This window comes from Allomesorhizobium camelthorni, assembly GCF_011045125.1.
Classification (GTDB): Bacteria; Pseudomonadota; Alphaproteobacteria; order Rhizobiales; family Rhizobiaceae; genus Allomesorhizobium; species Allomesorhizobium camelthorni.
Genome location: NZ_JAAKZF010000005.1, coordinates 113,104 through 167,191 on the forward strand (window position 1 = coordinate 113,104; position 54,088 = coordinate 167,191).

Annotated in this window: 61 protein-coding genes, 1 pseudogene and 1 riboswitch (2 of these 63 running past the window's edge); of the genes and pseudogenes, 41 read left to right on the top strand and 21 right to left on the bottom strand. The window is 64.1% G+C overall.

The genetic code is table 11. The features are described from left to right. A protein-coding gene (locus tag G6N73_RS06850; protein ID WP_165025136.1) for a putative signal transducing protein crosses the window boundary here: on the bottom strand, positions 1 to 84 show its 5' portion. 141 nt of this gene lie to the left of the window's left edge; only the first 84 of its 225 coding nucleotides appear in the window; its start codon is at positions 82 to 84; the stop codon falls past the left edge of the window. Positions 85 to 126: 42 nt separating this feature from the next. Beyond that, complete coding sequence (locus tag G6N73_RS06855) at positions 127 to 414, bottom strand: DUF6958 family protein (RefSeq protein ID WP_165025139.1); 288 nt, start codon at positions 412 to 414, stop codon at positions 127 to 129. A 165-nt stretch (positions 415 to 579) separates the two neighbouring features. Between G6N73_RS06855 and G6N73_RS06860 the strand changes: the two genes are divergently transcribed. The 3 genes from G6N73_RS06860 to G6N73_RS06870 all read left to right on the top strand — a co-directional run bounded on the left by G6N73_RS06860 (position 580) and on the right by G6N73_RS06870 (position 5,047). Next, positions 580 to 1,596 (top strand): polyprenyl synthetase family protein, encoded by a 1,017-nt coding sequence (locus G6N73_RS06860; protein WP_165025142.1) that lies wholly within the window; start codon positions 580 to 582, stop codon positions 1,594 to 1,596. Between the two features lie 175 nt (positions 1,597 to 1,771). Then, positions 1,772 to 3,775, top strand: coding sequence for a tetratricopeptide repeat protein (locus tag G6N73_RS06865; protein ID WP_165025145.1), 2,004 nt, complete (start codon positions 1,772 to 1,774; stop codon positions 3,773 to 3,775). Positions 3,776 to 4,126: 351 nt separating this feature from the next. Beyond that, on the top strand, positions 4,127 to 5,047 hold the full coding sequence (locus tag G6N73_RS06870; protein ID WP_165025358.1) for a glycine--tRNA ligase subunit alpha: 921 nt from the start codon (positions 4,127 to 4,129) through the stop codon (positions 5,045 to 5,047). A gap of 1 nt (position 5,048) precedes the next feature. Here the strand turns inward: G6N73_RS06870 and G6N73_RS06875 are convergent, their stop codons facing one another. After that, entirely contained in the window at positions 5,049 to 5,243 is a 195-nt protein-coding gene (locus tag G6N73_RS06875) for a hypothetical protein (protein ID WP_165025148.1), read from the bottom strand. A gap of 258 nt (positions 5,244 to 5,501) precedes the next feature. Between G6N73_RS06875 and G6N73_RS06880 the strand changes: the two genes are divergently transcribed. After that, complete coding sequence (locus G6N73_RS06880) at positions 5,502 to 8,216, top strand: glycine--tRNA ligase subunit beta (RefSeq protein ID WP_165025150.1); 2,715 nt, start codon at positions 5,502 to 5,504, stop codon at positions 8,214 to 8,216. Between the two features lie 2 nt (positions 8,217 to 8,218). On the opposite strand, the gene G6N73_RS06885 is transcribed toward G6N73_RS06880, so the two are convergent. After that, complete coding sequence (locus tag G6N73_RS06885) at positions 8,219 to 8,677, bottom strand: hypothetical protein (RefSeq protein ID WP_165025155.1); 459 nt, start codon at positions 8,675 to 8,677, stop codon at positions 8,219 to 8,221. A gap of 85 nt (positions 8,678 to 8,762) precedes the next feature. On the opposite strand from G6N73_RS06885, the gene G6N73_RS06890 reads away from it, so the two are divergent. The 5 genes from G6N73_RS06890 to G6N73_RS06910 all read left to right on the top strand — a co-directional run bounded on the left by G6N73_RS06890 (position 8,763) and on the right by G6N73_RS06910 (position 12,707). Next, positions 8,763 to 9,758 (top strand): L-threonylcarbamoyladenylate synthase, encoded by a 996-nt coding sequence (locus G6N73_RS06890; protein ID WP_246251720.1) that lies wholly within the window; start codon positions 8,763 to 8,765, stop codon positions 9,756 to 9,758. A gap of 9 nt (positions 9,759 to 9,767) precedes the next feature. After that, a complete protein-coding gene (locus G6N73_RS06895; RefSeq protein ID WP_165025162.1) occupies positions 9,768 to 11,192 on the top strand; it encodes an FAD-binding oxidoreductase in 1,425 nt (474 codons plus the stop codon). An 86-nt stretch (positions 11,193 to 11,278) separates the two neighbouring features. Further along, entirely contained in the window at positions 11,279 to 11,521 is a 243-nt protein-coding gene (gene vapB, locus G6N73_RS06900) for a type II toxin-antitoxin system antitoxin VapB (RefSeq protein WP_165025165.1), read from the top strand. After that, complete coding sequence (locus tag G6N73_RS06905) at positions 11,518 to 11,910, top strand: PIN domain-containing protein (RefSeq protein WP_165025168.1); 393 nt, start codon at positions 11,518 to 11,520, stop codon at positions 11,908 to 11,910. Before vapB ends, G6N73_RS06905 begins: the two co-directional genes overlap by 4 nt. 227 nt (positions 11,911 to 12,137) lie before the next feature. Next, a complete protein-coding gene (locus G6N73_RS06910; RefSeq protein ID WP_165025171.1) occupies positions 12,138 to 12,707 on the top strand; it encodes a DUF6101 family protein in 570 nt (189 codons plus the stop codon). 52 nt (positions 12,708 to 12,759) lie between these two features. Here G6N73_RS06910 and ubiA read toward each other — a convergent pair whose 3' ends face one another. Beyond that, complete coding sequence (gene ubiA, locus G6N73_RS06915; RefSeq protein ID WP_165025174.1) at positions 12,760 to 13,743, bottom strand: 4-hydroxybenzoate octaprenyltransferase; 984 nt, start codon at positions 13,741 to 13,743, stop codon at positions 12,760 to 12,762. 120 nt (positions 13,744 to 13,863) lie between these two features. Here ubiA and G6N73_RS06920 point away from each other — a divergent pair, with 120 nt between their 5' ends. From G6N73_RS06920 to purD, 3 genes are all read left to right on the top strand, one after another. Next, positions 13,864 to 14,118 (top strand): type II toxin-antitoxin system Phd/YefM family antitoxin, encoded by a 255-nt coding sequence (locus G6N73_RS06920; RefSeq protein ID WP_165025177.1) that lies wholly within the window; start codon positions 13,864 to 13,866, stop codon positions 14,116 to 14,118. Continuing rightward, positions 14,115 to 14,387 carry a Txe/YoeB family addiction module toxin gene (locus G6N73_RS06925; protein ID WP_165025179.1) on the top strand — a complete coding sequence of 91 codons (273 nt, stop codon included), beginning with the start codon at positions 14,115 to 14,117 and terminating at the stop codon, positions 14,385 to 14,387. The genes G6N73_RS06920 and G6N73_RS06925 overlap by 4 nt, the downstream gene beginning before the upstream one ends. Positions 14,388 to 14,470: 83 nt before the next feature. Further along, complete coding sequence (gene purD / locus G6N73_RS06930) at positions 14,471 to 15,745, top strand: phosphoribosylamine--glycine ligase (RefSeq protein WP_165025182.1); 1,275 nt, start codon at positions 14,471 to 14,473, stop codon at positions 15,743 to 15,745. A 94-nt stretch (positions 15,746 to 15,839) separates the two neighbouring features. Here purD and G6N73_RS06935 read toward each other — a convergent pair whose 3' ends face one another. From G6N73_RS06935 to G6N73_RS06950, 4 genes are all read right to left on the bottom strand, one after another. After that, a complete protein-coding gene (locus G6N73_RS06935) occupies positions 15,840 to 16,781 on the bottom strand; it encodes a phosphoribosylaminoimidazolesuccinocarboxamide synthase (protein ID WP_165025185.1) in 942 nt (313 codons plus the stop codon). Between the two features lie 432 nt (positions 16,782 to 17,213). Next, positions 17,214 to 18,107 carry an aminoglycoside phosphotransferase family protein gene (locus tag G6N73_RS06940; protein ID WP_165025188.1) on the bottom strand — a complete coding sequence of 298 codons (894 nt, stop codon included), beginning with the start codon at positions 18,105 to 18,107 and terminating at the stop codon, positions 17,214 to 17,216. Between the two features lie 60 nt (positions 18,108 to 18,167). Then, positions 18,168 to 19,346 (bottom strand): glycoside hydrolase family 25 protein, encoded by a 1,179-nt coding sequence (locus tag G6N73_RS06945; protein WP_165025191.1) that lies wholly within the window; start codon positions 19,344 to 19,346, stop codon positions 18,168 to 18,170. A 51-nt stretch (positions 19,347 to 19,397) separates the two neighbouring features. Next, a complete protein-coding gene (locus G6N73_RS06950; protein ID WP_165025194.1) occupies positions 19,398 to 19,628 on the bottom strand; it encodes a hypothetical protein in 231 nt (76 codons plus the stop codon). Between the two features lie 223 nt (positions 19,629 to 19,851). On the opposite strand from G6N73_RS06950, the gene G6N73_RS06955 reads away from it, so the two are divergent. Continuing rightward, positions 19,852 to 21,630 (top strand): acyl-CoA dehydrogenase family protein, encoded by a 1,779-nt coding sequence (locus G6N73_RS06955; RefSeq protein ID WP_165025197.1) that lies wholly within the window; start codon positions 19,852 to 19,854, stop codon positions 21,628 to 21,630. Positions 21,631 to 21,654: 24 nt separating this feature from the next. Continuing rightward, positions 21,655 to 22,407, top strand: coding sequence for a crotonase/enoyl-CoA hydratase family protein (locus tag G6N73_RS06960; protein ID WP_165025200.1), 753 nt, complete (start codon positions 21,655 to 21,657; stop codon positions 22,405 to 22,407). Positions 22,408 to 22,422: 15 nt separating this feature from the next. Here the strand turns inward: G6N73_RS06960 and G6N73_RS06965 are convergent, their stop codons facing one another. Both G6N73_RS06965 and G6N73_RS06970 read right to left on the bottom strand, forming a co-directional pair. Next, positions 22,423 to 22,926, bottom strand: a complete 504-nt coding sequence (locus G6N73_RS06965) for a GNAT family N-acetyltransferase (protein ID WP_165025203.1) — start codon at positions 22,924 to 22,926, stop codon at positions 22,423 to 22,425. Then, positions 22,923 to 23,330: a type II toxin-antitoxin system TacA family antitoxin gene (locus G6N73_RS06970; RefSeq protein ID WP_343044563.1), complete on the bottom strand. Its 408-nt coding sequence runs from the start codon at positions 23,328 to 23,330 to the stop codon at positions 22,923 to 22,925. The genes G6N73_RS06965 and G6N73_RS06970 overlap by 4 nt, the downstream gene beginning before the upstream one ends. A 126-nt stretch (positions 23,331 to 23,456) precedes the next feature. Between G6N73_RS06970 and G6N73_RS06975 the strand changes: the two genes are divergently transcribed. Together G6N73_RS06975 and G6N73_RS06980 are read left to right on the top strand one after the other, a co-directional pair. After that, entirely contained in the window at positions 23,457 to 24,413 is a 957-nt protein-coding gene (locus G6N73_RS06975; protein WP_165025206.1) for an adenylate/guanylate cyclase domain-containing protein, read from the top strand. 44 nt (positions 24,414 to 24,457) lie between these two features. After that, on the top strand, positions 24,458 to 24,706 hold the full coding sequence (locus G6N73_RS06980; RefSeq protein ID WP_165025208.1) for a type II toxin-antitoxin system VapB family antitoxin: 249 nt from the start codon (positions 24,458 to 24,460) through the stop codon (positions 24,704 to 24,706). A gap of 33 nt (positions 24,707 to 24,739) precedes the next feature. Here the strand turns inward: G6N73_RS06980 and pdxH are convergent, their stop codons facing one another. After that, a complete protein-coding gene (gene pdxH / locus G6N73_RS06985) occupies positions 24,740 to 25,357 on the bottom strand; it encodes a pyridoxamine 5'-phosphate oxidase (RefSeq protein ID WP_165025211.1) in 618 nt (205 codons plus the stop codon). Positions 25,358 to 25,397: 40 nt separating this feature from the next. On the opposite strand from pdxH, the gene G6N73_RS06990 reads away from it, so the two are divergent. Together G6N73_RS06990 and G6N73_RS06995 are read left to right on the top strand one after the other, a co-directional pair. Then, the gene (locus tag G6N73_RS06990) at positions 25,398 to 25,865 is read left to right on the top strand and encodes an RT0821/Lpp0805 family surface protein (protein ID WP_165025214.1); all 468 of its coding nucleotides are present in this window, start codon (positions 25,398 to 25,400) and stop codon (positions 25,863 to 25,865) included. Positions 25,866 to 25,943: 78 nt separating this feature from the next. Continuing rightward, entirely contained in the window at positions 25,944 to 26,873 is a 930-nt protein-coding gene (locus G6N73_RS06995; RefSeq protein ID WP_165025217.1) for a DnaJ C-terminal domain-containing protein, read from the top strand. A gap of 112 nt (positions 26,874 to 26,985) precedes the next feature. Here G6N73_RS06995 and G6N73_RS07000 read toward each other — a convergent pair whose 3' ends face one another. Further along, entirely contained in the window at positions 26,986 to 27,123 is a 138-nt protein-coding gene (locus G6N73_RS07000) for a hypothetical protein (protein WP_165025220.1), read from the bottom strand. Positions 27,124 to 27,145: 22 nt separating this feature from the next. Beyond that, positions 27,146 to 27,775 (bottom strand): DUF1326 domain-containing protein, encoded by a 630-nt coding sequence (locus G6N73_RS07005; protein WP_165025223.1) that lies wholly within the window; start codon positions 27,773 to 27,775, stop codon positions 27,146 to 27,148. Between the two features lie 222 nt (positions 27,776 to 27,997). Between G6N73_RS07005 and G6N73_RS07010 the strand changes: the two genes are divergently transcribed. The 5 genes from G6N73_RS07010 (at position 27,998) to G6N73_RS07030 (ending at position 33,170) form a co-directional block, all read left to right on the top strand. Beyond that, positions 27,998 to 28,318 carry a hypothetical protein gene (locus tag G6N73_RS07010; RefSeq protein WP_165025226.1) on the top strand — a complete coding sequence of 107 codons (321 nt, stop codon included), beginning with the start codon at positions 27,998 to 28,000 and terminating at the stop codon, positions 28,316 to 28,318. 179 nt (positions 28,319 to 28,497) lie between these two features. After that, on the top strand, positions 28,498 to 30,261 hold the full coding sequence (locus G6N73_RS07015; RefSeq protein ID WP_165025229.1) for an adenylate/guanylate cyclase domain-containing protein: 1,764 nt from the start codon (positions 28,498 to 28,500) through the stop codon (positions 30,259 to 30,261). A gap of 258 nt (positions 30,262 to 30,519) precedes the next feature. Beyond that, positions 30,520 to 31,593, top strand: coding sequence for a sensor histidine kinase (locus tag G6N73_RS07020; RefSeq protein ID WP_165025232.1), 1,074 nt, complete (start codon positions 30,520 to 30,522; stop codon positions 31,591 to 31,593). A gap of 112 nt (positions 31,594 to 31,705) precedes the next feature. Beyond that, positions 31,706 to 32,524 (top strand): enoyl-ACP reductase FabI, encoded by an 819-nt coding sequence (gene fabI, locus G6N73_RS07025; RefSeq protein WP_165025235.1) that lies wholly within the window; start codon positions 31,706 to 31,708, stop codon positions 32,522 to 32,524. 58 nt (positions 32,525 to 32,582) lie between these two features. Beyond that, positions 32,583 to 33,170 carry a histidine phosphatase family protein gene (locus G6N73_RS07030; RefSeq protein ID WP_165025239.1) on the top strand — a complete coding sequence of 196 codons (588 nt, stop codon included), beginning with the start codon at positions 32,583 to 32,585 and terminating at the stop codon, positions 33,168 to 33,170. Between the two features lie 7 nt (positions 33,171 to 33,177). Here G6N73_RS07030 and G6N73_RS07035 read toward each other — a convergent pair whose 3' ends face one another. Beyond that, the gene (locus G6N73_RS07035; protein ID WP_165025242.1) at positions 33,178 to 33,426 is read right to left on the bottom strand and encodes a DUF1344 domain-containing protein; all 249 of its coding nucleotides are present in this window, start codon (positions 33,424 to 33,426) and stop codon (positions 33,178 to 33,180) included. 285 nt (positions 33,427 to 33,711) lie between these two features. Between G6N73_RS07035 and aroC the strand changes: the two genes are divergently transcribed. Further along, on the top strand, positions 33,712 to 34,812 hold the full coding sequence (gene aroC, locus G6N73_RS07040) for a chorismate synthase (protein WP_165025245.1): 1,101 nt from the start codon (positions 33,712 to 33,714) through the stop codon (positions 34,810 to 34,812). Positions 34,813 to 34,888: 76 nt separating this feature from the next. Beyond that, positions 34,889 to 35,989 carry a 3,4-dihydroxy-2-butanone-4-phosphate synthase gene (gene ribB / locus G6N73_RS07045; protein ID WP_165025364.1) on the top strand — a complete coding sequence of 367 codons (1,101 nt, stop codon included), beginning with the start codon at positions 34,889 to 34,891 and terminating at the stop codon, positions 35,987 to 35,989. 46 nt (positions 35,990 to 36,035) lie between these two features. Here ribB and G6N73_RS07050 read toward each other — a convergent pair whose 3' ends face one another. Next, positions 36,036 to 37,259, bottom strand: a complete 1,224-nt coding sequence (locus tag G6N73_RS07050) for an MFS transporter (protein ID WP_165025248.1) — start codon at positions 37,257 to 37,259, stop codon at positions 36,036 to 36,038. Between the two features lie 120 nt (positions 37,260 to 37,379). On the opposite strand from G6N73_RS07050, the gene G6N73_RS07055 reads away from it, so the two are divergent. After that, on the top strand, positions 37,380 to 37,976 hold the full coding sequence (locus G6N73_RS07055) for a TetR/AcrR family transcriptional regulator (protein WP_165025251.1): 597 nt from the start codon (positions 37,380 to 37,382) through the stop codon (positions 37,974 to 37,976). A gap of 297 nt (positions 37,977 to 38,273) precedes the next feature. Here G6N73_RS07055 and G6N73_RS07060 read toward each other — a convergent pair whose 3' ends face one another. Together G6N73_RS07060 and bluB are read right to left on the bottom strand one after the other, a co-directional pair. Then, positions 38,274 to 39,521, bottom strand: coding sequence for a S41 family peptidase (locus G6N73_RS07060; RefSeq protein WP_246251723.1), 1,248 nt, complete (start codon positions 39,519 to 39,521; stop codon positions 38,274 to 38,276). Between the two features lie 223 nt (positions 39,522 to 39,744). Continuing rightward, complete coding sequence (gene bluB / locus G6N73_RS07065) at positions 39,745 to 40,461, bottom strand: 5,6-dimethylbenzimidazole synthase (protein ID WP_165025257.1); 717 nt, start codon at positions 40,459 to 40,461, stop codon at positions 39,745 to 39,747. Between the two features lie 43 nt (positions 40,462 to 40,504). After that, positions 40,505 to 40,701, bottom strand: a riboswitch (cobalamin riboswitch). A 121-nt stretch (positions 40,702 to 40,822) separates the two neighbouring features. Here bluB and G6N73_RS07070 point away from each other — a divergent pair. From G6N73_RS07070 to G6N73_RS07085, 4 genes are read left to right on the top strand one after another with little or no spacing between them, the layout of a single operon-like run. Then, positions 40,823 to 41,749 carry a histone deacetylase family protein gene (locus tag G6N73_RS07070; RefSeq protein ID WP_165025260.1) on the top strand — a complete coding sequence of 309 codons (927 nt, stop codon included), beginning with the start codon at positions 40,823 to 40,825 and terminating at the stop codon, positions 41,747 to 41,749. A gap of 3 nt (positions 41,750 to 41,752) precedes the next feature. Continuing rightward, on the top strand, positions 41,753 to 42,004 hold the full coding sequence (locus G6N73_RS07075; RefSeq protein WP_165025263.1) for an exodeoxyribonuclease VII small subunit: 252 nt from the start codon (positions 41,753 to 41,755) through the stop codon (positions 42,002 to 42,004). Positions 42,005 to 42,032: 28 nt separating this feature from the next. Beyond that, positions 42,033 to 42,638: a hypothetical protein gene (locus tag G6N73_RS07080; protein WP_165025267.1), complete on the top strand. Its 606-nt coding sequence runs from the start codon at positions 42,033 to 42,035 to the stop codon at positions 42,636 to 42,638. 28 nt (positions 42,639 to 42,666) lie between these two features. After that, a complete protein-coding gene (locus G6N73_RS07085; RefSeq protein ID WP_165025270.1) occupies positions 42,667 to 42,933 on the top strand; it encodes a DUF2277 domain-containing protein in 267 nt (88 codons plus the stop codon). A 157-nt stretch (positions 42,934 to 43,090) separates the two neighbouring features. Here the strand turns inward: G6N73_RS07085 and G6N73_RS07090 are convergent, their stop codons facing one another. Further along, positions 43,091 to 43,294, bottom strand: coding sequence for a hypothetical protein (locus tag G6N73_RS07090; protein WP_343044564.1), 204 nt, complete (start codon positions 43,292 to 43,294; stop codon positions 43,091 to 43,093). A 96-nt stretch (positions 43,295 to 43,390) separates the two neighbouring features. Between G6N73_RS07090 and G6N73_RS07095 the strand changes: the two genes are divergently transcribed. From G6N73_RS07095 to G6N73_RS07125, 7 genes are all read left to right on the top strand, one after another. Next, positions 43,391 to 44,311 (top strand): pirin family protein, encoded by a 921-nt coding sequence (locus tag G6N73_RS07095; RefSeq protein WP_165025276.1) that lies wholly within the window; start codon positions 43,391 to 43,393, stop codon positions 44,309 to 44,311. 11 nt (positions 44,312 to 44,322) lie between these two features. Next, on the top strand, positions 44,323 to 45,342 hold the full coding sequence (locus G6N73_RS07100; RefSeq protein WP_165025279.1) for a cupin domain-containing protein: 1,020 nt from the start codon (positions 44,323 to 44,325) through the stop codon (positions 45,340 to 45,342). A 274-nt stretch (positions 45,343 to 45,616) separates the two neighbouring features. Next, positions 45,617 to 47,557, top strand: a complete 1,941-nt coding sequence (gene dxs, locus G6N73_RS07105) for a 1-deoxy-D-xylulose-5-phosphate synthase (protein ID WP_425484055.1) — start codon at positions 45,617 to 45,619, stop codon at positions 47,555 to 47,557. A 170-nt stretch (positions 47,558 to 47,727) separates the two neighbouring features. Further along, entirely contained in the window at positions 47,728 to 48,045 is a 318-nt protein-coding gene (locus tag G6N73_RS07110) for a hypothetical protein (protein ID WP_165025285.1), read from the top strand. A gap of 30 nt (positions 48,046 to 48,075) precedes the next feature. Continuing rightward, positions 48,076 to 48,846, top strand: coding sequence for a TlyA family RNA methyltransferase (locus G6N73_RS07115; protein ID WP_206078707.1), 771 nt, complete (start codon positions 48,076 to 48,078; stop codon positions 48,844 to 48,846). Then, positions 48,843 to 50,084: a class I SAM-dependent RNA methyltransferase gene (locus G6N73_RS07120; protein WP_165025288.1), complete on the top strand. Its 1,242-nt coding sequence runs from the start codon at positions 48,843 to 48,845 to the stop codon at positions 50,082 to 50,084. Before G6N73_RS07115 ends, G6N73_RS07120 begins: the two co-directional genes overlap by 4 nt. Before the next feature lie 132 nt (positions 50,085 to 50,216). Next, positions 50,217 to 50,528, top strand: a complete 312-nt coding sequence (locus G6N73_RS07125) for a hypothetical protein (protein WP_165025291.1) — start codon at positions 50,217 to 50,219, stop codon at positions 50,526 to 50,528. Positions 50,529 to 50,627: 99 nt separating this feature from the next. Here G6N73_RS07125 and G6N73_RS07130 read toward each other — a convergent pair whose 3' ends face one another. Continuing rightward, positions 50,628 to 51,269, bottom strand: coding sequence for a dihydrofolate reductase family protein (locus tag G6N73_RS07130; RefSeq protein WP_165025294.1), 642 nt, complete (start codon positions 51,267 to 51,269; stop codon positions 50,628 to 50,630). Positions 51,270 to 51,368: 99 nt separating this feature from the next. Here G6N73_RS07130 and G6N73_RS07135 point away from each other — a divergent pair. Beyond that, positions 51,369 to 51,592: pseudogene (locus G6N73_RS07135) on the top strand (winged helix-turn-helix transcriptional regulator); the annotation flags it as partial. On the opposite strand, the gene G6N73_RS07140 reads toward G6N73_RS07135, so the two are convergent. Next, positions 51,586 to 52,182: a TetR/AcrR family transcriptional regulator gene (locus G6N73_RS07140; protein WP_165025297.1), complete on the bottom strand. Its 597-nt coding sequence runs from the start codon at positions 52,180 to 52,182 to the stop codon at positions 51,586 to 51,588. The pseudogene G6N73_RS07135 and the gene G6N73_RS07140 sit on opposite strands and share 7 nt — an antisense overlap. A 160-nt stretch (positions 52,183 to 52,342) precedes the next feature. On the opposite strand from G6N73_RS07140, the gene G6N73_RS07145 reads away from it, so the two are divergent. The 3 genes in view from G6N73_RS07145 to G6N73_RS07155 are tightly spaced (at most 54 nt apart) and all read left to right on the top strand, a layout consistent with a single transcriptional unit that may run on beyond the window. Beyond that, complete coding sequence (locus tag G6N73_RS07145) at positions 52,343 to 52,864, top strand: hypothetical protein (protein ID WP_165025299.1); 522 nt, start codon at positions 52,343 to 52,345, stop codon at positions 52,862 to 52,864. Between the two features lie 54 nt (positions 52,865 to 52,918). Then, a complete protein-coding gene (locus tag G6N73_RS07150; RefSeq protein ID WP_165025303.1) occupies positions 52,919 to 53,653 on the top strand; it encodes a hypothetical protein in 735 nt (244 codons plus the stop codon). After that, positions 53,646 to 54,088: the 5' portion of a class I SAM-dependent methyltransferase gene (locus G6N73_RS07155; RefSeq protein WP_165025306.1), read on the top strand. 229 nt of this gene lie beyond the right edge of the window; 443 of the gene's 672 nt are visible here — the first part of the coding sequence; its start codon is at positions 53,646 to 53,648; its stop codon lies off the right edge, out of view. Before G6N73_RS07150 ends, G6N73_RS07155 begins: the two co-directional genes overlap by 8 nt.

The following is a 54,088-nucleotide window of genomic DNA, read 5'->3' on the forward strand; positions in this document are numbered from 1 at the left end:
GAAGCATCCGATGCCGGCGTCGCGCAGCAGCGATTCGACGAAGGAGATGATGACGGCGTCGTTGGTGCGGATGAGCTCGATCATGCGCGGAAGTTCGCAGGTCGCTGCCGTGATGTAAACCGGCCGTCACGCCTTGTGCAGGCGAAGCGGCTTTGTCTTTTCGCGCTTGATGAGGCCTTTCGCTTCGAGGTCGAGCTGGACCGCCTTCATCCACCACCCCGCTTTGGCGCCGCCTGGGTAAAGTTCCTCGGGCAGGTGGGGCGGAACCGCGCGTTGAACCTCGCCGACGGTCATCCCCGGCATGTTTGGCGGAATCACCGTCAGGATCGCGCGCTTCATGGCCTCGTACATGGCGGCGTCGACACGCTCGACCTTGCCCGGATGGTTCACGTTCTCGATTTCGATCTTCGTCATGGCTGAGGCTCCCTGGCTCGAATCGGATACTCCCGATCCTGCCATAGGACGCACCGCGTTAGCCGTTTCCGACAACGCGCCTAAATTTCTGCGCCAATTCGCCACTTGCCGGACACACCATCGCCGCCCTAAATCAGGCCCGGTTCCAAGACGGGAGTGCTGGCCGTGGGTGTCGTTCTCAATCTCGAAAACGGGAAGCGCGGATCAGCGTCGATCAAGGAACTGATCGGCCTCACTGCGGCCGATATGGGCAGGGTCAACGAGCTGATCCTGTCCAAGGCCGGCTCCGACGTCGAGATGATCCCCGAAATCGCCAACCACCTGATCTCGTCGGGCGGCAAGCGCCTGCGCCCGATGGTGACGCTCGCCGCCGCCCAGATGTTCGGCTATTCCGGCGACGGCCATGTGAAGCTCGCGACCAGCGTCGAGTTCATGCACACGGCGACGCTTCTGCATGACGATGTCGTCGACGAAAGCGGCATGCGGCGCGGCAAGAAGACGGCGCGCATGATCTGGGGCAACCAGGCGAGCGTTCTGGTCGGCGATTTCCTGCTCGGCCAGGCGTTCCGCATGATGGTCGATGTCGGCTCGCTCGACGCACTGGATATCCTGTCCACCGCCGCTTCGATCATCGCCGAGGGCGAGGTGATGCAGCTTGCCGCCGCCAAGAACCTCGAAACCACCGAGGACGAGCACTTTGCCGTGATCAAGGCCAAGACCGCCGCGCTGTTTTCGGCGGCTGCCGAAGTCGGGCCGGTGATCGCCGCCGCCTCGCGCACCGACCGCGCCGCATTGCGCTCCTACGGCATGAATCTCGGCCTCGCCTTCCAGCTGATCGACGACGCGCTCGACTATGGCGGCAATTCCAAGGAACTGGGCAAGAATGTCGGCGACGATTTCCGGGAGGGCAAGGTGACCCTGCCGGTGATCCTGGCCTATCGCCGCGGCACGGCTGTAGAGCGCGAGTTCTGGAAGCGCGCCATCGAAACCGACGCGGCGGACGACGCGGCGCTGGAAAAGGCGATCGGCTTGATGACGCGCCACGGCGCGATAGCCGACACGATCGGGCGTGCCCGCCATTTCGGCGAGATCGCCCGCGACGCGCTCGCCCCGCTCGACGCCACGCCGCAGAAGGCCGCACTGGTCGATGTGATCGACTTCTGCATCAGCCGCGTCGGTTGAAGGCGTCCGGCGGCATCCGGCAGAGCCACGTCCGATGTCATGGAGTTGCCAGAAAACCTCGTGACCGGATTGTGAAGCGCGCGGCATTGAATGGTGACCGTAAAAAGGCCATGCTTTTGCGCTTCACGATGTGACAAAGGTTCGCCAGGAAGGCGGCGTGGCGGGAAGGATAGTAATGCGGCAACGACGTTTGAGCTGGCTTGCGGGTGTTTCTGCACTGGCGGGTTTGATGATTGCAGGGCTGCCGGCCGAGGCCAGGCAGACGGCTGAACCCGTTGAAATCGGCTCGTTTACCGGCGCTTACCTTGCCGCCCGCGTGGCCGAAGTCGACAACGACCTGGACAGCGCGATCGCCTATTACAAGCAGGCGCTGGCGTTCGACCCCCAAAACCAGCAGCTTCAGCAAAGCCTGATGCTTGCGCTGATCGCGCAGGGGCGATTCGACGAATCGCTGCCCTATGCCGAAAAGCTGAAGGCGGTTCCCGACATCGAGCGGTTCTCGCGCGTGGCGCTCGCCGTCGACGCGTTCCGCAAGAAGGATTACACGGCTGCCGAGACCTGGCTGAAGCTCGCGGTCGAATCCGACCTCGACAGGCTGATCACCGCCGTCATGACGGCCTGGGCGAAATCCGGCGCCGGCGACAGCGCCGAGGCGCTTGCCACCCTCGACAAGGTCGAGGGCCCGGAATGGTACGCTCTGTTCAAGACCTATCACCGCGCGCTGATCGCCGAGACCGCCGGAATGACCGGCGAAGCTGAGAAAGCCTACCAGGCCGCGTTCGACAATGTCTCGGCCGGGGGCGCCGCGCCCGAAACCTGGATCCGCGTGGCCGAGGCTTATGCGGGATTCCTGGCCCAGCGCGGCGACAAGGACAAGGCGATCGAGGTGCTCGACAAGGCGGAGGAGTTCTCCACCGGCCGGGTGCCGCTGGTGGCGCTGCGCGAAAAGATCGAAAAGGGCCAGCCGGTCTCGCGGCTTGTCGCCGATCCGGCCGACGGCGCCAGCGAAATCCTGCTCAATCTCGGCGCCGCGCTCAATCGCGGCGGCGGCGAGCCCTTCGTGCGGCTCTATCTGCAATACGCGCTTGCGCTGAAACCCGACAGCGACATCGTGCTTCTGCAACTCGCGGCGGTGGCCGAACAGCAGGATCAGGCGGAGGAAGCGATCGCGCTCTATGGGCGCATTCCCGCGGACTCGCCGATCAAGCGCGCCGCCGAACTGCAGCTTGGCCTGAACCTCGCCGATCTCGACCGGCACGACGAGGCGATCGTCCATTTGAAGGCGCTGCTCGACGCCAATCCCGACGACATGCGCGCCTATCTGGCGCTGGGCGGCGTCTATGCCTCCAAGGAGGACTACCGCTCCGCGGCTGAAGTCTACGACCGCGCCGTTGCCCGCCTGAAGGAGCCGGCAGAAGCCAACTGGAACATCTTCTACCAGCGCGGCATCGCCTATGAGCGGCTGAAGGAATGGCCCAAGGCCGAGCCGAACTTCCGCAAGGCGCTGGAGCTTTTCCCGGACCAGCCCCAGGTCATGAACTATCTCGGCTATTCCTGGGTCGACATGAACATGAACCTGGAAGAAGGCCTGGACCTGATCCGCAAGGCCGTCGATCTGCGGCCGAGCGACGGCTACATCGTCGACTCGCTCGGCTGGGCCTATTACCGTCTTGGCCGCTTCGAGGAAGCGGTGGTCGAGCTCGAGCGCGCCGTGTCGCTGAAGCCGGACGATCCGGTGTTGAACGACCATCTCGGCGACGCGTACTGGCGGGTCGGGCGCAGACTGGAGGCCACCTTCCAGTGGAGCCATGCGCGCGACATGGAGCCGGAGCCCGACGTGCTGACCAGCGTGCAGAAGAAGCTCACCGCGGGCCTGCCGCCGGTGGAGGGCAAGACCGCGCAGGATGCGCCGCCGGTGAAGCCGGCGCCCGTCGAGGCCAAGCCCGCGCCCGCCGCCGACCCGGACAAGAAGAGCGAGGCGGCGCCGGTCGAGACGCTGGCCGCCACGCCCGCCGCCTACAAGGTGCTGCCGGGGCAGTCGCTATGGTCGATCGCCGACGACGTGCTCGGCAATGGCGGCCGCTACATCGAGATCCTCAATCTCAACCCGCAGCTGCGGGGCGACCCGGGCCGGCTGGTGCCGGGCCAGGAACTGGTGCTGCCGGGACCGGCGAACTGACGATTGGGGCTTTTGCGGTGCGTCCTTCGAGGCTCACCCGCGGAGAGTAGCGCCAATTTCCGATCGTTCGTGGGGGCTCGCACCTCAGGATGAGGACGGTTGGCGCACCCCTGAGCCTGAGCTGCGGCATCGAAAAGCGTGACATAAAGTCCGGTTGGCGCCAGCGTCCCTCATCCTGAGGTGCGAGCCCCCTAAAGCGTCGCAAGGCGTGAAACGAAGTCCGGCGGGCGAGCCTCGAAGGACGCACCCGTGCCCACTCACCACCTGGGCTGACTTGACCGTCCTGATAGGCCGCACTAGAGCCTTGGCGGTTCCGATCACAGAGGCCCGCCCGTGACCTTGCCTGCCCACATGCATCCCAGCCGCTCGTTTCAGGGGCTGATCCTGACGCTCCACAATTACTGGGCCGATTATGGCTGCGTGGTGTTGCAGCCCTACGACATGGAGGTCGGCGCCGGCACCTTCCACCCGGCCACCACGCTGCGCGCGCTCGGCCCGAAACCGTGGCGCGCTGCCTATGTGCAGCCGTCGCGCCGGCCCAAGGACGGTCGCTACGGCGAGAACCCGAACCGGCTGCAGCATTATTACCAATACCAGGTGATCCTGAAGCCGAACCCGCCGGACCTGCAGGAGCTCTATCTCGGCTCGCTGGCGGCCATCGGCATCGACCCGCTCACCCACGACATCCGCTTCGTCGAGGACGATTGGGAAAGCCCGACGCTCGGCGCCTGGGGGCTCGGCTGGGAATGTTGGTGCGACGGCATGGAAGTGTCGCAGTTCACCTATTTCCAGCAGGTCTGCGGCATCGAATGCGCGCCGGTGGCCGGCGAGCTCACCTACGGGCTGGAGCGGCTGGCCATGTATGTGCAGGGCGTCGACAATGTCTACGACCTTAACTTCAACGGCCGCGAGGGTGCGGATAAAGTCACTTATGGCGACGTCTTCCTGCAGGCCGAGCAGGAATATTCCAGGCACAATTTCGAACACGCCGACACGGCGATCCTGCTGCGGCATTTCGACGACGCCGAGGCGGAATGCCAGGCGTTGTTGAAGGCGGGGGCGCCAGCGGCAAACGACAATCTGGCGCTCCACCGCTTGGTCTTCCCCGCCTACGACCAGTGCATCAAGGCGAGCCACGTCTTCAACCTGCTCGACGCGCGCGGCGTGATCTCGGTGACCGAACGGCAGAGCTATATTTTGAGGGTCCGCAATCTGGCCAAGGCGTGCGGCGAAGCGTTCCTGCAGACGGAGGCCGGCGGGCTGGCTGCCTGAATCAGGCGGCGGCCACCCCGGCCAGGGTAGTGCCGGCCACTGTGAACTCCGGAAACCTGATCTGGCTGGCGGAGCCCGCCATCGTCTGAAGCGCCTTGCGCACGCCGGGCATTCGCACCTCATCCGATCCGCCGAGACATGCCGCCAGGCAGGCGCTGAGCGCGAGAGACTGGAGAAGGGTCGAGGCTGTTTTCATGGTCGTTGTCCGAGACGTTCAGTGTCGATCGTTCTGTGTTCCGGGTCGGCGAAATGGTTCACACACAGGCCGCAGATTTCCCGGTCTGAGCGTTGGTCGCTTCAGCGCAGCATTCGGTTCATGGAAATCTGCCCCAAGGACGAACGGGCCCGCCGCGCCCCGACAGGCGGGCGGATGATTTTTGCGAAGCGCTGCGAAGGGTGACAGCGCGCGGCCGACTTGCTATGCCCGCGCGAACCTTTTCCTAGAGACCGAACGATGCCCGATCTGCTGTTAGAATTACGATCCGAAGAAATTCCGGCCCGCATGCAGCGCAAGGCGGCCGGCGATCTCAGGAAGATGGTGACCGACGGTCTGGTCGAGGCCGGGCTGACCTATGACGCCGCCCGCGAATATTTTACGCCGCGCCGGCTGACGCTAGACGTGCGCGGCCTGACCGCGCGCTCGAAGGATGTGCGCGAGGAGAAGAAGGGCCCGAGCACCAAGGCGCCGGAGCAGGCGATCGCCGGCTTCCTGCGCTCGGCGGGGCTCGACGACATCAGCCAGGCGCATGTGCATTCCGACCCGAAGAAGGGCGATTTCTACGTCGCGCATATCGTCAAGCCGGGCAGGGCGGCGGAGGAGATCATCGCCGAGCTGATCCCCGAGATCATCCGCGACTTCCCGTGGCCGAAATCGATGCGCTGGGGCGCGGCGTCGGCAAAGCCCGGCTCGCTGCGCTGGGTGCGGCCGCTACAGTCGATCGTCTGCACCTTCGGCCCCGAGACCGAGGAGCCGGTGGTCGTCGATTTCGAGGTCGACGGCATCCGCGCCGGCAACGTCACCTACGGCCACCGTTTCCATGCGCCGGATGCGATCACGGTGCGCCGCTTCGCCGATTATGTGGCCAAGCTCGAGGCGGCGAAGGTCGTGCTCGACGCCGACCGCCGCAAGGAGATCATCCTTTCCGACGCGCGGAACCTTGCCTTCGCCAACGGGCTGGAGCTCATCGAGGACGAAGGACTGCTGGAGGAGGTGGCCGGGCTGGTCGAATGGCCGGTGGTGCTGATGGGCGAGTTCGAGCAGGAGTTCCTCGACATCCCGGCCGAAGTGATCCGGCTGACGATCCGGGCCAATCAGAAGTGTTTCGTGACGCGCAGTCTTTCCTCCCCCCTTGCGGGGGAGATGCCCGGCAGGGCAGAGGGGGGCGCTGTCCCGCCAACATCTCAGCTTCCGGCCAGTTCTGACCGCCACGGTTCGCACTTTACGTTGCCCCCCTCTGTCCTTCCGGGCATCTCCCCCTCAAGGGGGGAGATCAGCCAACCGCCCCTCTCCAACCGCTTCATCCTCACCGCCAATATCGAGGCGAGTGACGGCGGCAAGGAGATCGCGTACGGCAATGGCAAGGTGGTGCGCGCCAGGCTTTCGGACGCGCTGTATTTCTGGAAGACCGACCAGTCGGACCTGCCCGACCTCGACCAACTGAATGCCTCCGCCGAAAAATTCGGGCTCGACCTCAAAAAGCCGCTCGACCAGCGCATGGCGCGGCTCGACCATCTCGGCGTGACCTTCCACGCCAAGCTCGGCACGCAAGGCGAGCGGGTGGAGCGCATCGCGCGGCTGGCCGAAGAGATTGCGCCGATCGTGGCGCGGAGCGTTGGCGATCAGCCAATCTCCCCCCTTGAGGGGGAGATGCCCGGCAGGGCAGAGGGGGGTCGGTTATCGGATAATCGCGACGGACCCCCCTCTGGGCTGCCGCCCATCTCCCCCTCAAGGGGGGAGATTGCACACCTCGCCCGCCGCGCTTCCGTTCTGGCCAAAGCCGACCTGACCACGGAAGTGGTGGGCGAGTTCCCCGAGCTGCAGGGCGCGATGGGCCGTAAATACGCGGCTCTCCAGAGCGAGCATCCGTCGGTAGCCGCCGCGATCGAGGAGCACTACAAGCCGCAGGGCCCGTCGGACCGCGTGCCGACCGACCCGGTTTCCGTTGCCGTGGCGCTGGCCGACAAGCTCGACATGCTGGTCGGTTTCTGGGCGATTGACGAGAAGCCGACTGGTTCGAAGGACCCGTATGCGCTTAGGAGGGCGGCGCTTGGGGTGATCCGGATCGTCGTGGAGAATGGAGTGCGCGTTAGGATTTTGGAACGAGCGGTCAATCCGCTTCGCTTTTCGCGAATACACGCCAATGTCGCGGAGCAGCGACAGCTAAGCCATTTAGAAGCGTCCCAAAATCCGAAGAGTACCATCCGACTGTTAGATCTTGCAGCTGAGGCTACAGAGATCGGCAATAGATTTCGATTTGGCGCAAAAATCCAACGCGACGAATACCCTGTTCTTTCCGACCTCCTCTCCTTCTTCCACGATCGTCTGAAGGTCTATCTCCGCGATCAGGGTGCGCGGCACGATCTGATCGATGCCGTGCTGGCGGGTGGAGGAAGCGCGCCGGTAATCTCCCCCCTTGAGGGGGAGATGTCGGCTAAGCCGACAGAGGGGGGTCGGAACATCGTCGAGGCACCCCCCTCTGCCCTGCCGGGCATCTCCCCCTCAAGGGGGGAGATTGGCCAATCTTCAAACGACGACCTGCTCATGATCGTGCGCCGCGTCGAAGCCTTGTCCACCTTCCTCGAAACCGAGGACGGGAAAAACCTGCTGGCCGGGACCAAGCGCGCGGTAAACATTCTGTCGATCGAGAGCAAGAAGGGCACGCTCATCGCCGAGGCCGTCGATCCGGCGCTTTTGCGCGAGGATGCGGAAAAAGCGCTGTTCGCCGCGGTGAACCAGGCCGAGAGCCAGGCCGCCCAAGCGATTCAGAATGAAGACTTTTCCGCCGCCATGCGCGCGCTTAGCGCATTGCGTGAACCGGTTGATTCATTCTTTGAACGCGTTCTCGTGAATGATGAGGATATCGCCATCCGCGCCAACCGGCTGGCGCTGCTCGCCCGCATCCGCGCGGCGACAGGTCAGGTCGCGGATTTCTCGAAAATCGCGGGGTAGCCTCAGTAGGTAACCGGCGATTCCGGAGCCGGCGCGTCAGCCGGTTCCTTCTTGTGCGCGGCGGATTGCCGGCTTGGCGCCGGCAGCGCGTCGGCCGGTACCGAGGCCTGCACGGGCTGTGCGGGCATGGAGGCAGACGAAAACGCCGCGCCGGCGATGCCGCCGCGCAGCACCATCGGCGCAAAGCCGCGGCGCGGCTTTTTCGGCTTCTCGCCGACCGAGGCGACGTTTTCATAGGCGACATCGGGCGGGCCGAAGGCGAGGATGGAGCGGGTGACCATGCGGCGCTCGTTGGTCTCCACGGCGTCTTCCGGCATGTCCGGCGGGCCGGCCACGATCATGGACGGCCCGATCGGCCCCGTCATCGGCGCCAGCGCCACGATCGACGAGGCGTCAGCCGACCCCGCACAAGCCGTCGCAGCGCCAAGGACAAAAAGCTTCCAGAACGATCGCACCGGCATGCTCCATTGCATTTCCACGCCGGTCCCTTATCAGTCCCGGGTTGATGCCGGCTTGAAGCGATGGACGGCATTTTAGCGATCGGGCATGTCTAAAGGATTGCGGGAAGTGGCGGAAATTCGCAACGCGGCCGAGTCGATGGACGAGGCGCTGGCCCTGCTCAAGGCCGGCGAGATCGTCGCGATCCCGACCGAAACCGTCTATGGGCTGGCCGGCGACGCGACCAATGGCGCTGCGGTGGCGAAGATATTCGAGGCCAAGGGCAGGCCGCGCTTCAACCCGCTGATCGCCCATGTCGCGACCATGGCGATGGCCGAGGAGATCGCTGAATTCGATCAGCTGTCGCGAAAGCTGGCGGAAAAATTCTGGCCGGGCCCGCTGACGCTTGTGCTGCCGCTGAAGCCCGGCGGCGCGATCCATCCGCTGGTCACGGCCGGGCTCGATACGATAGCGCTGAGGATGCCGCGCGGCTTCGGCGCCAGGCTGATCGAGCGCCTGGGCCGGCCGCTCGCTGCGCCCAGCGCCAATTCGTCGGGCAGGATCAGCCCCACCACCGCCGCCGCCGTGGCGGACGACCTCTGCGACAGGATCCGGCTGGTGGTCGACGGCGGGGCGACGTCGGTCGGGCTGGAATCGACCATCGTCAAGGTCGAGGACGGAAAGCTGCGGCTGCTGCGGCCGGGCGGCATAGCCGCTGGGGAACTCGAGGCGGCAGCGGGCGCGGCGCTGCTTCGCGGCGCGAAAAACGGCGTCGAGGCGCCGGGCATGCTGGCTTCGCATTATGCGCCGGGCGCTCTGGTGCGGATTAACGCGGAGGATGTGGCGGCCGGCGAGGCGCTGCTGGCATTCGGGCCGGAACGCGCCAGAAATGCGGAAGGCGCGGTTGCGGTGCTCAACCTTTCCGAGACCGGCGATCTGCGCGAGGCTGCGAGCAACCTTTTCTCGCATCTCCAGGCGCTCGACCGCAGCGGCGCGAAAATGATCGCGGTCGAGCCGATACCATATGAGGGGCTGGGCGAGGCGATCAACGACCGGCTGTCGCGCGCCGCGGCGCCGCGTGACAGCGGCGCTTCGTATAAATAGGAAACGGCCATGGAAGCATCCGGCATAGACACAGCGCTCCTCGACCGCTTCGCAGTGATCGTCGGCGAAGGGTATGCGCTGCGAAGCGACGCCGACATCGCGCCCTACGTCACAGAGCGGCGCGGCCTCTATCCCGGCCGGACGCCGCTGGTGCTGCGGCCGGGCAGCGTCGACGAGATCAGCCGCATCATGTGGCTCGCCACCGAAACCAGGACGCCGATCGTGCCGCAGGGCGGCAATACCGGCCTTGTCGGCGGGCAGATGCCCGACGGGTCCGGCCGCGAGATCGTGCTGTCCCTGTCGCGGCTGAACCGTATCCGCGAGATCGACGTGCAGTCGAACACGGTGACGGTGGAAGCCGGCGTGGTGCTGCAGACGCTGCGTGACGCAGCCGACGCTGCCGACCGGCTGTTTCCCCTGTCGCTCGGGTCGCAGGGTTCGTGCCAGATCGGCGGCAATCTGTCGTCGAATGCAGGCGGCACCGGCGTGCTCGCCTACGGCAATGCGCGCGAGCTCTGCCTCGGCGTCGAGGTGGTGCTGCCGACCGGCGAGGTGCTCGACGATCTGCGCAAGCTGAAGAAGGACAACACCGGCTACGACCTGAAGAACCTGTTCATCGGCGCGGAAGGCACGCTGGGCATCATCACCGCGGCGGTGCTGAAGCTCTATCCCAGGCCGAAGGGCAGGGAGGTCGCATGGGTCGGCTTGGAATCTCCGGAGGCGGCGTTGGCGCTGTTCGGCAAGGCGACCGATCAGGCGGGCAGCGGCCTGACCGCGTTCGAGCTGATCGCCGACCGACCGCTCGACTTTGCCGTCCGTCATATCCCCGGAACGGTGCGCCCGCCGGCGGATGGATGGCCGTGGCATGTGCTGATGGAGGTGTCGTCGGGCCGCTCCGCCGAGGATGCGCGGCAACTCGTGGAGGACATATTGACCGCCGGGCTGGAGGAGGGGCTTGCCGGCGACGCGGTTATCGCCGCCAGCCTCGCGCAGTCCGACGCCTTCTGGCGCATCCGGGAGTCGCTTTCCGACGGCCAGCGTCCCGAAGGGGCCTCGATCAAGCACGATATTTCTGTGCCGGTCGCTTCGATACCGGAGTTCATCGAGCGCGCCGCGATTGCCGTGGAGGCGGTCAGCCCCGGTGCCCGCGTGGTCTGCTTCGGCCATATGGGCGACGGCAATCTGCACTACAACATCTCGCAGCCGGTGGGCGCGGATGGCGCCGCGTTCCTCGGCCTCTACCGTACGATGAACAAGGCCGTGCACGACATCGTGCGCAACCTCGGCGGCTCGTTCTCTGCCGAGCACGGCATCGGCCGGCTGAAGCGCGACGAGCTGCTCGCCACCACCCCGCCCGTGGCGATCGACCTGATGCGCCGCGTCAAGGCGGCGCTTGATCCGGCGGGCATTATGAATCCGGGGAAGGTGATTTAGCTCAGGGGGTGGACTGGTTTCCGCTCGCATTGAAATTGCACAGCAGATGAGATATATTTTTGTCATATCTCATTGGGAGACGAGCCGTGGAAACCGCGAAAATCTTCTGGTCCGGCCGATCGCAGGCCGTGCGGCTGCCCAAGGAATTCCGCTTCGATGCCGACGAAGTCCGCATCAGGAGGCATGGCAGCGCTGTAATTCTCGAACCCATCGCAAATGACTGGGCCTGGCTGGAGACGGTTACCGGGCCTGTCGATGAGGACTTCACAAAGGCCGCGACCGAGCAGCCGGACGAGCAGGAACGTCCTGAACTGGACTTCTTCAAGTGAAGTTTCTGCTGGACAGCAATGCGGTTATCGCACTGCTGAAAGGGCATCCCGGTTTTCTTTCACGGATTCGGCAACACGCGCCGCAGGATTTCGCGATCCCTGCCATCGTTGCGCACGAGCTGTTTTACGGAGCTTACAAAGGGCAACGCACCGCCGAGAATCTTGCGCGCATCGAGGCTTTGCAGTTCGAGGTTCTGGAGTTCGATCGCGAAGACGCCCGCCAGGCTGGTGAATTGCGTGCGCATCTCTCAGCCGCGGGTACGCCGATCGGACCATATGATGTCCTGATCGCCGGGCAGGCGTTATCCCGAGAAATGATCCTTGTTACGCACAACACCCGCGAGTTTCATCGCGTGCCGGATCTTCGCGTCGAAGACTGGGAAATCTGAACGCGCCAAACTGAGCCCCATTCACCCCTTCTTCACACAGCTTGCCAACACCTTGCACCCGGTCGCAAAGCGATAACCATGCCCCGGATCAGCAAAATTTAACCGACTTTCTTAAGCGCGGCGGTAAGGTCCCGCGGCGTAGGCTTCTTCCCATAACGAGACCGGGAAAACCGGTTCGGAGAGACCGGAAACCGGCTCTCAGGAGTAACAGGAAGAAGGCGCACTCAATGAGCACCGGACTGAAGCCAGTCTGGGCGGGACGCAACATGCGTCTCGACCCGTTTCGTCTGCCGCAGATGGTCAGCTACGCGACCCGCGGCGCCTATGGCGATGTGACCTTCACCATCGATCATCGCGGCGCGGTGCTGCGGCGCATCCTCGAAATGAGCGGTCTGCCGGTGACGGTGGCGCTGCCGGCCAACGCCTTCCGCGGCGTCGCGGCGAGGGCGCTGGAGGACGAGCACGGCACGGTGACCGTGACGCTGGAGCTGCTGCACAACGATCCGATGCTGTCGGTGCCGCTGCTGGTCGCCGACGATCTCGACGATGTGGCGGCCGACTGGCGCGCCTGGGCCGACGCCTATCGCCTGCCGATGCTGCTGATCGAGGCCGACGGCGTTGCCCGCACGCTGGAGGAATCGCTCGGCGCCGCCATCAAGGCGCTGCCGCCGCAGGAGCGCCGCAAGGGCCGTGTCACGCCGACGCGCCGGCCGCGCTTCCTCGCTCGGCGCAAGGCCGGCAATCTCGGCCTGAGGTTGGTCATCGACGGCGCGGAAATCATCGCGCGCGACGATTAGCTTTTTTCCGCATGATCTTATCCGAAAAGTCTGCAACTTTTCGGGATCATGCTTAGAGCATCGGCTTCAGCGCCATCCAGGCGCCGCCGGCGACGAGCCCGAGGAAGATCAGCCAGCCGACGACCTTGTTCGAATGGAACAGCCTCAGGCATTGCGCCGGATTGTCGATGTCGAGCACGTAGACTTGGCGCGCCATATGCGCGCCGGCGGCGACGAGGCCGGCCAGCGCCGGCATCGGCGCTTCCGCTGCGGCGAAGGCGATTGCGAAGAACATCAGCGCGAAGCCGTAGAGGCCGGTCAGCCAGATCTTGGTGTTTTCGCCGAAAAGCCGGGCTGTCGAGTGCACGCCGACAATGGCGTCGTCCTCCTTGTCCTGATGCGCGTAGATGGTGTCGTAGCCGATCACCCACAGGATCGAGCCGAGATAGAGCATGATGGCCGGCCCCTCGAGATCGCCGAATTCGACCGCCCAGCCCATCAGCGCGCCCCAGGAAAACGCAAGCCCCAGAACCAGTTGCGGCCAGTTGGTGATTCGTTTCATGAACGGATAGACGGCCACGACTGCGAGCGAGCAGAGGCCGAGTACGATGGCGAAGCCGTTGAACTGCAAGAGCACGGCGAGGCCGGCGAGCGCCTGGACAATGAGAAAAATCCAGGCCTGCCGGCGCGTGACTTGGCCGGAAGGCAGCGGCCGCGAGCGGGTGCGCTCGACCTCCGCGTCGATACTTTCGTCGACGATGTCGTTATAGGTGCAGCCTGCGCCGCGCATGGCGACCGCGCCGATAAGGAACAGGACGAGCGTGAGCGGCGAAGGCAGCAGCGTCAGCAGCGCATCGCCCGGCCGCGCAAACGCGGTCGCTGCCAGCGCCGTCGACCACCAGCATGGCCACAACAACAACCACCAGCCGATCGGCCGGTCCCACCGCGCAAGCTGCGCATAGGGCCACATGCCGCGCGGCAGCGCGCGATAGACCCAATGCCCGCTCGGCGCGTCGGCGACGCGGCCCTGGCCGGTTCGCGATTGAATGGTTTCCATGAGAGGTGGAGTGGCAGGCAAGGGCGGAGGCGTCAAGGTCGCCCAACCCTAGACAGGTGGTCTTGGCGGGTATATGTACAGAGATAAGTACATATCTGCCGAGCCGATGGAGCCAAAATCATGCGCCATGTGACCTTCACCGATTTGCGTAACAATCTGGCTACGCACCTCGACAAAGTGGAAGACGATCGTGACGAACTCATTGTCACCCGGCAGAACCATGACCCAGTGGTCATCGTCACGCTGAGCGACTGGGAGGGAATGAAGGAAACGCTTTACCTCTTGAGCAACCCCGCGAATGCGGAGCATCTGCTGAATTCGATTGCCGATGCGAACGCGGGAAAGATGACGGAACGTGAGCTTATCGAACCGTGAAGCTTCTATGGACGGATCGCGGCTGGGACGATTACACCCATTGGCTGAATGCGGATGTAAAGATTGTGAAGAGGATCAATGAGTTGATCCGAGACACCCGTCGCAATCCCTTTCAGGGCATCGGCAAGCCCGAGCCACTCCGCAACGAGATGGCAGGTTGGTGGTCCCGCAGGATCACTGAAGAGCACAGGCTCGTTTACCGCGTGAGCGGCAGCGGCGACGCTCAGGCATTGGAGATCGCTTCATGTCGTCTGCATTACAGGCGTTAGCCTGGTAACGGTTCGCTCCTTGACCTTCCGGCGCATACGCCATAGCGAAAATTTCCGACAGCACGGTTCTGGAGTCGCCCTCAATGAATGTCCTTCTCATCGGCTCGGGCGGGCGCGAGCACGCGCTGGCCTGGAAACTGGCCGCGTCGCCGATGCTGACGAAGCTCTACGCCGCGCCCGGCAATCCTGGCATCGCCAGATCGGCCGAACTCGTGGCGCTGGATGTCGCCGACCATGCGGCCATCGCGCGTTTCTGCCGCGAGCAGGCGATCGACCTCGTCGTGGTCGGACCCGAGGGACCGCTGGTGGCAGGGCTGGGCGACGATCTGCGCGCCGCCGGCATTCGTGTCTTCGGACCATCGAAGAAGGCTGCGCAGCTCGAAGGTTCGAAAGGTTTCACCAAGGATCTCTGCGCGAAATACGGCATCCCCACCGCCGCCTATGGCCGTTTCGGCAGCGCCGCCGACGCCAAGGCATACATCCGCAAGATGGGCGCGCCGATCGTGGTCAAGGCCGACGGCCTGGCGGCAGGCAAGGGCGTCACCGTCGCCATGACGCTGGACGAGGCGCTTGAGGCGGTCGATTCCTGCTTCGACGGAGCGTTCGGCGGGGCCGGCGCGGAGGTCGTCGTCGAGGAGTTTCTGACCGGCGAGGAGGCGAGCTTCTTCTGCCTGTGCGACGGCGCGACCGCGCTGCCTTTCGGCACGGCGCAGGATCACAAGCGCGTCGGCGAGGGCGACACCGGCCCCAACACCGGCGGCATGGGCGCCTATTCGCCGGCGCCGGTGATGACGCCCGAACTGGTCGAGCGGACGATGCGCGAGATCGTCGAGCCGACCATGCACGGCATGGCCGAGATGGGCGCGCCGTTTTCCGGCGTGCTGTTCGTCGGCCTGATGATCGCCGCCGACGGCCCGAAGCTGATCGAATACAATGTCCGCTTCGGCGACCCCGAATGCCAGGTGCTGATGATGCGGCTGAAGGACGACCTTCTGGTTCTGCTCAGCGCCGCCGCCGACGCGCAACTGGCGCATATGTCGGTGCGCTGGCGCGACGATGCGGCGCTGACCGTGGTGATGGCCGCCGAAGGCTATCCCGGAACGCCGAAGAAGGGCTCGGTCATCCGCGGGCTGGAGAGAGCGGGCGAGGGGGCCGAGATATTCCATGCCGGCACGGCCGAGCGCGACGGCGAGATTATCGCCAATGGCGGGCGCGTGCTCAATGTGACGGCGATGGGCGCGACGGTCACCGAAGCGCAGCAGAAGGCCTACGCCGCGGTTGACCTGATTGATTGGCCGGAGGGGTTTTGCCGGCGCGATATCGGGTTCAGGGCGGTTGAAAGGGAAGGCGGTCTATAGCCGCTGTCGTAGCGTCTAACGCTCGCACCGAGCTGGGCTTCCGCTTGGGTGGAAGGCTGCCATTTGTGTCACCTGGCGAAGGCTCACTTGGTCGTTAAAAGTAACGCTCAAGGTTCAAGCGGATGCGATCCAGCACGGTGTGCCCGGAAAGGTCAGGCACGAACTTATTGCCGGTGATCGCCCTATAAGCCTGCATGTAGACCTCCGAAGTCTGTTTGACGATCTCGTCGGGAATCGTTGGAATCGGTTCCTTGTAAGGATCGCACCGCGCCGAGACCCATGCCCTGATGAAATCCTTGTCGAAGCTCTCTGGCCGCCTGCCGCTCGCGAAGGCCTGTTCGTAGCTCGCCGCGATCCAGTACCGGCTGCTGTCGGGTGTGTGGATTTCGTCGGCAAGGATTATGGTCCCGTGTTTGTCGCAGCCGAATTCGTATTTCGTATCGGCGAGGATCAGGCCGCGTTCGGCGGCGCGCGCTTGGCCCCGGGCGAATAGCTGCAAGGCGTAGTCCGATACGGTATCCCACTGTGCCTGCGTGAGAAGGCCCTTTTCGATGATCTCGGCTTCGGAGAGAGGCTCATCATGACCACCGTCGAAAGCCTTACTCGTCGGAGTGATAATCACTTCAGGCAGTTTTTCATTGTCGCGCAACCCGTCCGGCAGGACCATTCCATACATGTCTCGCTCGCCGTTCTTGTACTTTGTCAGGATCGAGGTGCTGGTGGTTCCCGCCAAGTAGCCACGCACGACGATTTCGACCGGCAGTATGTCGAGACGGGTGCCGACGACGACGTTTGGGTCGGGGTACTCAAGAACATGGCTCGGGCAGATATCGGCAGTTTCCTCGAACCAATACCGGGCTGTTTGAGTCAGGATTTCTCCCTTGAACGGGATCGAGGTCAGGATGGTGTCGAAGGCGCTGAGACGGTCAGTGGCGATGATGATGCGTCGCCCGTCTGGCAGATCGTAGTTTTCGCGCACCTTGCCGTTGTAGTGGTTGGGAAGTTCGGGAATGAAAGCGTCAGACAGGGCGCGCATTTGTTTTTCTGCCTTCCGGAAATCGGCGTGATGCTATCGCATAGGCCTTCGACCCTGACCACATCAAGTAGGGTGGCCTGGCTTGCGTAGGACTTTTCCAATGAAGGGCAGAAAGTTGGAAGCGGTATTTCCACTCAGAGCATCAGGGCCGTCACCCCACCAGCCTATGATCCGCCAGCACCTCCTCAATTACCCGCCGCGCCCATGGCCCAAGCGGCTCCGCCCTTGCCGTTGTAGTCGTTGGGAAGTTCGGGAATGAAAGCGTCAGACAGGGCGCGCATTTGTTTTTCTGCCTTCCGGAAATCGGCGTGATGCTATCGCATAGGCCTTCGACCCTGACCACATCAAGTAGGGTGGCCTGGCTTGCGTAGGACTTTTCCAATGAAGGGCAGAAAGTCGGAAGCGGTATTTCCACTCAGAGCATCAGGGCCATCACCCCGCCCGCCTGTGATCTCCGAGCACCTCATCGATCACGCGTCGCGCCCATGGTCCAAGCGGTTCCGCGTCGCGGTGCTCGGCATATGTGATCAGCGCCTTCCACAGCGTCCAGCCGCGGCCGCGCGTCCAGGTCGCCTCGTCGGCGGGCATGGCGGCGCGGAACGCCTCGCGGCTTTCCCCTTCGAGGAACGTCCAGGCGATGTAGAGGTCGCAGGCGGGGTCGCCGACGGCCGATGAGCCGAAGTCGATGACGGCGCTCAGCCGGCCGTCTTTGACCAGCAGGTTGCCGACCGCGACGTCTCCGTGCACCCACACCGGCTCGCCGCGCCATGTCGCGGCAAGCGCCGTCTCCCAGATCTCGGTCGCCATGCCGGTGTCGACCGCGCCGTCGAGTGCTGCGATCGCGCGCCTTGTTTCGCCGTCATAGACAGTCAGCGATCCTCCGCGAAAGAAATTGTGCTTGCCGGGCGGCGGGCCGCGGGTGGCGTCGGCCCGCTGCAGCGCGATCAGGAATTCGGCCAGCGCGGTCGCGAATTGCCGCATGTCGCCGATGCGCTCGACCGAAGCGGTCTCGCCGTCGAGCCAGCGGTAGATAGACCACGGCCAGGGATAGAAGCCCGCCGGCGCGCCCTTCGCCAGCGGCGTGGGGATCGGAAGCGGCAGGAACGGCGCGAGTTTCGGCAGCCAACGGTGCTCTTTCTCCACTTGCGCCGCATAGGCAGCCGCGCTTGGCAGTCTTACCGTCATGCGGTCGCCGAGATGAAAAGTCCGGTTGTCCCACCCGCCGAATTCGACCGACCTGATCGGCAGGCCGGCCCATTGCGGGAATTGCGCCGCGACGAGGCGGCTCACCAGCGCTGCGTCTATGTCCTTCCGGTCGATCGTCATGCTGGCGGAAAAGGCTCTCTGCTGCCGTCGCCTTCCAATAAAGGCATCAGCCGTCGATCGCTAGTTCCGCCCTTCCGGAACCGTGGCGGTGACGATCGGGTCGATGCCGGCGGGCGGTGCGTCCCCGATGCCGGCCCAGGCGACCATGCTGTTCCTGGCCGACGCGAGATAGCCGGCGAGCGCCCGGAACCACGAGCCGCCCGTTTCGTATCTGTCGGGATAGTGCTGGCCACGCACCTGGAAGGCGGAGGCCAGCGCGACGGCGGCGCTTGCCTTCTCGACCGGCGCGTAGGACAGCGCGACGTCGCCGGCGAGCGCCTGCAGCCGCGCAACAGGCACGGGAACGCTGGCGATCATCTCGACGGGCACGTCGAGCAGGCCGCCGAACGGCCAGGTCTGGCGCAGCTCCTCCACGCTCATCGAGGCGACGTTGACGTCGATGTCGAGCGGCGTGCCGGGCACGCGATAGGGACATTGGCGCGCATTGCAGTTCGCCTGCGCCGAGAACTGCCAGAGCGTGTAGGTCGGCCAGTTGCCCTTCGGGAAATGCATGCCGATTTCCGGCTTGTAGCGCGCATACCAGAGTGGCAGCCGCGACAGCAGCGGATATTTTTCGCGGTTGTCCGCGATGTGCTGTGCCGTGGTGCCGTTGGTGTAGAGGATCGGGAAACGCCCGACGCGGCGATGGACGTGGCGCGCGAATTCCTCCGCGTCCTCCAGCGACATCCATTTTTCCGGATCGTTCTCCTCGATGTCGAGCGCCAAGAGATCGTCCGGGCCGGGTTCGGCAAAGTCGATGAAATTGTTGGCCTGGTCGACCGGGTTGCCCGGCCGCGCGAGATGATAGGCGCCCCATTCGAGGCCAAGCGCACGCGCCACGGTGCGGCGGGTGTGGAACAGTTCGCGCGCCACCGCATGGCGCTTGAACAACGCCTTGCAGAGCGCGATTTCCGTCTCGTTGCCCGAGCAGGCATAGTGCGGCGGCAGGCCGTCGGAGGCCTTGCTGATGAAACCGGCGATGCGCTTGTCGGTGACGAGTTTGTGCCAGTCGATGGAATTGTATTCGTAGGCGTCGATCACCAGCGCGCGGTCGCTCTTCTTCCACGGCTCGGAAAACTCCGACGCTGGCGCGGCCGGCGCGGAATGCGTCGCCATTGCCGCACCGAGCGTCAGCGAGATCAGAGAATGGCGAACCGTCTTGCCGAACAAGGCGCAGAATCCCCGCGGGTGAACGGTCATTCTTGCCTGTCGTGGTTAATGAAGTGCTGCTTGGCGTGCTGTCCCGAGCTGTTATCTGCCCGGAATGAAGGTGAAAGGATCGGGCGCCGGCCGGTCGGGCAGGCTTCCGTCCGCCTCGCGCCTGCGGAAATGGGCGAGCGAGCATTTCGGCGAGCAGAGGATGCCGCGGTCGCTCCAATAGGCGGGACCGTTGTCGATATTGCCATGGTGGTACCAGAAACCGGTGGCGCCATAGGGCAGGCTGCATTCGACGCAGCGGCGGGTCTCGGGTCTTGCCAGCATTTTTTGCCTGTTCGGTTTCCGGCATATTTAGGCTCGATGGAGCGATGTGCAACGGCGGAACAGTTATTTGACGTTTACGTCAGAAGTAACTAGCCCTTGCGACCGACAATTGGCTAGTGTGGACACTGCGGCTTGCGACAGTCTGCGAATTGGCGATTGGACGCATGATCTCGTCCGAAAAGTCTGCAACTTTTCGGGATCATGCTCGATGAGGAGGGCAGGAATGTATCGAGCGCCGGTTGAAGACATCGCCTTCACGCTGAAGCACGTTGCGGGCCTCAAGGCTGCGCTGGATGCCGGCGCGCTCGGCGACCTCACCGAGGATCTGGTCGACGCCATCCTTTCCGAAGCGGGGCGCTTCGCCACCGAAGAGATCGCGCCGCTGGCCAAGATCGGCGACGAGCAGGGCGCGGTGCTGAAGGATGCGGCCGTGACCATGCCGGCCGGCTGGAAGGAGCTTTACAAGCGCTGGACCGAGGGCGGCTGGAACGGCCTGTCGGCGCCGGAAGAATATGGCGGCCAGGCGCTGCCCATGATGCTCGGCGTCGCGGCGCTCGAAATGTGGAATTCCGGCTCGATGGCCTTCGCCCTGGGTCCGACGCTGACCATCGGCGCGGTCGAGGCAATCGAGAAGCACGCATCCGAAGAGCTGAAGCGGAAATATCTGGCAAAGCTCGTGTCGGGCGAGTGGATGGGCACGATGAATTTGACGGAGCCGCAGGCGGGTTCCGATCTGGCGGCGCTCCGCACGCGGGCCGAGCCGGCCGGCGATGGCGCGTATCGCATCTTCGGCCAGAAAATCTTCATCACCTATGGCGAGCACGATTTCACCGACAACATCGTGCATCTGGTGCTGGCTCGGCTGCCGGACGCGCCGGCCGGCACGCGCGGCATTTCGCTGTTCCTGGTGCCGAAATTCATCCCCAACGAAGACGGCTCACCTGGCCGCCGCAACGATGTGTTCTGCGCCAGCATCGAGCACAAGCTCGGCATCCACGGCTCGCCGACCTGCACCATGATCTATGGCGACGGCTTTGCCGACGGCATGGCGCCTGGCGCGGTTGGCTGGCTGGTCGGCGAGGAGAATCGCGGCCTCGCCTGCATGTTCACCATGATGAACAATGCGCGGCTGGCGATCGGCATGCAGGGCGTGGCGGTGGCCGAAGCGGCATTCCAGAAGGCGCTCGCCTACGCCAACGAGCGGCGGCAGGGCAAGGCTTCCGGCTGGTCCGGCGAAGGCATGGCGCCCATCGTCCATCACCCCGACGTGCAACGCAATCTCCTCACAATGAAGACGCTGACGCAGGCTGCCCGCGCCATCGCCTATGCCTGCGCGCATGCGACCGACATCGCGCGAAGCAGCCAGGGGGCGGAAAGCGCGCACTGGCAGGACCGCGCCAATCTCCTGACGCCGATCGCCAAGGCATTTTCCACCGACATCGGCGTCGAGGTGGCCTCGCTCGGCGTGCAGGTGCATGGCGGCATGGGCTTCATCGAGGAAACCGGCGCGGCGGCACTCTACCGCGATGCCCGCATCGCGCCGATTTACGAAGGCACCAACGGCATCCAGGCGATCGATCTTGTGGTGCGCAAGCTGCCGCTTGGCGGCGGCGAGCATGTGTTCGGTTATATCGCCGAACTCGACGAGATCGCCAACGCTGTCGCGGCATCCAACCGCGACGGCTTCGGACGGACCGCACTTCTTCTCGAACAGGCGCTCGACAGCCTGACCAATGCGACGCGCCACCTCCAGAGCCGCCTGGCCGACGGAAGAACGGACGATGCGCTTGCCGGTGCTACGCCCTATCTCAGGCTGTTCGCGCTGACAGCGGGAGCCGCCTACCTGGCGCGCGGCGCACTGGCCGACGGCGGCGAGGAGCGAACGGCGCTCTGCCGCTTCTTCGCCGAAAACCTGCTCGACGAGACGCGTGCGCTGAAGGACAGGGTGACCGGCGGGGCGGAAAGCCTTGCCGCCGCCGCGAAAACGCTGGTGCATGGCTGATTGCCGCGAGAGGATTCAAAGACAATGAGCGAACACATCATCCTCGATCGGCAGGGAGCCGTGCAGACTATCCGGATGAATCGCCCGGACAAGAAGAACGCCATCACGCGCAAAATGTATGCGGAGATGGCGGGCGCGCTTGCCACCGGCGATGCCGATCCGGCGGTGCGCGTGCATGTATTCTTCGGGGTTCCCGGCGCGTTTTCGTCGGGCAACGATCTGGCCGACTTCATGGCCGTCGCCATGGGCGGCGAGGGCGGCACCGAAGTCTGGGATTTTCTCCTCGCGCTCGCCACCGCGCAAAAGCCCATAGTCTCGGGCGTCGACGGCATTGCGGTCGGCATCGGCACGACCATCAATCTACATTGCGACCTGACCTTCGCCACGCCGCGCACAATTTTCCGGACGCCCTTCGTCGATCTGGGCCTGGTGCCGGAAGCCGGGTCGAGCCTGCTGGCGCCGGCGGTGCTCGGCCGCCAGAACGCGTTCGCGCTGCTCGGCCTCGGCGAGGGATTTTCCGCCGAGCGGGCGAAGGACGCCGGCCTAATCTATGCGGTCGTCGACGAGGAAAGGCTGGAGGCGGAGGTGCTGGCCGCGGCGCAAGCGATTGCCGCCAAGCCGCCCGAGGCGTTGAAGATCGCCCGCGACCTGATGCGCGGCTCCCGCGAGGACGTCGTCGCGCGCATCAAGGAAGAAGGCGCGCATTTCCAGGAGCGGCTGAAATCCGACGAGGCCAAGGCGGCCTTCGTCGCCTTCATGGGACGCAAAAAGGCATGACCTGCTCTCCGGCGCTCAGCCGAAGAGCTTCAGTGCGGTCGCGATCGGCAGGAACAGGGATTGGGGCCGGCTAGTGAGCGGGATGAAACCATGCTTGCGATAAAAGGCGGCGGCGTTGCTGTCCTTCGCGTCGACCAATAGGGAAAAGGAGGCTGGCGCGGCCCGTATGCTGCGATGGAGGGCGTCGGCGATGAGTGACGAGCCCAGCCCGCTGCCTTGATAACGCAGGTCGACCGCAAGCCTGCCGATCAATGTGGCAGGCAAAACCGGGTAGTGCGGCAACCGTCTCGTTTCGTCTTCAGGAAGTGAAGCAAAGGGGAGGCTGGCCGCCGAGAGCGTGTAATAGGCTGCAATTGCTGCCGCATCACGATCGACCGCGACGAAGCAGTTGCCGATACGCCGTTTGACATCCTGATTGGCCCGCTCGGACAAATAACGGTCGAGCACCGAAACGCCGCATGAGAATGCTCGGCGATCATGTGACGGATTCAACGCCTCGATGGCGACAGATAGGCTCACCGGGATTCGGCGACAAGTCGCTTATGAGCTTCGAACGCCTTGTGCAGCGCCTCGTTTGGATCCGGCGGGTTCAGGACCGCATCCATCATCAGCCGCTGGTCTTCGACCGATAGTCGGATAATGGCCGTTTCTTCGATGGTCCGCTGGGCGGCTTCCTGCGCGGCCGCAACTACGAAATCGCTGACGCTGCGGCCCTGAATTTCGGCCGCGCGCTTTACAACGGTGAGCATCTCCGGCGAGATGCGTGCCTCAATGCGGGCTGAACGTATCGCTTGAGTCGACATTGCCATCACCTTTTGCCGATCAATGTACGGTAATTTACCGGACATATCAAGCGATGTTGGAGGCGGTTTGGATTGGCTTGCTGAATCGTGGGAGGCCAAGGCGGCTTTCGTGGCGTTCATGGGCGCAAGAAGGCCGGATGAAATTCTCCGGCCGGGCATTGCGCCGGCGCTGACCCGCACCGATATTGCAAGGGCTGCTGGCGGGGGTAGCAATCCGATGTCGCTTCCGAGGGAGGCTAGACAGTGATGTCCACGACGCGCCGCAAGCTGACAACCATCTTCTCGGCGGACGTGCAGGGCTATTCCCGCCTGATGGCCGCCGACGAGGAAGGGACGCTCGCCACCCTCAAGAAATACCGCGATGCCATGGCGCGGCTGATCGAGGCCCATTCCGGCCGAGTCGTCAACACTTGGGGCGACGGCCTGATCGCCGAGTTCCCCAGTGTGGTGGAATCGGTGCGCGCCGCGATCGACGTCCAGAACGAACTGGCCGAATACAATGCCGGCCGCGCGGCCGATGAGCGCATGCTGTTTCGCATCGGCATCAATCTCGGCGACGTGATCGTCGAAGGCGACGATATCTATGGCGACGGCGTCAACATCGCCGCGCGCCTGCAGACATCGGCCGAACCGGGCGGCATCGTGATCTCCAACACTGTTTACGACCAAGTCCGCAACAAGATGACGGTCGGCTTCGAGTTTTTGGGCCAGCTTCCCGTCAAGAACATCGCTGAGGCGGTGCCGAGCTACGCGGTCAAGATCGGCGAGACTCCTGCGGCTGAGCCGGAGCCGAAGGAGCCTCGGACCGAATGGGGACGGCAGCCGGTCCAGTCCGCGCCGCCGGCGCGCGGTCCCGTCGCTTCAAGCCCCGCCGGAAGCCCCGTAATCAGCCGGAAAATGGCAATTATCGGCTTCGTCGCGGCCATCCCGGTGGTCGTCAATCTGCTTTCATGGGAAGGCGAGTTCTGGGCCAGGTGGCCGCTCTTCGGCTTCGCGATGCTGGCCGGGCTGATCTGGGCGCGAACCAACAGGCTGATCGATCCTATTCTTGCGACACTCGGCGTCGCCGGGCTCGGCGTGATTGCGGTCAATCTCCTGTCCTGGAGCGGTGTATTCTGGGCGGCTTGGCCCGCGCTTGTCATATCCGTCGCGGCAGGCCTGCGCTGGATCACCGGCCCGGGGCGCAGACGCTCGGCACGGTAAGATTCGGATGATGCCGGCCTGCAAATGGCATGGAGGGAGTTCAAATGGTGGAACCGCGGCTTTCCGTACGAAGCGCCAAGGCCCGTGATCTTGCTCGCCGGCTTGCCGAACGGGAAAACCGTTCGATAGCCGAGGTGGTCGAGCGTGCCCTTGAAGCGTATGAAATTCGAGAAGCGGGTCGCGAGCCGGCGTCCTCCTTCTACAAACGCCTGGTGACAAGCGGCGCTGCCGACGTCGATCTTGACGCGATAATCAAGGAAGGTCGGCAGGAGCACGCAGGCGTCGACCTCTGATCCGTACCCAGCGATTACAGGACAGGCAGGCAGCTACGGATAAAGCCGGGTCTTCTCCCATACGCCGGCGTCGGTGCGGCTGAACATGATGCGGTCGTGCAGGCGGAAGGGCCGGTCGTGCCAGAATTCGATCGTCTGCGGCTTGATGCGGAAGCCCGACCAGTAGGGCGGGCGCGGGATTTCACCGAATGCGTAGCGGGCGGTGTATTCGGCGACCGCTTTTTCCAGCGCGAACCGGCTTTCGAGCGGGCGCGACTGCTTCGACGCCCAGGCGCCGATGCGGCTGCCGCGCGGCCGCGTCGCGTAATAGGCGTCGGCCTCGGCGTCGCTGACGATCGCCACCGGCCCGCGCACGCGCACCTGGCGGCGCAGCGACTTCCAGTGGAAGCACATCGCCGCCTTCATCGAGGACAAGATCTCGCGCCCCTTGGTGCTTTCGAAATTGGTGTAGAAGACAAACCCCTGCTCGTCGAAGCCCTTGAGCAGCACCATGCGGACGTCCGGCATGCCCTCCTCGTCGACGGTCGCCAGCGCGACGCCGTTGGGGTCGTTCGGCTCGCTTTTCACGGCATCGTCGAGCCATTCGGCAAAGAGCCGGAACGGCTCCGCGGCCTCGGTGAAGTCACCGCTTGTTAACTCTGTCTGGCTCATAGTTTCAGCTCGTATTCATCGGGTTCGGGGAGATTGCCGATTGTCGCGCGCCGCGCAAGCGTCTGGAGGCTATTTCCTGCATTCGCTGCGGCGGCGGCAAGGGCTCAATGTAGCGCTTTTGGCGATCATGCTGCCGCTCTGCGCCTGCGCGTCGGGCGGCTTCAGCCTCGAAAAGGCCGAGATCGACCAGACCATCCTGACCGGCGATGTTTCGCAACGCGGCGCCCCGATCGCCGATCCGGAACGTCTGTCGGACGAGGCGACGATCCGCAATGCTGTGTCGTCCGCCGACCTTGAAGGGCTGGACGGCATGCCGCTGCCTTGGGCCAATGCAGGCACCGGCTCGCGCGGCATGATCACCGCACTGGCCGAGCACAAGGACAGGGGCCCACTCTGCCGACGCTTCACCACCTCGCGCGAGAGCTTCGACGGCATCAGCCTTTACCAGGGCGAGGTCTGCATGGTCGCGCCCGGCGCGTGGCGGATGGAAACGTTCAAAGCCTTGTAAGGTCGCCGCCGGCACTGGAATCTCTTTCTAGGCAGGCGCATATAGAGCGCGCAATCAGAATTTTCTCAGGCAGGAAGCATGCGCGATCCGTATGAAGTTTTGGGCGTTGCGAAGAACGCATCGGCCAAGGACATAAAATCGGCGTTCCGGAAACTCGCCAAGAAGCACCATCCGGACCAGAACCCCGATCCGAAATCGAAGGACCAGTTCGCCGCCGCGAGCCAGGCCTACGAGATTCTCGGCGACGAGAAGAATCGCGCGGCGTTCGACCGCGGCGAGATCGACGCTTCGGGCAAGCCGCGCTTCCAGGGCTTCGAGGGCCATCCGGGCCGTCCGGGCGGCGATCCGTTCGCGGGCTTCCGGCGGCAGCAAGGCCCCGGCGGCACGCGCTTCGAGTTCAGGACCAGCGCGCCGGGTGGCGATCCCTTCGGCGGCGCCGACATATTCTCCGAACTCTTCGGCGAGGGTTTTTCGCAGCGCGCCGGCCCCGGCGCGGGGATGGGCGCCGGCGCGAGGCGGCAGGCGGGCGATCTCAACGCCACGCTCGATGTAAGCATCGAGGAGGCGGCGACCGCGGCCAAGGTCAATGCGATGTTCCCCGATGGGCGCAAGCTCGCGGTGAAGCTGCCGCGCTATGTCGAGGACGGCCAAACCATCCGGCTCAAGGGGCAGGGCGAGCAGGGTCCGGGCGAGCCGGGCGATGCGCTGGTGAAGATACGCTTCCGCCGCCATCCGCGCTACCGCGTCGAGGGCCGCCACCTTCACGCCGATTTGCCCGTTTCTTTGGCCGACGCGGTGCTGGGCGCAAAGGTCCCGGTCGAAACGCCGACCGGCCGCCTGTCGGTCAGCGTCCCAGCCTGGTCGAGTTCGGACAAAGTGCTGCGACTGAAGGGCCGCGGCCTGCCGGAAAAGATCGGCGGCAACGCCGATCTTTATGCGCATGTCCGCATCATGCTGCCGCAGCATCACGACACCGAACTGGAAGCGCTGATGAAGAAGCGCGGGTGAGGGACGGCAAACCGGTTCGATCCGCGTATTGACGGCGGAAGGGCCGCGCCTGGTCACGCCAGAAGCAGGCCGATCCCCGCGGCAGTCAGGCACGCCCCGGCGATCCATGAAATCAACCGGCCGGACGGGACGGTTTTCTCCAGGAAAGCTGCAGAACGTAGATCCACGCGAGCGCGATGAGGAAGGCGAGTGTGGCCACGACGATGGCGCGGTCGCGCCGGAGCACCGCCTCCAAAGCCGTTTCGCTCATTGTCGGCCCAGCACCTGTTTGGCTAATGGATGCGTCCGTGCTGGTTGAAATGCAGCTCGCACCAATGGGCGTAGCTGTCGGCAAGGGTGAGGGGCACACTCCCGGACGATGTTGACCAGCCGCGGCCGACTTCGTTCTGATCGTATTCGAATCCGTTCGGCAGCACGATGCCGACACGGTGCTCGGCGCCGGTCACCGGATTGAGGATCGGCTCGCCGCGGCCGGAGGCGACACCTTCCGCCTTGCATTGGGCGCGGCGGGCCTGCTTGTCGAGATCGATGCTGATCGCCGCATAAATCGGATCGTGGACGGTTTCGCACATGGCGGTATAGACCGCCCAGAACGTCGCCATCGGGTCGGTCTCCTTGCCCGTCAGGATACTGAGGAGCGCCTCGCGCTGCGCGCCATCCGCGCGTTCGTCGATGATCGGCTGCAGGACGCCGCGGCCTTCGTGAACGGCGCCCGGCCAGGCGACGGCGATGGCCATGTTCAGGCCATCGAGCTTCGCATCGCCGAAACGTCCGCTGTCGATCCTGAAGAATCCGATCGCCTGGCAATTGCCATGCGTCGGCAACGCATTGAATTGACAAGGGCATGCATAGGAACAGTTGCAGTTTCCGAATTCCATCCCATGGAGTTCCCACTCAGTCATTGCTTCCTCCTGCAAGATGAGCTTGCCGAAAATTCATGATCGGTAAGTTTCGCGACTGCTCTATCAGTCGCAGTAAGGTCATGAAGTGTACTACTGGGAGACAAATAAGTCGACCTTTGTCTTTCTGCATCGTATAGAAAAGCGGTGCCTCGCCCCAGGATGGCTGCAACCAATAGGCCAGCCTGATCAACTTGGGAAAGGTGCTGCGTTGAGGGGTTGCGGTTGGCCGGTCGCGCCGCCGATGCCAATGCCCTGCGTGTCGGGCGTCAGTTGCCTGACTGTTTTGTTCAGGATTTTCCGGTGCCGCCGCACGACGATACGGCGGTCAACCTGACCAATCCCACCGTGCCGACCTTCATGCTGGCCATCCTGCCGCAATTCGTCGATTCGTGTCGTCCGGTTCGGCTAGAGTGCAACTGCTGGTATTTGAAGGGCACTGGCTTGCTGACGCTCGGATCGGCGGCTCTGGCCTCCAGCGCGGTAGGCGGCTGGCTCTCGCGCCACGGTTGCTGGTATGGCAGGAGCGTTTTGCAGACGCCGTGATGATCGTGCTCGGGCTGCGCCTGCTTTTCGCCGGAGATGCGCCCAGGCATTGCGCTGAGGCGGGAAGTTCCTAACTGAATACCAAACCGATGGTAGCAGCGCCGCGTCAACCGAATAGACTTCACAACGGCGCGTCGGTAGAATCTTGTCGAAAGCATATCCCGGAAGGCGCCAGCCATATGGCCACTGAACACATTCGGCGCAGGCTTGCGGCGATCCTGGCAGCCGACGTGGTCGGCTACAGCCGGCTGATGGAGCGCGACGAGACGGCCACGCATACCGCGCTCACGGCGCGCTGGAAGGAGGTTCTGGACCCGCTCGTCGAGCAGCATCAGGGCCGCGTCTTCAAACGGACCGGCGACGGCGTGTTCGTCGAGTTCGGCAGCGCGGTCAACGCCGTGGAATGCGCGGCTGCGTTGCAAGGCGCGATGGACGCGGCAAACGAGGACATGCCGGAAGACCGGGCGATCGTGCTTCGCGTCGGCGTCAATCTCGGCGACATCATGGTCGACGACAGCGATCTTTTCGGCGACGGCGTCAACATCGCCGCGCGCCTGGAGATGCTTGCCGATCCCGGCGGCGTGGCGATTTCGGACAGCGTCTACCAGCACGTGCACGGCCGCGTCGGGATCGATTTCGTCGATAGCGGCCTTCACGAGGTCAAGAACATCGAGCGCCCGGTGCATATCTGGACTTGGTCGCCGAACGGCCGGACGGAGGCGACTGCCAGGATTGTCGTCGAGGCCCCGCCGCCGCTTCCCGCAAAACCGTCGATCGCCGTCCTGCCGTTCGACAACATGTCGGGCGACCCGGAGCAGGGCTATTTCGCCGACGGCATCACCGAGGACATCATCACCGACCTGTCCAAAGTCTCGGGCCTGTTCGTGATCGCCCGAAATTCGTCCTTCGCCTACAAGGGCCAAGCGCCGGACATCCGCAAGGTGAGCCGCGAACTCGGCGTCCGCTACGTGCTGGAGGGCAGCGTGCGCAGGGCCGCCAACCGCATCCGGATCAATGCCCAGATGATCGACGGCACGACCGGCGGTCATCTATGGGCCGAGCGCTACGATCGTGGCATCGAGGATATATTCGCGGTCCAGGACGAGGTCACCCGCACCATCGTCAGCGCGCTCAAGGTGACGCTGACGCCCAGCGAGGAGACGCGGCGCGAGGGCCGCGCCAAGGTCGATCCCGAGGCTTACGACCTGCTCGTCCGCTCCCGCGAGACGATGCTTCAGCTCAGCGCCCAGGCGTCCAGGGAAGCCCGCGGCATGCTGGAGCGCGTCGTTGCCATCGACCCGAACCTCGCGGCGGCATATGCCCGGCTTTCGATCATCACTTTCGCCGAATACGTCAACCAGTGGAACGAGGCCACGCCGGAAAATCTCACGCAGGCGATGCAACTGGCGCACAAGGCGATCGAGCTCGACGATACCGAGCCGCAGGCCCATATCTCGCTGGCAATCGCCCTTACCTGGATGCGGCGCCTGGAAGAGGCCGAAAGCTCCGCGGAGCGGGCGGTCGCGCTCGACCCCAATTCGGGCGACGCTTATACGTCGCTTGGCAACATAAGGGATTTCCAGGGCCGGCACGAAGACGCCGTGGCGCTTTATACGCGGGCCCACCGGCTCGACCCGCAATTCGACATGTCGCTGCATTTCCTCGGGCGGGCGCTGTTGACGCTCGGGCGCTTCGACGAGGCGGAGATCGCCTTCAGGAGGCGGCTGACGCTCGCCCCGCGCTCGGATATGACGCGCTTCTATCTCGCCTGCCTCTATGGCCGCACTGGCCGTCATGAGGAGGCGCGGCGCTATTGGCAGGAGACGCTGGAGGTCAATCCGAACTTCTCCGTCGGCCATCTGAAGCAGATCCTGCCCTACCGCGATCCGGACACGCTCGACCGGCTGGTGGAAGGATTGCGCGAGGCGGGGATCTCGGTCTGAAACCAGACCGGTCGGAGTTGCACGCAAGGTGTTCGCTGCTTCGAGAAAGCAAACGAGCTTTTTCCCTGCGGTGGACCCGGTAGGCGGTCTGATCTATAGCTTACCCAAGGCCATTGATGGGACCGGTGCACATCAGGTTTGGCGAGCCTTCAATCCGCGAATTTGTTTCGACATCAATGAGCGCAACGGCAGTGAATGGAACGCCAGCCCTCGCTGGCCTCAGGAACCTACCGGTTCCGGATCGGACCGCTTTCAGTCATGATCAACTTTCAGAATCTGGATGACGGGCGGACGCTCGCGCAGGCGATCGTCAACACCATCCCCGAACCGTTCATCGTGCTCGACGATACGTTTCACGTGCTGGCTGCGAGTGCCTCGTTTTATCGGACCTTCAAGGTCGATCCCGAACATACGCAGGGCCGCCTCGTTTATTCATTGGGTGACGGTCAATGGGATATTCCCGCCCTTCGCGTTCTCCTGGAAACCATAATTCCCGAACACGCCGCCATGGACGGTTTCGAGGTCGAGCATGATTTTCCGAATGTCGGCCGCAGGATCATGCTGCTCAACGCCCGGCAGGTGATCTACGAGGACAGTTCAAGCAGGACGATTCTTCTGGCTTTCATGGATGTCACGGCCCGCCGCTCGATCGAACGGGAGAAGGAGTTGCTCCTCAAGCAAACCGAGGAACTGCTTCGCCAGAAGGACATTCTGCTTCAGGAAATGCAGCACCGCGTCGCCAACAGCCTTCAGATCATCGCGAGCATATTGTTGTTGAAGGCGCGGGCCGTGCTGTCGGAGGAAACCCGCCAGCATCTGAAGGACGCACATCAGCGCGTAATGTCGGTGGCGGAGGTGCAACGGCACCTCCACGCATCCGATGGCATCGACCAGATCGAGGTTGGATCCTACCTGTCGACGCTTTGCGGCAGCCTGGCCTCATCGATGGTTGGTGAGAGCCAGCCCATTTCGGTCAAGGTCATGACCGACATGGGGACGATTGGATCCGACACGGCCGTCAGCCTCGGACTTATCGTCACCGAACTCGTTATCAACGCGGTCAAATATGCATTTCCCAACCCGAAGGACGACTCACTGATACTTGTCACCTACGAGATCGACGAGGAAGACTGGAAACTGACCGTCTCGGACAATGGCGTGGGGAAGATCGCCGGCGAAACTGCTGGCAACAAAACGGGGTTGGGGACGGCCATCGTGCAAGCGCTGGTGAAGCAGCTAAATGCCGAATTCGAATCGGTCAGCGGCGCGGACGGCATGAAAATTTCGATCACGCGGGCGACCTTCACATCGCATATGCCGCAGGCGGCCTGAGCCGGCGTCGCGCCAGCCGGCAAAGCCGGTTCGGCCGTGACGCATCAATGCTTGCTGGCTTGGGACGCCTATGCGATAGGGCTGTCCGAATAAAAATCGCGGAGACAGTCACATGGCGGGTGGACAGGGCCTCATGGCCGGCAAGCGCGGCCTCATCCTTGGCGTGGCCAACAACCGGTCGATCGCCTGGGGCATAGCCAAGGCCTGCGCCGACCAGGGCGCCGAGCTTGCGCTGACCTATCAGGGCGACGCTTTCAAGAAGCGCGTCGAGCCGCTGGCGGCGGAACTCGGCGCCCACATCGTCGGCCATTGCGACGTGACCGACGCGGCGAGCGTCGACGCGGTCTTCGACAATGTTTCCAAGTTGTGGGGCAAGCTCGATTTCGTCGTCCACGCCATCGCCTTCTCCGACAAGGAGGAACTCGACGGTCGCTATGTCGAGACCACGCGCGCCAATTTCCTGCGCACCATGGACATCTCCGTCTATTCCTTCACCGACATCGCCAAGCGCGCCGAAGCGCTGATGACCGATGGCGGGTCGCTGTTGACGCTCACCTATTACGGCGCCGAGAAGGTCATGCCGCATTACAACGTCATGGGCGTCGCCAAGGCGGCCCTGGAGGCCAGCGTGCGTTATCTCGCGGTCGATCTCGGCGGCAAGAACATCCGCGTCAATGCGATCTCGGCAGGCCCGATCAAGACGCTGGCCGCCTCCGGCATCGGCGACTTCCGCTACATATTGCGCTGGAACGAGTACAATTCGCCTTTGAAGCGTACGGTCACGCCGGAGGAAGTCGGCGATTCCGGCCTGTATTTCCTGTCCGACCTGTCGCGCGGCGTCACTGGCGAAATCCACCACGTCGATTCCGGCTATCATGTCGTCGGCATGAAGGCTGTCGACGCGCCGGACATCTCCACCGTCAAGGAGTGACGGCCGGTCTGCCTTATCCACGCTGTCCCGAAGTCACATCCCAGGTAGCCCCACCGCGATGTTCCCGCTTGTCTATTTCGTGCGCCACGGCCAGACGGACTGGAACACGGAAGGCCGCCTGCAAGGCCAGGCCGACACCGACATCACCGAGCTCGGCCGCCGCCAAGCCGACCGCAACGGCCGCAGGCTCGCCGAACTGATCGGCAGGGCGGAGGGGTTCGACTTCGTCGCCAGCCCGATGCGCCGCACCCGCGAGACGATGGAGCGCGTCCGCGCCGCCATGGGCCTTCCGCCCGAGGATTACCGCACCGATGCGCGGCTGGTCGAAGTGCATTTCGGCGACTGGCAGGGCCACACATTCGTCGAGCTCGAATCGCGGCAGCCCGGATCGACCATGGCCCGGTCGAAGGACAAATGGAACTTCGTGCCGCCCGGCGCGGAGGGCGAAAGCTATCAGATGCTGCTGGAGCGCGTGCGGCCCTGGTTCGAGGCGCTGGAGCGCCCAACGGTCTGCGTGGCGCATGGCGGAGTCATACGCACCGTGTTCCGGATGGTCGAGGATACGCCGGAACGGCAGGCCGCAAGGCTCGACGTTCCGCAGGATAAGGTGCTCAGGCTGTCGGACGGGCGTCTCGACTGGCTTTGAGTCGGGGCTACTCGGACAGTTCCATGTCGGTGATGAGATTCTCGCCGCTGACCTCGTCATAAGCGAGCAGAACGTCCATGCCTTCCTTGAGCGCCCCGACGTCGAACTCGCCCGGCAACTTGTAGGACTTTCCGTCGTCCAGCGTGATCGTCAGCTTTTCGGTGTCGATGGCCTGGATCGTGCCTTCGGCCTCGGCGGCGAAGGCGGCGGTCGAAATCATCAGGGAAGCGGCTAAAACGCCAATCAGGGTGCGCATTCTCGTCCTCGTTTTTCTTGCGCTTCGCATCTTCAGCGCGCGAAGGCGGGGGGCGGTTTGAAGAGAGCAGCATCAACGAGAATATGTCAAAACTAAAACCGCTCCGATCACGGTTTGACCACCGCAAAAAACGTAGCTGGAGCGCCGCGCGCCCGTCCGGACGCGCAAGGTGCTCCAGCTCTTCTACGTGCGCATGATCCTGTCCGAAAAATGATTCCACTTTTCGGGGTCATGCGTTAGAACGCTGGCGTGAACCCGGCCCGCCGCCGGCGAGGCTATTTTGCGATGTCGCACAACACTTTCGGCCATCTGTTTCGCGTCACCACCTGGGGTGAGAGCCACGGCCCGGCCCTCGGCTGCGTGGTCGACGGCTGCCCGCCCGGCATCCGCTTCACGCTGGCCGACATCCAGGGCGAACTGGACAGGCGCAAGCCCGGCCAGTCGCGCTTCGTCACCCAGCGCCGCGAGCCGGACGAGGTGAAGGTGCTGTCGGGCTTCGTCATGGATCCGGACGGCGAGACGATGATTTCGACCGGCACGCCGATCTCGATGATGATCGAGAATGTCGACCAGCGCTCCAAGGATTACGGCGAGATCGCCAGGCAGTACCGGCCCGGCCATGCCGACTACACCTATGACGCCAAATACGGCGTGCGCGACCATCGCGGCGGTGGCCGCTCCTCGGCGCGCGAAACCGCCGCCCGCGTCGCCGCCGGGGCGATCGCACGCAAGGTCGTGCCGGGCATGTCCGTCCGCGGCGCCCTGGTTTCGATGGGCGTCAAGGACATCGACCGCTCGCGCTGGAACTGGAATTTCGTCCGCGATCCTGAAAACCCGTTCTTCACGCCCGACCCGGAGTCGGTGAAGATGTTCGCCGATTACCTTGACGGCGTGCGCAAGGCGGGCTCCTCGGTCGGCGCGGTGATCGATATCGTCGCCGAAGGCGTTCCGGCCGGGCTCGGCGCGCCAGTCTATGGCAAGCTCGACCAGGATATCGCGTCGAACCTGATGTCGGTCAATGCGGTCAAGGGTGTCGAGATCGGCGACGGCTTCGCTGCCGCCCGCATCACCGGCGAGGAGAACGCCGACGAGATGCGCATGGGCAATGACGGCAAGCCGGTGTTCCTGTCCAACCATGCCGGCGGCATTCTTGGCGGTATCTCGAGCGGCCAGCCGATCGTCGCGCGCTTCGCGGTCAAGCCGACTTCCTCGATCCTGACCCCGCGCAAGTCGATCGATACCGATGGCAACGACGTCGACGTCACGACCAAGGGCCGCCACGATCCCTGCGTCGGCATCCGCGCCGTGCCGATCGGCGAGGCGATGGTTGCCTGCGCCATCGCCGACCATTATCTGCGTCATAGGGGACAGACGGGTAGAAAATGAGTGAGTAGTGAATAGTGAATAGCGAGTGATGATTTCCATTACTCACTACTCACTCAAAGCGAGCGAAGCGAGCATCATGCCCTACGACCAGAAAAAAATCGTCGAAGCCCTGCGCGCGTTCGAGCGCGGCGAGATCGTCGTCGTTATGGACGACGACAATCGCGAGAACGAAGGCGATCTGATCGTCGCGGCGGTGCATTGCACGCCGGAGAAGATGGCGTTCATCGTGCGCCACACGTCCGGCATCGTCTGCGCGCCGATGACGCGCGATGATGCACGGCGGCTGAACCTCTCGCCGATGGTCGCCGACAATGATTCCGCCCACACCACCGCCTTCACTGTAAGCGTCGATTTCAAGCACGGCACCACCACCGGCATTTCGGCCGACGACCGCACTCTGACGGTGCGCAACCTTGCCAACGGCAATGTCGGGGCGTCCGATTTCGTGCGTCCTGGCCATATCTTCCCGCTGATCGCGCGCGAGGGCGGGGTGCTGATGCGCTCGGGCCATACCGAGGCAGCGGTCGATCTTTGCAAACTGGCCGGCCTGCCGCTGGTCGGCGTGATCTCCGAACTGGTCAATGACGACGGGACGGTGATGCGCGGCCCGCAGGTTTCGGCCTTCGCCGAACAGAATGGACTGAAGCAGGTCTCGGTCGCCGATCTGATCGCCTACCGCCAGCGCCAGGAGACGCTGGTGCAGCGCGTCGAATGCTCCGACATCGACACGCCGGGCGGCAAGGCCAAGGCCTACACCTACACGTTGCCATGGGACATGATGCACCATCTTGCGATCGTGTTCGGCGACATTCGCGACGGCGAGGAAGTGCCGGTGCGGCTGCATTCGGAGGATGTGGTTACCGACGTCTTCGGCACCGGCATGACGCTGCACGAAATCATGAAGTCGATGGGCGAGCGCAAGCGCGGCGTCATCGTCTATCTGCGCGAAGGCTCCGTCGGCGTCGCCCACCAGCAGCGGGCGCGGCCGCTGCCCGGCGAGCGCGAGGACCACGAGGAGGCGCGGCGGCGCGAAAGCGAATGGCGCGAAATCGGCCTCGGCGCGCAGATCCTCAAGGATCTCGGCATCTCGTCCATCAACCTGATCGCCTCGCGCGAGCGCCACTATGTCGGCCTCGAAGGGTTTGGCATCAGGATCGCCAGGACGGAGATTCTGTAAAAAAGACGAAGGGCTCCGATCACTTCGACCGGAGCCCTCAGTCAGGCTACTCAGCCGCCTGCGGCAGGGCCGCGGGCGGAGCCCTGTATCGTTCGCCGGCAAGCGTCTTCTGGCCCAAGAGCACGGTCAGAAGGGACACCGTTCCAGCCGCGACCGACACCCAGAAGCCGTTCTGCGCACCGAAATTGTCGACCACCCATCCCGTTGCGAACGCTCCGAGCGCCATGCCGATGCCGATGCCGGTCATCACCCAGGTGATGCCCTCCGTCAGCATCGCTTCCGGCACCCGGCGCTCGATCAGGCCGAAGGCGGTGATGAAGGTAGGCGAGATCGCGACACCGCTGACGAAGACGGCGAGCGCCAGCAGCGGCACCGTATTGGCGACCAGCAGCGGCAAGGTCGTCAAGGCGATGACGCCGACCGCGATGGCGAGCTGGCGCTGCAACGGCATCGTCAGGTTCAGCGCGCCGACGATCAGCCCTACCACGAACGAACCGACCGCATAGACGCCGATGACGAGGCTCGCGGCGCCCGGCTGACCGAGTTCCTTGGTGATCGCCACCGCGCTGACTTCCGCGGTCGCGAAGATCGCGCCGACGAAGATCAGGGCGAAGGTGATGATCTGCACCGGCCGCTGCCGGATCGCCGAGCCATGGCTGCCGCCATGTTCCAGCTGCCTCACGCGAGGCTCGGTCGCCTGCTGTATGATGAATGCCGCCGACCCGAATGCGAGGAACAGGGTGCTGGCCAGCATTCCCGCTTCAGGAAACAGCGCGACGCTGAGGCCCACCGACAGCGACGCGCCGGCAATGTAGACAAGCTCGTCCGCCGCCGATTCGAAGGCGAAGGCTGTGTTGAGTTCGGGGCGGTCGCGGAAAATCTCGGACCAGCGGGCCCGCACCAGGGCCGGAATGCTCGGCATCGCGGCGGCCAGAAATGCCGATACGAACAGCGTCCAGATGGGCCAGTCCTGATTGGCCGCAGCGATCAACACCACAAAGGCCAATACCGAAATCACGGTCGATGGCACGACGACCCTGGTCTGGCCGAGGCGGTCGACGAGCCGCGAGATCTGTGGTGCGGCGATCGCGTTGGTCAGTGCATAGGTTGCGGACACGGCGCCCGCCAGCCAGTACTCGCCATGGGTCTGCGACAGCATGGCGACGATTCCGATCGGGGCCATCGCCATCGGCATGCGAGCGACGAACCCGGCCGACGCGAAGCCCTTGGTTCCGGGCGCCTTGAATATTTCGCTGTAGGGATTAGCCATGGTGGCCTCCTCGATTGGATGGAGCGCCACTAACATACGTGGCGTATGTCAATCGAGATAATTGCATACGCTGCGTATGTCAACTATTATACGTGGCGTATGTGAAAGGAAAGCGAGAAAATGGCGCACAAGCCGCGCAAGGAAATGATTGCAGAAACCCGCGCCAAGCTGGTGAGCGCCGCCCGCCAGGCCTTTGGAACGGCCGGCTATGCCGAGGCGTCGATGGACGACTTCACGGCCGCCGCGGGGCTTACGCGCGGCGCGCTCTACCATCATTTCGGCGACAAGAAGGGGCTGTTCGAGGCCGTCATCGCAGAGATCGACGCCGAGATGAATGAACGGCTGTGTGCCGTTTCGGCCAAGGCAACCAACCGCTGGCAGGGCTTCGTCGACGAATCCGTTGCCTATATCGAGATGGCGCTTGAGCCCGAGATCCAGCGCATCATGCTGCGCGACGGACCGGCCGTGCTCGGCGATCCCTCGCAATGGCCTAACGCCAACGCCTGTATCTCGTCCATGACGAGGAGCCTGACTATCCTCAAGGAGGAAGGCCGCGTCGGCGACATCGATCCGGAAGCGGCCGCGCGCCTGGTAAGCGGCGCTTCCCTCTATGCGGCGCAGTGGATCGCCAATGCCGACGACCCGGCGGCCACCTCGAAAAAAGCGGTGAAGGCATTCAAGACGCTGCTCAACGGACTGCTGGCGGAGAAGGGGTAGCTTACACCGGCCCTGACGCGAATTTACCCCCACCCCTAACCCCTCCCCCTTCGTCATTCCGGGGCCGCGAAGCGGAACCCGGAATCCAGAACGCTGACCTTGGTCCAGTTATCTGACACCCTGATTCCATCGGATGCCTATTCCGTTTCCTTTGCCGACGCTCTGGATTCCGGGTTCCGCTTCGCGGCCCCGGAATGACGAAGGGGGAGGGGTTAGGGGTGGGGGTATCGGGAGCGCAACATTTCGGGATGATGTCGGCGACAAGCGCCAGGTGAACCGCCCCGGTTTCCAGCAAAATCACCCCCTCGCCAGAATCCGCCTCATCTCCTCGATCGCCGCGTCGCGCTGCGGGTCGTGGCCTGCGGCATAGGGCAGGCTGAACGGGACGGGCAGGTCAGGCTCGACGCCTGCCCCTTCCAGACGCGTATTTTCTTCGAGCACCGCATCCGACACGGCGATTTCGAGCAGGCTGTCGTCCGGCAGCAGATAGCCGCGGCCGGCAAGCAGCGCGCCGGCAGTGCGCGCCCCGACGAGCGGAATGCCGTTCACCTTCAGCGCATAGGCGAAGACTTCCAGGCCGCTTCTCGAACCCTCGTCGATGATGGCGACGACCGGCCGCCGCCAGCGGACATTGGCCAAAACGTCTTCGCCCTTGCGCGGGATCAGCCGGAAGGAAGGCGTGTCGCCGACGAAGAGTTCCGCCGCATCGGAGCTGCCGCCGCCCCAGCGCCCGCGCAGATCCAGCACCAGCCCGTCGGCGTCCTTCAGCTTGCCGTCGGCGAGCGCCTCCGCCACCGCGCCCATCGAATTGCGCGCGGCGAGCGTCCACAGGCGGATATAGCCGATCTTGCGGCCGTCATGGGTCGCCACCTCGGCGCTTTCTTCGATCGCCTTCTCGAAAGCAGGCAGCGGCCGCAGTTTTTCAACCGCAATCTTTAGCGTGATCGGTTCCGCGCCCGCGCGTCGCCGCAGCCGCAATTCGACCGGCCGGCCAATCTTGCCGCTGAAGGATTCGATCTCGTGATAGGGTTTTCCGTCAACCGACAGTACCTCGTCGCCGACAAGGATGCCGGCGCGGTCGGCGGGCGAGCCGTCATAGACATCGCTGACGAAGCGGGCGCCGTTCTCCGGCCGCGCGACCATGCCGATGCCGGGATAGCTGACCTCGCCGTCGGGTGGAAACAACCGGCGCATGTCGTTCCGGATGGCGTAGCGGAAAATGTCGGCCAGCTCGAAATAGTCGATCGTATCGGGCTGGAAATGCCCCATGTGGGAGGCATCGAGGCTGGCCAGCACGGCGTCGATCGCCTGGTCGATGCGTTCGGGCGGGCTTGCCTTGGCCACGGGAGATTGCGGATCCTCGATCTCGCGCCGCACCGCTGCGGCGAAGCGGTCGATCGCCGATTCATCGTGGAAATTGTCGGTCACGAGTTCGACCGCGCGATCGAACACTGGGTGGCCGGACCGCGGCGGATCGGCGGCGGGCGCCTCCGCGATCGCGAGAAAAAGCAGCGGCGCCGCCGCGAGATAGCTGGCACGTTTCATCTGGCTGTTCCGCATCCGTTTCGCTTCATCGCGATTATCGGCCCAAACGCGGCCGGATCGAGCCCTTCGGTTGACAATATTCCGTGACCGGCGATTCTGGCGCTATCGAGCCCTTCTGCATCGCCGTCCTGATGCAGGTCTACTTCAGTGCGATCAAGGCCAGACGCCCGATCCCGAATGGTGCGCCCGCAAGCTAACCAGCGCAGCCATCATCGCCGCCCGGCTACGCCATCCGGTCCACCATCTCCTTCAGCGCGGCTTCGCCCGGCCCGGAAAATGTCTCGCTCATGATCAGGTCAGACAGCTTGAGGCGCTTTGCCCAGCCGCGCGATTCGAGGTCGGGCTTGGGCGCGAACTCCGAAACCCGGCCGACGCAGAGATAGGCCACGGGAACGGCATGCTCGGGGATTTGCAGCAGCTCCCGCAGCGCCAGCGTATCGAGGATCGAGACCCAGCCGACGCCGATGCCTTCCGCGCGCGCCGCCAGCCAGAAATTCTGGACCGCGCAGACCGTGCTGTAGAGGTCCATCTGCGGATTGTGCCAGCGGCCGAGCGGAGAGTTTTCGGAGCGACGCCGGTCGCATGTGATGCACAAATTGAGCGCGCTTTCGCAGATGCCCTCGAGCTTGAGCTTGCGGTAGAGCGCCTGCCGCTCCGCCGCGATGTTGGGCAGTTCCTGTTCGCGCGCCGCAAGGAAAAGGTCGCGCACCCGCTGCCGGCGCAAGGCGTCGCGAATGACGATGAAATTCCACGGCTGCATATAGCCGACCGATGGCGCGTGGTGCGCGGCGATGAGCAGGCGCGCTAGGACCGCGTCGTCAAGCGCGTCGAGCAGGAAATGGCTGCGGACGTCGCGGCGCGAGAAGATCGCGCGATAGACCGCGTCGCGGGCGGTCTGGTCGAAAGATTCGCCGTCGCCGGCGGTCGGGTGTTCGGGCATCGCTTGTCCCCTTGCGATCGAAATCGGCCCGCCTGACCAAGCGGTCGACAATGTCTGCAAGGCCGGTCTTCTGGCTCGAGATCATCCCGCAACCGGCGCCTTCCCGTTGCAAGCAACAGTGGCCACTAGGTCACGACCCAGCCGATGCAGTCCCTCTTACAGCGTTGGGCACGCCACGGATTTCAACCGTGTTCCCGATTCTCCCGCTTGGCAGCGGGCACCTGGCAGCATCGGCGACGATATGCGAAGGCGAGGCGAGATGCATCCTCCCCGAACGACATTGGCGGGCACGGATGCGATTTCCCCAGCCTTGGGACATGTATGGCGTGGCCACCACCGCCATTGCTGATAGACTGACGGGATGACGACGCGCCTCTACTCCCATCCGATCTTTCTCGAACACCTGACGCCGCCCGGACATCCGGAGCGGCCGGACCGGCTCCGCGCCATTGCGCGCGCGCTGGAGGATGAGGCGTTCGCTCACCTCGACCGCGTCGAGGCGCCGGAAGGCGATGAGGCGACGATCCTCTACGTCCATCCGGAAAGCTACATCGAGCGTATCAGCCGGGCGATCCCCGAGGAGGGCATCGTCAGCATCGATGCCGACACCTCGGTCAGCCCGAAAAGCTGGCAGGCGGCCTTGACCGGCGTGGGCGCGGCCAATGCCGCCGTCGACGACGTGTTTTCGGGCAAGGCCGACAATGTCTTCGTCGCCTCTCGCCCTCCCGGCCACCACGCCGAAAAGACCACGGCCATGGGCTTTTGCCTGTTCAACAATGCGGCGATCGCGGCGCGCCATGCACAGAAGAAGCACGGGGCCGGACGCGTGGCGATCGTCGACTGGGACGTGCATCACGGCAACGGCACCCAGGACATTTTCTGGGACGATCCGTCGGTGCTCTACTGCTCCACGCACCAGATGCCGCTCTATCCCGGCACCGGCGCCGAAAACGAGACAGGCGCCGGCAATATCGTCAACGCGCCGCTTGCGCCGCAATCCGGCAGCGCGGCCTTTCGCGAAGCGTTCCTCTCGCGGGTGTTGCCGGCCGTCGATGGTTTCGCGCCCGATTTGATTATCATCTCCGCCGGCTTCGACGCTCATCACCGCGACCCGCTGGCCGAGATCAACCTGACCGAGGAAGATTTTGACTGGGCGACGGGACAATTGATGGACCGCGCCGCGCGCCATTGCGGCAACCGGCTGGTCAGCGTGCTGGAAGGCGGCTACGACCTGCAGGGATTGTCGTTTTCGGTCGCGGCCCATGTCGCGCGCATGATGAAAGGATGAATGATGGCGGACGAAGCCAACGAGGATATCAAGGCGATGAGCTTCGAGCAGGCGCTGGAGGCGCTGGAGCGCATCGTCGACGATCTGGAGCGCGGCGACGTGCCGCTCGACAAGTCGATCCGGATCTACGAGCGCGGCGAGGCGCTGAAAATCCACTGCGACCGGCTGCTGAAAGCCGCCGAGGACAAGGTCGAGAAGATCAGGCTGTCGCGTGACGGCAAGCCGGCCGGAACAGAACCGCTGGACGCGGAGTAGCGGTGAACTGAACTTTTTGGGGGTCAGAATGCCAGAAACTTTTGCCGCTATGGTATCAGTTGTCATTGCTACTATTGCTTTGTTTTTAGCATTGTATCAGTGGCGAGTTTCCCAACTCCGAAAGGAAGAGGTCCAACATTGGGCGAATGAGGCGATAGCTGCGCTGCGTAAGATTTGTCTATATACAGGCAACAAGGACGGAATTTTTGAAGAATCATTTGTTTTGAATCAGATGAGTGATCTGTGTGTGACGACTTCAACACTGGTTGAGAGAGGAAGGCTTTATTTCAAAAACAAGGTGATTGACGATTTCAACAAGAACAAATTTGAGGCATACAGGGGGTACCGCCCTGACATTCTTGATCAAATAATGATTGCTCATAACATATCTTGCGCCTGGAGAGATTCTGACGCAGACACAAGGAAGAAGTTGTCGAAATTGTCTGAATACGCTGCAAGAAAATTTGTTTCTCTTGTTCAGAAAGAAATAGGGCGCGACAGAACGGCTTCGAAATATACGCAAACCGAAGGGCAGGGCGCAGATATCCGTTATTTCCTGCATAAGCTTGATCAGGTCGGTGACCTTGAATCTAGCGAACAAGAGTTGATCGGGAAGCGCTTATCCCCCAGATAAGTCGGACGCAGACATTTCGGAGCAAGCCATGTGCCGAAACATAAGAACCCTGTTCAATTTCGATCCGCCCGCGACGGATGAGGAGATCCATGACGCAGCACTCCAGTTCGTGCGCAAGCTGAGCGGATCGACCAAGCCTTCGAAGCGCAACGAGGCGGCGTTCGAGCGCGCGGTCGGCTCGATCGCGGCATGCGCCCGCGAACTCATCGATTCGCTGGAGACGACCCAGCCGCCGAAGAACCGCGAGGAAGAAGCCGCCAAGGCTCGAGCCAGGATGGTGATCCGGTACGCGTAGCTCTGCCGCCTGTCAGGCCGCCGCACGCCCGGGATTCCCCTCCCCCTTGCGGGGAGGGGCTAGGGGTGGGGGTGGTTCCGCCAGGCGCGGCGGCCTTTCGCTTAAGCTCACACCCCTGATGCTAGATTTTCGGTTGCCCGCTTGGTGAAGCGGATCTTCACGAGCCGAAGCGGCGAAATACAGTTTCGACGTCGGCGTCGCTGGCGAACTCACCGCGGCGAAGCTGGGCCAGACTTTCCAGAATATCGGGAAGGTGCTTCGGATCGGTCTGTTCCGGCGACTGGTCGCCTTCTGCAAGGCTCAGCATCAGGCGTGCGATCTTGTCCTGGTCATCCGGCCGCATCTGCCGCACCGCTTCCACGGCTTTTTCAAGAAGCTGGTTCATGTGGAAAGATATAGGCTATCTTCGAAAACTGGAAAAGAACCGAATTCGACGGCAGGTTGCGAGGTGTAAACCATGAGCTTCTTTCCGGGAAACGACCCTGTCGCCGGCGATGCCTTCGCCTGCGACCAGATCGAGCTGATGGTCATCCCCAATGCCCGCGACATAGGCGGCTTTCAGGTGCGCCGCGCGCTGCCCACGGCCAGGCGCCGGCTGGTCGGGCCGTTCATCTTCTTCGACCGCATGGGCCCGGCGATCCTGCGCGCCGGGCAGGCGCTCGACGTGCGGCCGCATCCGCATATCGGCCTGTCGACGGTCACATACCTGTTCGACGGCAAGATCAGGCACCGCGATTCGCTCGGCACCGAAATGGTGATCGCGCCCGGCGACGTTAACCTGATGACGGCGGGCCGCGGCATCGTTCATTCGGAGCGGACCCCGGAGGAACTGCGCGGCGCGCCGATGTCGGTGTCCGGGCTGCAGACCTGGCTGGCGCTGCCCGACGACAAGGAGGAAACCGCCCCGGTTTTCGAGAACACCGGCCGCGATCTGCTGCCGCGGTTCGAGTATGACGGAGCGTCGGGACGCCTGGTGATGGGCAGCCTTTCCGGCATTCGCTCGCCGGTACGCACGGATACCGACACGCTCTACGCCGACATCAGGCTTGCGCCCGGCGCGCGGATAAGCATTCCCGCCGACGCCGAGGAGCGGGCGATCTATGTGCTCGACGGCACGGTGACGATTTCGGGCGACGAATTTCCGTCCGACCGCCTGCTGGTGTTCAGGCCGGGCGACGAGATCTTGGTCGCCTCGAAGCAGGGCGCGCATTTCATGCTGTTCGGCGGCGCCTCGCTCGGCTCCAAGCGCTATATCTGGTGGAACTTCGTCTCGTCCTCGAAGGAGCGCATCGAGCAGGCCAAGCACGAGTGGAAGACCGGCCGCTTCGACATCGTTCCGGGCGACGAGGAGGAATTCATTCCCTTGCCCGAAGAATGAAAGGGCTGCACATGTCGACCTCGCCGTCAAAACCCATCTCTTCCGCAATAGTGCCTTGGGTCGAAGTCTCCGACGTTCCACGCTTCGGCATACGCTATCGCCACCTGACGCTGGCGGCGGTCGGCGAAGACTATCATGTCGGCGTGGCGATCGAGGAGCTGGCGCCCGGCATGCGCAGCAACCCGGCGCATTATCACATCTTCGAGGAGGAGCATGTCTATGTCCTCGAAGGCTCGATGACCGTGCGCATTGGCGCTGGATCGTACGAGATGAAGGCGGGCGACTATGCCTGCTTTCCGGCCGGGCGGAAGGCAGGGCATGGCTTCGTCAACGAAAGCGGCGCCGTCTGCCGCTATGTGATCCTGGGTGAGAACAGGCCGGACGAGGTGGCCGTGTACACCGACTCGAAAAAAGTGCTGGTGCGTTCGCTCGGGCGGCGCGCGATCTTCGACCTCTCTGCGTTGCGCGGCTATTGGGACGGCGAGGACACAGGCCTGCCGGGCGGGGAGAACGCGCCGTCGGAGGCTGCGACCGATGCGCTCGACGGAGCGGCAAGCATCGCGCCGCCGATCGCGTCCGGCGACGTCGAGTGGACGATCGAGGGCGAAGGCCCCCGCTTCGGCGGCAGGTCGAAACACCTGACCTATGCGGCCGTGGGCAGGGACTATCACGTCGGCGTGCTGATCGAATCGCCGGCGCCCGGCATGCGTTTGTGCCCCAGGCACTATCACATGCTGGAGGAGGAGCATGCCTTGATCCTCGAAGGCGAGGTGACGCTTCTGCTCGGCGACGAACGCCATGTGATGAGGCCCGGCGACTATGTCTGCTTCCCCGCCGGCCAGAAGATCGGGCACTCTTTCCTGAACAGCGGCAGCGGCCCCTGCGCCTACCTGATGATCGGCGAGCGCAACCCGAACGAGGTCTGCGTCTATCCCGACTCCAACAAGGTGATGGTGCGCGCCCTGCGAAGCGAGGACGACATTTTCGACATGGCGGCGACCCGCCGGTATTGGGACGGCGAAGGCGACTAATGCGTCATCGGCTTGAAAGGTTGGTGCCGCCCCTCACCCTTACCCTCTCCCCCGTGAAGAACGGGGAGAGGGGCGTCTTCGCTGATGCTAGTCTCCGACGCCAGCGATTGGCGGCGACGTAGATGTCCCCCTCTCCCCGTCCTTACGGGGAGAGGGTAAGGGTGAGGGGCGGCGCCAACTTTTCAAAGTGATTGGGCCGGCGCGCGTCACCGTCACGCATTTACAAGGCGCGGTTTGAACCTTATGCCCTTCGGCTAAATCCTGCGTGCAGGCGATGAAGACACGTGCAGGCGAGAGACAATTGAGCAAGCCCCCGAAAACGCCGCTTCTGGACAAAGTCCGCATCCCGTCGGATCTGCGCGCCCTGCCGGAGAGCCAATTGCGGCAATTGGCGGCGGAGCTGCGCGCCGAGCTTATCGACGCCGTCTCCCAGACCGGCGGCCATCTCGGCGCCGGGCTCGGCGTCGTGGAACTCACTGTGGCGCTGCATTACGTCTTCGACACACCTGGCGACCGGCTGATCTGGGACGTCGGGCACCAGGCCTACCCGCACAAGATCCTTACCGGCCGGCGCGACCGCATCCGCACGCTGCGCTCCGAGGGCGGCCTTTCCGGTTTCACCAAGCGCCAGGAGAGCGAGTACGACCCGTTTGGCGCGGCGCATTCGTCCACTTCGATCTCCGCCGGGCTCGGCATGGCGGTGGCGCGCGACCTCACCGGCAGGAAGAACAACGTCATCTCGGTGATCGGCGACGGCGCCATGTCGGCCGGCATGGCCTATGAGGCGATGAACAATGCCGGCGCGCTCGACGCCCGGCTGATCGTCATCCTCAACGACAATGACATGTCGATCGCCCCGCCTTCCGGCGCGATGAGCGCCTATCTGGCGCGGCTCGCCTCGGGCAGGGCCTATGCCGGTTTCCGCGAACTTGGCAAGAAGCTGACCTCCTATCTCGGCAAGCGCGCCGACCGCGCCATCACCCGCGCGGTCGAGCATGCCCGCGGCTACGTGACCGGCGGAACGCTGTTCGAGGAACTCGGCTTCTACCACATCGGCCCGATCGACGGTCACAATCTCGAGCACCTGGTGCCGGTTCTGAGGAACGTCCGCGACAATGGCGACGGCCCGGTGCTGATCCATGTCGTCACCCAGAAGGGCAAGGGCTACGCCCCGGCGGAAGCCGCGAGCGACAAATATCACGGCGTCAACAAGTTCGACGTCATCACCGGCGCGCAGGCCAAGGCGCCGGCCAATGCGCCGAGCTACACCAAGGTTTTTGCCGAAAGCCTGATCCAGGAAGCGCGCGACGACGACAGGATCGTCGCCATCACCGCTGCCATGCCGTCGGGCACCGGCCTCGACCTGTTCGGCGAGGCGTTTCCGTCGCGCACCTTCGATGTCGGCATCGCCGAGCAGCACGGCGTCACCTTCGCGGCCGGCCTCGCCACCGAGGGGCTGAAACCCTTCGTCGCGATCTATTCGACCTTCCTGCAGCGCGCCTACGACCAGGTCGTGCACGACGTGGCGATCCAGAAGCTGCCGGTGCGCTTTCCGATCGACCGCGCCGGCTTCGTCGGAGCGGACGGCCCGACCCATTGCGGCGCCTTCGACACCACCTATCTCGCCTCGCTGCCCGGCTTCGTGGTGATGGCGGCGGCCGACGAGGCCGAGCTTCGCCACATGGTACGCACGGCGGCAATCTATGACGAAGGCCCGATCGCCTTTCGCTATCCGCGCGGCAACGGCGTCGGCGTCGACATGCCCGAACGCGGCGCCGCGCTCGAGATCGGCAAGGGCCGGATCGTCCGCGAAGGCACGAAGGTTGCGCTGCTGTCCTTCGGAACACGGCTGCAGGATTGTCTGCTGGCGGCCGAGGAACTCGCCGCCGCCGGCCTGTCGACCACCGTTGCCGATGCGCGATTCGCCAAGCCGCTGGACGAGGATCTGGTCCGGCGATTGGCGCGTTCGCATGAGGTTCTGGTGACTGTCGAGGAGGGGGCGATCGGCGGCTTCGCCAGCCACGTTCTGCAGTTCCTGGCGCGCGACGGCCTGCTGGATTCCGGCCTGAAAGTGCGTCCGCTGGTGCTGCCCGACGCCTTCACCGACCACGCCAAGCCGGAAAAGATGTATGCCGATGCCGGCCTGGACAGCGCCGGCATAGTGCGGACGGTGTTTGCCGCGCTCGGCCGCTCCGCGCACGCCGCGCGCGCCTGAATCTTTTTTCTGAAGAACCTGAATCTCTTCCCGAACCGGCTGAATCGGTTTCGCAGGCAGCCTCGCTAACCGGCTGTTTACGCTGCCATTTGGCGTTTCGGTTACCCTGTCTCTTGGCCGTTTCTTAGCGCCGCTTTGCTAGAACGGCGCAAGGCAGGGAGCATAAGAAAATGATCAGGCTACTGAGCGGCGCGGCCCTTTTGGCCGTCATGGCCGCGTCGGCGGCGGCTGAGCCGCGCCATGATTTGAGGCTGGAACAGGCGGCGATGAAGATCGTCGCCCAAAGGATCGGCGAAATCCGCGGCGGCTTTTCACACCAGGAGACGCCCGTGTTCATCCGGACCGCGGCGGCAAGCGTCGGCCCGACCGATCCGATGGAAACAGGCACCGTCACGGCCGCTAAGCTCTATTCCGACCGGCGGGTCATGACCCCCGACGACATCGCGGCGCTGCGCCAGCGCAAGGTCTCGCGGGTCATCATCTTCTGACGCGCTTGCCTTCGGCGGCTGCATTCGCCAATGAAGGTCATGGTTTCGAAGAAATCCGGCGACAGGCTCAGGCTCGACGAACTTCTCGTCGGGCGCGGTTTCTTTTCCAGCCGCTCGCGCGCCCGCGACGCGGTGGAGCGCGGCACCGTCACGGTCGACGGCGCGCCCGCCGCAAAGCCGGGGCAGAGCGTGCCGGCGGATGCGGCTATAGAGGTGCACGATCCGGCACAGCACTATGTTTCGCGGGCGGCGCTGAAGCTGCTCACCGGCCTCGATCATTTCGGCCTCGATCCGGCTGGTGCGGAGGCGCTCGACATCGGCGCTTCGACCGGCGGCTTCACGCAGGTGTTGCTCGAACGCGGCGCGGCCCACGTCACGGCCATCGATGTCGGCCACGGCCAGATGCATCCGACGCTCAAGGCCGATCCGCGCGTGACCTTTATCGAAGGGCTGAACGCGCGCGACCTCACCGCCGCGAAACTTGGCGGGCGTCTGCCAAATTTCCTCGTCTCCGACGTGAGTTTCATTTCGCTGACGCTGGCCCTGCCGCCGGCCCTCGATCTGGCGCGGCCGGGCGCGTCCGGCCTGTTCTTGGTCAAGCCGCAATTCGAGGCGGGGCGCGAGGCGATAGGCAAGGGCGGGCTCTTGAAGCATCCGGAGGACGGGCCGCTGGTCGCCGCGCGCTTGTCGGCCTGGGTCGACTCGATGCCCGGCTGGCGGGTTCTCGGCCTCACCGACTCGCCGATCGAGGGCGGCGACGGCAACCGCGAATTTCTGCTCGCCGGGATCAAGGACCAATGACGGAGCGGTTCGAGATTGCGCGCCTCGGCGCACAGGGCGACGGCGTCGCCGAAACCGCAAGCGGGCCGCTCTTCATTCCGTTCGCTTTGCTCGGCGAGACGGTGACGGCCGCCCGCGTCAAGGATCGCGCCGCGCTCGTCTCGGTGGTCGAAGCCTCGCCGCTGCGCGTCGCCCCGCCCTGCCGCCACTTCACCGAATGCGGCGGCTGCGCGCTGCAGCATCTGGAGCCGGCCGCCTATCTCGAATGGAAGCGCGAAAAGGTCGCCCAGGCGCTGCTCAGCAAGGGCATGGAAGTGCCCGTGGCCGCGACGATGCCGTGCGCGCCGAATTCCCGCCGGCGGGCGGTGTTTTCGGCGCGACGCAGCGATGGCGGCATGCTCTTCGGCTACCACCGCGCGCTTTCGCACGAAATTATCGACATCACCGAGTGCCCGATTTCCGTGCCCGAGATCGTGGCGGCGCTAGGCCCGCTGAAGGGGCTCGCTGACCTGATCTGCAAGGTGCAGACGCCGTTCCACATAACCGTCACCCACACCGCATCTGGGCTGGACATAGCCGCGGCGGAATCAGGCGCGCTTTCGGAAAAGGCGCGCAAGGCGGCCTCCGACTTCGTCATCCGGCACGGATTTGCCCGGCTGACCATTGACGGCGAGATTATCATCGAGCCGAAAAAGCCGATGGTCTTCTTTGGCGAGGCGTCGGTGTTTCCGCCGCCGGGCGCATTCCTGCAGGCGGTAGCATCAGCCGAAGCGGCGATGGCGGACCTTGTAATGGGCCATCTGCGCCGCGCAAAGAAGGTGCTCGACCTGTTCGCCGGATCGGGCGCTTTCGCCCTGTGCCTGGCGCGCAAAGCGGAGGTCCATGCGGTGGAGGGAGACGGCGCCGCACTCGCCGCGCTCGACCGCGGCTTCCGCTTCGGCGCCGGCCTGAAGCGGGTGACTTCGGAAAAGCGCGACCTGTTCCGCCGGCCGGTCACCTTCAAGGAGCTTGCCGCCTTCGACGGCCTCGTCTTCGACCCGCCGCGCGCCGGGGCGGAGGACCAGGCGAAACAGATCGCGAGATCGGAAGTGCCTTACGTCGCCGCCGTCTCGTGCAATCCGACGACCTTGGCGCGCGATCTGCGTATCCTGATCGACGGCGGCTATGCGCTGAAAAGCGTCACGCCTATCGATCAGTTCCTGTGGTCGCCGCATGTCGAGGCAGTGGCCTTGCTGGAGAAGCCGAGGAGGCGAAGGTAGGCGGTTGCCTCCGCAAGAGGCCGCTACCCGGAAGCCGGCCGGCCCCGAGGCCGTCCCCGCCATTCATAACGATGCCGGGCGGAACGATTTCAGTTCCCATCGATTTCATCATCCTATGTGAAAGGTGATCGCATGGATGACGACAACGTAAGGACCATCCGTGGGACATTCGCGACGCGGGAAGCGGCCGACCTCGCAATCGAGCATCTTGTTCAAGAGCACGGAATCGACCGGGCGGACATTTTCGTTCAGGCCAAAGACGCCGCAAACACCTCCGGCATTGCTCCATCCGGAGGAGATGCTTCACGAGACGCCGGAGGCTCCGATCTCGACCCTGCCCTTCGCGGGGAGATTGAAGTGTCGGCAGATGTCAGCCGTGATGAAATCGCAGCGGCGGAGCAGGCCTTCCGTGAGGCCGGCGCTGCACATTTGACGACGCGCTGAACGATATCCGAGCCTCCGCTCGCTGGTGCGCAATGTGCGTATCCTGATCGGCGGCGGCTATGCGCTGAAAGCCGTCACGCCGATCACCGGTTCCCGCTCCTACCTGGTCAGCACGACATGGGTAGCGTTTTGCGAGGGAACGTGCTCGGTGCACCGATAACCGAGGCTGGCTGTATCAATATCGGCGAAGAGGTGTTCGCCGGAGCCGAGGAGTATCGGCGATATCGCAAGGTGCATCTCGTCGATGAGCCCGGCGCGCAGATATTGCCGGACAGTCGCCACGCCCCCGCCGAGCAGCACATCCTTGCCGTTGGCAGCCTGGACGGCGCGCTCGAGCGCCGCTTCGATGCCGTCGGTTACGAAGTGAAAGATCGTGCCGCCTTCCATGGTGATCGGCGCGCGCTCATGGTGCGTCAACACGAAGACGGGGCAGTGGTAGGGCGGATTGTCTCCCCACCACCCTTTCCAATTCTCGTCGGGCCAGGGTCCGCGAATCGGCCCGAACATGTTTCGGCCCATGATCCACGCGCCGACATTCGCGAAAGCGCGCGACGCGAACCCGTCGTCGACACCTGTCGTGCCGCCCTCTTTTCCGGATAGCTGCTGGAATGTGCGGGTCGGGATAAACCAATCGTGCAGCGCCTCGCCGCCTTCCCCCAACGGATTCTCGGGACTCTGGTTGGGGCCGGCGCCGAAGCCATCGAGTGACAGGCTGAAACAGCCAGTGCGAAGTTTGGACATGCTAGACTCCTTCCCGATAACAGATTGCGAAATGCAACCAGTTGCGTTGTCGCATAACTGATCCTGTTTTGCAACCGGTTTTCTCGAGGAGGGAGCACATTGGATATTGAGCGACGGCCGGCTGCCCGATCGATCTGACGATGGAGGTGCTGGACGACCGGCGGACCCTCGTCAGCCATGACATCATGTTCGACAACCGCCGGCATTTTCGCGATCGTCTGACGCATTCCGAAGAGGGGATTGCCTCGAATATGCTCGCTGCGCGGCTCAAGCGCCTCGTCGCCCGCGGGCTGATATCCGCGAGGCTCAACGGAACTCACTCTTGATGGGATGTGTCGCAACGCGACGGTCCGATGCCGTTTAGCACCAGCCGGCGGAATATTGTGTCGACCTGAGACGGCGCCAGCTTGGGCCTCCGCTCAAGCCACCACGTCAGCACGGTCACAAACGTGCCGACGACGAATTGGTTACGGACTTCACCGGGGACCGCCTCGTCTCCCTGCGCGCCCGACAACTCTTTTCTTACGATCTCAGAAAGAATTCGTCGAATTTCGTTGACCGCGACCACCGCACCACGCTCGCCGACGAGCGCCCGATAAATATGCTTGTATTCGCCGGCATGATCGAACATCGCAAGACTGAATCCCAGGGGTTCGCCGCGCGACCCGTCGGACGTCGCGCCAGCAGCGTCCTGAGCCTCCGCCAGCTCCATCCGCAACGCCCGGAAGCCACTGCGCAGCAGATCCTCCTTGCCGGTGTAGTGGGCATAGAAGGTGGAGCGGCCGACATCGGCCTCGTCGATGATGTCCTGGACCGTGATGGCCTCGTAGCCTTTGCGCAAGATCAGTGACATCAGCGCGCCGTGAAGAGCCTTTTGCGTGCGTGCCGTGCGGCGGTCCGTCAACCCTGCCATTGGTCAGCCGACAATTCCCGGACAGGCGCAGCAGATTGTCCGTTAGCGGACAGCGCCGGCCCTCCGTCCATTGATAATCTCGAACATCGTGTTCATTATCATACATGTCGTTCGGTTGTACAAGTCGGCTGCCGGCTGTTGAGGTAGCGAGGCGTTCAAAATGCAGTCCATGACGCTTCCCCAATCCTGGCGAAAGCTTCTTTTGACGGTGCATGTGGGGGCAGGCGTCAGCGTGCTGGGCGCGGACCTGGTGCTGCTGGCGCTGGGAATGGCGAGCGTCGGCGGAGCCGACCCGGTGACTATCTACCCGGCCGCAACGCTGATCGCTACTTGGCTGGTCGCGCCGCTGGCCTTGGTCGCCCTTGCCAGCGGTTTGGCTCTAGGCCTGCTGACGTCGTGGGGTCTGTTCACGTATTGGTGGGTCACGATCAAGCTCGCGATCGTGGTGGTCTTGACCGGCGCGGTGCTGTTTGTGCTCGTGCCCGCGCTCGGTGCGACGGCCGATGCGGTGACCGGGCCGACACCTCGCCTGTTGGGCGCCGGCGAGCGCCTGCCGCTCCTGATCGCCCCGGCGACGGCCAGCACGCTGCTGGCGGTCGCCCTGGCGCTCGCCGTCTTCAAACCTGGCTGGCGTCTGAGATCATCCGGCACGGCCGGGGCGCGCAGTTCATCAGGCATCTAGCCCGGTGGTCGGCTGTTCGCGCCAGACGCCGCGCGCAGCGAGAAGGAGACTGACATGCTCGACATCATCGCAGCAATCTTTGCCACCGCCGCCTATACGACCGTGGTCGGCGCACTGGTCGGCTTTTCGCCGGTGAGCACCGGAAAGCGGCTTGCCGCCTTCGCCGCGGCGGCGGCATGGCTCGCCATCATCGTCGCCGTTGCCGCGTTCGGCTGGTTGGCTCCGGGTGTGCTGGGCCCGGTCCCGGCCAACCTGTTGCCGTTCACCGGGCTTCTCGTGATGCTGTTCGGCGGCTGGCTCCTTATCCCGCAATTGCGGGGTGCGCTTCTCGCCGTGCCGTTGCCGGTTCTGGTGGGGCTGAATGCCGTGAGGCTCGGCGGTCTTTTCTTCCTGCTTCTTTACGCGGACGGGCGGCTGTCGGCGCCATTCGCGCCGTCGGCGGGCCTCGGCGATATGATCACAGGCGCCTTCGCCCTCCCGCTGGCGGCGATGCTGGCATTCGGTTTGGATGTACGCCGGACCTGGCTCTCTCTGTGGAACGCGTTCGGCGCGCTCGACCTCGTGGTGGCGATCTTCCTCGGCGTGCTCTCCGCGCCCGGTACGGCGTTCCGTGTCTTCACCGAGGGACCGGGCACACTCGCGATGACGACCGTGCCGTGGGTCTTCGTTCCGGCGATGCTCGTTCCGATCTTCCTCCTGATCCATTTCGCGATCGCGGCCAGGTTGCGATCCGCCGCCCAGTCGGGCCGCCCCGCCATCGTGTATCCAGGTACGGCCCATCATGCGTGACGGGCCGCTGGAAAAGGACCGTCCCGCCGAGACTGCTGCGACCGGCGAGACGGAAGCGAACCACGGCATAGGTTTTCCTCGGCTCTATGACCTCCTGCTGTCATTCCTGACGCGGGGACGCGACCCGGCATATCGGGCGGACCTGCTCGACCTTGCGGGCATCGCCCCTGGGCATGACGTGCTGGATGTCGGGTGCGGCACGGGCACGCAGGCCGTCGCGGCATGGCGCCGGACGCAACCCGGCGGGTCCGTGGTTGGGGTCGACATTTCCGAGAAAATGCTAGCGGTCGCACGCCGTAAGGCTCGCCGTGCCGATCTCGACATCGCCTTTCATCATGCGGACGCCGCTCATTTGCCGTTCGCCGACGAGCGGTTCGATGTCGTCACGATCACGACCGTGATGCACATGGTGCCGCGCGGCAAGCGCCTGCCGTG

Coding starts and splice junctions, on each gene's coding strand:
- G6N73_RS06855 (WP_165025139.1), bottom strand. CDS start 414: ATGACGAAGATCGAAATCGAGAACGTGAACCATCCGGGCAAGGTCGAG.
- G6N73_RS06865 (WP_165025145.1), top strand. CDS start 1,772: ATGCGGCAACGACGTTTGAGCTGGCTTGCGGGTGTTTCTGCACTGGCG.
- G6N73_RS06870 (WP_165025358.1), top strand. CDS start 4,127: ATGCATCCCAGCCGCTCGTTTCAGGGGCTGATCCTGACGCTCCACAAT.
- G6N73_RS06875 (WP_165025148.1), bottom strand. CDS start 5,243: ATGAAAACAGCCTCGACCCTTCTCCAGTCTCTCGCGCTCAGCGCCTGC.
- G6N73_RS06880 (WP_165025150.1), top strand. CDS start 5,502: ATGCCCGATCTGCTGTTAGAATTACGATCCGAAGAAATTCCGGCCCGC.
- G6N73_RS06885 (WP_165025155.1), bottom strand. CDS start 8,677: ATGCCGGTGCGATCGTTCTGGAAGCTTTTTGTCCTTGGCGCTGCGACG.
- G6N73_RS06890 (WP_246251720.1), top strand. CDS start 8,763: ATGTCTAAAGGATTGCGGGAAGTGGCGGAAATTCGCAACGCGGCCGAG.
- G6N73_RS06895 (WP_165025162.1), top strand. CDS start 9,768: ATGGAAGCATCCGGCATAGACACAGCGCTCCTCGACCGCTTCGCAGTG.
- G6N73_RS06910 (WP_165025171.1), top strand. CDS start 12,138: ATGAGCACCGGACTGAAGCCAGTCTGGGCGGGACGCAACATGCGTCTC.
- ubiA (WP_165025174.1), bottom strand. CDS start 13,743: ATGGAAACCATTCAATCGCGAACCGGCCAGGGCCGCGTCGCCGACGCG.
- G6N73_RS06920 (WP_165025177.1), top strand. CDS start 13,864: ATGCGCCATGTGACCTTCACCGATTTGCGTAACAATCTGGCTACGCAC.
- purD (WP_165025182.1), top strand. CDS start 14,471: ATGAATGTCCTTCTCATCGGCTCGGGCGGGCGCGAGCACGCGCTGGCC.
- G6N73_RS06935 (WP_165025185.1), bottom strand. CDS start 16,781: ATGCGCGCCCTGTCTGACGCTTTCATTCCCGAACTTCCCAACCACTAC.
- G6N73_RS06940 (WP_165025188.1), bottom strand. CDS start 18,107: ATGACGATCGACCGGAAGGACATAGACGCAGCGCTGGTGAGCCGCCTC.
- G6N73_RS06945 (WP_165025191.1), bottom strand. CDS start 19,346: ATGACCGTTCACCCGCGGGGATTCTGCGCCTTGTTCGGCAAGACGGTT.
- G6N73_RS06950 (WP_165025194.1), bottom strand. CDS start 19,628: ATGCTGGCAAGACCCGAGACCCGCCGCTGCGTCGAATGCAGCCTGCCC.
- G6N73_RS06955 (WP_165025197.1), top strand. CDS start 19,852: ATGTATCGAGCGCCGGTTGAAGACATCGCCTTCACGCTGAAGCACGTT.
- G6N73_RS06960 (WP_165025200.1), top strand. CDS start 21,655: ATGAGCGAACACATCATCCTCGATCGGCAGGGAGCCGTGCAGACTATC.
- G6N73_RS06970 (WP_343044563.1), bottom strand. CDS start 23,330: ATGAACGCCACGAAAGCCGCCTTGGCCTCCCACGATTCAGCAAGCCAA.
- G6N73_RS06975 (WP_165025206.1), top strand. CDS start 23,457: ATGTCCACGACGCGCCGCAAGCTGACAACCATCTTCTCGGCGGACGTG.
- G6N73_RS06980 (WP_165025208.1), top strand. CDS start 24,458: ATGGTGGAACCGCGGCTTTCCGTACGAAGCGCCAAGGCCCGTGATCTT.
- pdxH (WP_165025211.1), bottom strand. CDS start 25,357: ATGAGCCAGACAGAGTTAACAAGCGGTGACTTCACCGAGGCCGCGGAG.
- G6N73_RS06995 (WP_165025217.1), top strand. CDS start 25,944: ATGCGCGATCCGTATGAAGTTTTGGGCGTTGCGAAGAACGCATCGGCC.
- G6N73_RS07000 (WP_165025220.1), bottom strand. CDS start 27,123: ATGAGCGAAACGGCTTTGGAGGCGGTGCTCCGGCGCGACCGCGCCATC.
- G6N73_RS07005 (WP_165025223.1), bottom strand. CDS start 27,775: ATGACTGAGTGGGAACTCCATGGGATGGAATTCGGAAACTGCAACTGT.
- G6N73_RS07015 (WP_165025229.1), top strand. CDS start 28,498: ATGGCCACTGAACACATTCGGCGCAGGCTTGCGGCGATCCTGGCAGCC.
- G6N73_RS07020 (WP_165025232.1), top strand. CDS start 30,520: ATGATCAACTTTCAGAATCTGGATGACGGGCGGACGCTCGCGCAGGCG.
- fabI (WP_165025235.1), top strand. CDS start 31,706: ATGGCGGGTGGACAGGGCCTCATGGCCGGCAAGCGCGGCCTCATCCTT.
- G6N73_RS07030 (WP_165025239.1), top strand. CDS start 32,583: ATGTTCCCGCTTGTCTATTTCGTGCGCCACGGCCAGACGGACTGGAAC.
- G6N73_RS07035 (WP_165025242.1), bottom strand. CDS start 33,426: ATGCGCACCCTGATTGGCGTTTTAGCCGCTTCCCTGATGATTTCGACC.
- aroC (WP_165025245.1), top strand. CDS start 33,712: ATGTCGCACAACACTTTCGGCCATCTGTTTCGCGTCACCACCTGGGGT.
- ribB (WP_165025364.1), top strand. CDS start 34,889: ATGCCCTACGACCAGAAAAAAATCGTCGAAGCCCTGCGCGCGTTCGAG.
- G6N73_RS07050 (WP_165025248.1), bottom strand. CDS start 37,259: ATGGCTAATCCCTACAGCGAAATATTCAAGGCGCCCGGAACCAAGGGC.
- G6N73_RS07055 (WP_165025251.1), top strand. CDS start 37,380: ATGGCGCACAAGCCGCGCAAGGAAATGATTGCAGAAACCCGCGCCAAG.
- G6N73_RS07060 (WP_246251723.1), bottom strand. CDS start 39,521: ATGAAACGTGCCAGCTATCTCGCGGCGGCGCCGCTGCTTTTTCTCGCG.
- bluB (WP_165025257.1), bottom strand. CDS start 40,461: ATGCCCGAACACCCGACCGCCGGCGACGGCGAATCTTTCGACCAGACC.
- G6N73_RS07070 (WP_165025260.1), top strand. CDS start 40,823: ATGACGACGCGCCTCTACTCCCATCCGATCTTTCTCGAACACCTGACG.
- G6N73_RS07075 (WP_165025263.1), top strand. CDS start 41,753: ATGGCGGACGAAGCCAACGAGGATATCAAGGCGATGAGCTTCGAGCAG.
- G6N73_RS07080 (WP_165025267.1), top strand. CDS start 42,033: ATGCCAGAAACTTTTGCCGCTATGGTATCAGTTGTCATTGCTACTATT.
- G6N73_RS07085 (WP_165025270.1), top strand. CDS start 42,667: ATGTGCCGAAACATAAGAACCCTGTTCAATTTCGATCCGCCCGCGACG.
- G6N73_RS07095 (WP_165025276.1), top strand. CDS start 43,391: ATGAGCTTCTTTCCGGGAAACGACCCTGTCGCCGGCGATGCCTTCGCC.
- G6N73_RS07100 (WP_165025279.1), top strand. CDS start 44,323: ATGTCGACCTCGCCGTCAAAACCCATCTCTTCCGCAATAGTGCCTTGG.
- dxs (WP_425484055.1), top strand. CDS start 45,617: ATGAAGACACGTGCAGGCGAGAGACAATTGAGCAAGCCCCCGAAAACG.
- G6N73_RS07110 (WP_165025285.1), top strand. CDS start 47,728: ATGATCAGGCTACTGAGCGGCGCGGCCCTTTTGGCCGTCATGGCCGCG.
- G6N73_RS07115 (WP_206078707.1), top strand. CDS start 48,076: ATGAAGGTCATGGTTTCGAAGAAATCCGGCGACAGGCTCAGGCTCGAC.
- G6N73_RS07120 (WP_165025288.1), top strand. CDS start 48,843: ATGACGGAGCGGTTCGAGATTGCGCGCCTCGGCGCACAGGGCGACGGC.
- G6N73_RS07125 (WP_165025291.1), top strand. CDS start 50,217: ATGGATGACGACAACGTAAGGACCATCCGTGGGACATTCGCGACGCGG.
- G6N73_RS07130 (WP_165025294.1), bottom strand. CDS start 51,269: ATGTCCAAACTTCGCACTGGCTGTTTCAGCCTGTCACTCGATGGCTTC.
- G6N73_RS07140 (WP_165025297.1), bottom strand. CDS start 52,182: ATGGCAGGGTTGACGGACCGCCGCACGGCACGCACGCAAAAGGCTCTT.
- G6N73_RS07145 (WP_165025299.1), top strand. CDS start 52,343: ATGCAGTCCATGACGCTTCCCCAATCCTGGCGAAAGCTTCTTTTGACG.
- G6N73_RS07150 (WP_165025303.1), top strand. CDS start 52,919: ATGCTCGACATCATCGCAGCAATCTTTGCCACCGCCGCCTATACGACC.